Origin of the sequence: Delftia lacustris (assembly GCF_040267515.1) — a bacterium.
GTDB classification, from domain to species: domain Bacteria; phylum Pseudomonadota; class Gammaproteobacteria; order Burkholderiales; family Burkholderiaceae_C; genus Comamonas; species Comamonas tsuruhatensis.
Genome location: NZ_CP141274.1, coordinates 4417123 through 4474793 on the forward strand (window position 1 = coordinate 4417123; position 57671 = coordinate 4474793).

Sequence of the window (57671 nt, forward strand, 5' to 3'; positions counted from 1 at the left end):
TGGATGGCCCCCGTCACCACGCCCAGCACCACGCCGGAGGCCGTCAGCGCCAGCGCAAACAGCACGCTCACGCGAAAGCCGTAGATCAGTTGCGCCAGCAGATCGCGCCCGCGATCGTCCGTGCCCAGCAGGTTCTCGCGCGAGGGCGGCGCCGGATTGGGCAAGCTCGCAAAGTAGTTGAGCGCCTGCGGCCCGTAGGGATTGAGCGTGTACAGCGCCCAGTTGCCACCCTGGCTCAGGCGATCCCGGATGTAGGGATCCAGATAGTCGGCCGCCGTCTCGAAGTCGCCGCCGAATGTCTTCTCGGAATAATCGTTCCACAGCGGCCAGTAGGTCTGGCCTTCGTAGCGCACCACCAGGGGCCGGTCGTTGCTGATCAGCTCGGCGCCCAGGCTCAGCACCACCATCACGCAAAAAGCGACCAGGCTCCAATATCCCAGCCGATTGCGCCTGAACCGCAGCCAGGCCCGCCGCGCCGGCGAAACCGCCGCCGCCGCCAGCGGTGCAGGCGCCCCAGCCCCTGGCAGCCCCGTTCCAGAAACCACAACGGATTGCATTTCAGTGTCCATGTCGCTCCAGGAAACGAAGCCCGGCGCCACGCGCCGCCCGTCCGCCCCCCGCGATACAGGGCGCCGTGCATACCGGGCAAGCCGCGAAGCGGCTCGGAAGGTACCTAGTCAAACCGTACACGCGGATCCACCCACACATAACAAAGATCGCTGACCAGCTTGGTCACCAGGCCGATCAGCGTGAACAGGTACAGCGTGCCCAGCACCACGGGATAGTCGCGCCGTATCACGCTGTCATAGCTGAGCAGGCCCAGGCCGTCCAGCGAGAACAGCGTTTCTATCAGCAGCGAGCCCGTGAAGAAGGCACCGATGAAGGCGGCCGGAAAGCCGGTGACGATGGGAATCAGCGCATTGCGCAGCACATGCCGATAAAGCACCTGCCGCTCCGACAGGCCCTTGGCGCGGGCTGTCAGCACATATTGCTTGCGGATCTCTTCCAGAAAGGCATTCTTGGTGAGCATGGCGGTGATGGCGAAGCTGCCCGCCACCATGGCCGTGACCGGCAGCGCGATATGCCATAGATAGTCCACGATGCGCGCGCCCCAGGACAGCTCATCCCAGTTGGCCGAGGTCAGCCCGCGCAGCGGAAACCATTGCAGCTGCCCCCCGAAGATCACCAGCAGCGCCACGCCCAGCACAAAGCCCGGAATCGCATAGCCCACCAGGATCAGCAGCGTGGTGAAGAAGTCGAAACGCGAGCCGGCACGCACGGCCTTGGCAATGCCCAGGGGCACGGCCACGAGGTAGCTGATGAAAAAGGTCCACAGGCCCAGGCTGGCCGAGACCGGCAGCTTCTCCTTGATCAGCTGCCAGACATCCTTGTTCTGAAAGAAACTGCGCCCCAGGTCGAACCGCGCGAACTGCCCGAGCATCTGGAAGAAGCGCTCATGGGCCGGCTTGTCAAACCCGTAGAGGGCCTTGATCTGCTCTATGCGCTGGGGGTCCACCCCCTGGTTGCCACGGTAGGCCAGGCCACCGCCTTCGCCGCCACGGCCCACGCTGGCCTTGGCTTCGGCAAGGTACTGCTCCACCGGGCCACCGGGCACGAACTGCACGACCACGAAGGTCAGCAGCAGCACGCCCAGCAGGGTCGGCACCATCAGCAGCAAGCGTTTGAGTATGTAGGCCCACATAAGAAGTCCTGCATTATGTCGATTGCCGGGGGGCACCCCGGCCCGGGAGCGTGCCCATCATGCAACGGATCGCAACGATGCGGCGGCAGCGCCCGCTCATGGAGGCGGCGCGGTCAGCACCGGCATGCGGGCCCACCAGGTATCCATGGCCCAGCTCTCGCCCTTCGCGTAGGCGGGAACCACGGCGGGCCGCACCAGCCGCCAGGAGTCGTAGACCATGCGGTGCGTTCCCGCGCTCCACTGCGGAATCAGGTAGTGTCCATGCGCGATGACACGCTCCAGTGCGTGGCACGCGGGCAACAGCTGCGCCTCGGTCTTGGCCTCGGTCATGCGCCGGATCAAGGCATCGACGGCGGGATTCTTGACTCCGGGAAAATTGCCCGAGCCGTCCGTGTCCGCCGCCCGACTGCCGAACAGGTCGGCGAATTCCTGGCCCGGGTTGTTCGTGCCCTGGTAGGCAATGGAGATGATGTCGTAGTCGAACTTCTCCACGCGCTGCTGGTACAGCGCAAAGTCCGCCGAGCGAAAGCGCAGCCGTATGCCCAGCTTTTCCAGATTGCGTATCCAGGGCGAGACCTGGCGTATGCCCGACTCGCTGCTGTCCAGGTACTCCAGCTCCATGGCCTGGCCCCGCGCATTGCGCAGCACACCATCCTGAATGGTCCAGCCGGCATCGGCCAGCAATTGCCGCGCCTGGCGCAGGTTGGCACGCAGCGAGTTGTTGCCATCGGTGCGCGGCGGCTCGGCCATGGGGCCGAAGGCCTCCGGCGGAATGCTCTTGCGCAGGGGCTCCATCAGCGCCAGCTCCTCTGGCGAGGGCTCGCCATGGGTCTCGCAGGCCGTGTTGCCGAACAGCCCGCGCACGCGCTGGTAGGAGCCGTAGAACATCTGCCGGTTCATCCATTCGTAGTCCAGGGCCAGGTCCAGCGCACGGCGAACGCGCACGTCCTGCAGCAAAGGGCGCCGGGTATTGAGCACATAGCTCTGGAACCCCGAGGGCAGCTTGTTGCTGAATTCGCCCTTGACCAGCTCGCCCCGGTCGAAGCGCTTGCCGTACAGGCGCCGCGCCCAGTCGCCGGCGCTGTAAAAACGCATCAGGTCGAACTCGCCGGCCTTCAGCGCTTCCAGCTTCGCCGTGTTGTCGCGGTAGATCTTGACGGAGATGCGGTCGAAATTGGCCGTGCCCACGCGCGCGGGCAGATCGCGCCCCCAGTAGTCCGGGTCGCGCACATAGGTGATGTCCTTGCCGAAGCGCACAGGTCCTATCCTGTAGGGCCCACTGCCGATGGGCGTATCAGTCACCACCTGGTCGAAGGGCTTGGGCTTGCCGTTTTCCATGCCCCAGTCGCGGCTGAAGACGGGAATGGCGCCCACAACCAGCGGCAGTTCCCGGTTCGGCTGCTTGAAGCGAAAGCGCACCGTGCGTTCATCCAGCACGTCGACCCCCGCCACATCGAAGAACAGCGATCGGTAGCCAGGCAATGCGTGCGGCCCCACCAGCGTGTCATAGCTGAACTTGACATCGGCAGCCAGCACGGGCTTGCCGTTGTGAAAGCGCGCTTGCGGCCGCAGCCGGAACGTGGCCGACAGGCCGTCGGGGGCAGCCTGCACATCCTCTGCCAGCAGTCCGTAGCCCGTGGCGGTCTCGTCCAGCGAGGGCCACAGCAGGGTGTCGAACATCAGTTCGGCCAGATAGGCCGGAGACGATCCCTTGATGGTGAACGGGTTGTACTTGTCAAAGGTGGAGATGCGCAGGTTGCTCACCAGGCGCAGCTCGCCGCCCTTGGGGGCCTTGGCGTTGACATAGTCGAAATGGCTGAAGCCCTCGGCATAGCGGGGCTCTCCCCACAGGGCATAGGCATGCGAGCCCCACGCCGGCACACACGCCGAGGCCAGCAGCAGCGAAGAAATCATCCAATGGCGCATGCGACAATTCTGCACCACGCAGCCAGCCGCCCGCTGGCAAACGCTGACGCGGGGCCCCGCCTTCGCCGCCAGCTGCTGCGCACTTCCACTCACTTCCTCTGGAGAACAACAATGGGCTTTCTCGCCGGTAAAAAACTGCTGATCACGGGCGTTCTGTCCAACCGCTCCATCGCCTACGGCATCGCCAAGGCCTGCCACGCACAGGGCGCGGAGCTGGCGTTCAGCTATGTGGGCGAGCGCTTCAAGGACCGCATCACCGAGTTCGCCGCCGAATTCGACTCCAAGCTGATCTTTGACTGCGACGTGGCCGACGACGCCCAGATCGACAAGCTGTTCGCCGACCTGGGCGCCACCTGGGGCAAGTTCGACGGCTTCGTGCACAGCATCGGCTTCGCGCCGCGCGAGGCCATCGCCGGCAACTTCCTGGAAGGCCTGTCGCGCGAGGGCTTCAAGATCGCGCACGACATCAGCGCCTACAGCTTCCCCGCGATGGCCAAGGCGGCCCTGCCTTACCTCAATGACAAGTCCTCGCTGCTGACGCTGTCGTACCTGGGCGCGCTGCGCTCCATCCCCAACTACAACACCATGGGCCTGGCCAAGGCATCGCTGGAAGCCTCGGTGCGCTACCTAGCCGAGGCCGTGGGCCGCACGGCAGACGGCCGCGCCATCCGCGCCAACGGCATCTCGGCCGGTCCCATCAAGACGCTGGCCGCATCGGGCATCAAGGACTTCGGCAAGCTGCTGGGCCGCGTGGCCGATGCATCGCCGCTGCGCCGCAACGTGACCATCGAGGATGTGGGCAATGTGGCCGCCTTCCTGCTGTCCGACCTGGCCTCGGGCGTGACGGCCGAGATCACCTACGTGGACGGCGGCTTCAACCAGACTGCAGGCCTGTCGGCCGACCAGGTCTAAGCGGCCACCGCCACCCGACCGGCCCCGCAGGCATTGCCGCCTGCGGGGCTTTTTTTCGCCCGGAACCCACGACTGCGGGTCCTGCCTGCACGCGCAAGGAAATACACATCGGCTTGACTGGGGTCATTTTTGTTTTGAATGAGAATGATTCTCATGAATAATACAATTCTCAGATCAATATCAAGGAATCTCTGAAACCCTCGGATCCAGCAGAGATGCAAGCAACCCCTGACCTCAGCCTGCCCTCTCCCGTTCCAGCCCCCATCGATGCGGCACTGCAGGCCTCGTCCCGGGTCTTCGACATCGCGGCAACGGCCCTGCCCTCGCGGCTGGCGCACTGACTGCAGGTCTCGCCCCCACACGCCTTACGACGCACCGATTTCCCCCGTAGTCCCTGAAAGAAACCACATGAGCAACTACACCCTGCCTCCCCTGAACTACGCCTACGACGCGCTGGAGCCCCATATCGATGCGCAGACCATGGAGATCCACTACACCAAGCACCATCAGGCCTATGTGAACAACCTGAATGCCGCACTCAAGGACACGCCGCACGGCAGCCAGCCGGTGGAGCAGCTGATCGCCGACCTGTCCCTGCTGCCCGAAGGCGTGCGCGGCGCCGTGCGCAACAACGGCGGCGGCCATGCCAACCACAGCCTGTTCTGGACCGTGATGGCCCCGGCAGACCAGGGTGGCGGAGGCGCCCCCTCGGGCGAGCTGGCCCAGGCCATCGACAGGGAGCTGGGGGGCTTCGATGCCTTCAAGGCCGCCTTCACCCAGGCCGCGCTCACGCGCTTTGGCAGCGGCTGGGCGTGGCTCGTGGTGGGCAAGGACGGCAAGCTGACCGTGGAAAGCAGCGGCAACCAGGACAGCCCGCTGATGGCCGGCATCGGCTCCGGAGCCACCCCCATCCTGGGCCTGGACGTGTGGGAACACGCCTACTACCTCAAGTACCAGAATCGCCGCCCCGAATACATCGCGGCGTTCTACAACGTAGTCAGCTGGGCCGAAGTGGCCCGCCGCTACGCCGCAGCCCGCGGCTGATCGGCCAAGCCTGCCCGCCAACGCCCCAACCCATTCCCGACCAGCATGGATCTGCCACAACGCTTCCGCTCCAAGACCAGCGTACGGTCCAACATCCGCCTGTGGATCGGCCTGGCCATCATGATGGCCGGCGCCTGGGCGCTCACCAGCCAGTTCTGGGCCTATGCCCAGAACCATCCGGTGGTCTTCCAGGCCCTAGCCGGCGGCTCGGCAGCCGCGCTGGCGACAGCCCTGGGCACCGTGCCCGTGATGCTGTCCCAGCGCCTGTCCGAGCGCACGCAGGACACCTTGTTCGGCTTTGGCGCCGGCGTCATGCTGGCGGCCTGCGCCTTCTCGCTGATCCTGCCGGGGCTGGAGGCGGTGCGTACGCAGGGCCTGTTTGGGGGCGGGAGCTGGGCGGCAGGCGCTGTCATCGGCACGGCAATCCTGCTGGGCGGCGCGGCGCTCATGCTCATGGACCGGCTGCTGCCGCACGAGCACTTCATCAAGGGCCGCGAAGGCCTGGACCCGCAAGGCGCGCGCAAGCTGCAGCGCACCTGGCTGTTCGTCTTTGCCATTGCCCTGCACAACCTGCCCGAAGGCCTGGCCATCGGCGTGGGCTATGCGGGCAACGACGGACTGCGCGCCAATGCGCTGGCCACAGGCATTGCCATCCAGGATGTGCCCGAGGGCCTGGTGGTCGCCGTGGCCCTGCTGGCTGCGGGCTACAAGCGCAGCTTTGCCGTGGCGCTGGGCATGGCATCGGGCCTGGTGGAGCCGCTGGGCGCCGTGCTGGGCGCAGTCATCGTCAGCGGCTCGGCCGCGCTGCTTCCCTGGGGCCTGGGCTTTGCGGCAGGCGCCATGCTCTTCGTGATCAGCCACGAGATCATTCCCGAGTCGCACCGCAAGGGCCACGAGGCCTTTGCCACGGGCGGCCTCATGCTGGGCTTTGTGCTGATGATGGTGCTGGACACGGCGCTGGGCTGAGTCCGCGCACCGCGCACGCCTGGCTCAGGGCAGCAAGAGCCCCAGCTCCCGCGCCGCCGCCAGCACATGGCGGGCGTGGCGCTCCTCGTAGCGGTGGGCTGGCATGGTCAGTGTCAGTGCCGCTGCCAACTCTCCATCGCGCTTGAAGACCGGGGCAGAAATCCCGGCGATCTCCCGGTGCCTGTCTCCCACCATGGCGCAGTAGCCATCGGCGCGCACGCGGGCCAGCTGCGTGCGGCTGCCGCCGCGCGATGCGGCGTACAGCTCGGCATCGAACGCGGACAGCACCCGCCCGCCCGCACCCTGCCCCAGCGGCAGCAGATCGCCGGTGCGCGCATGGTCGCGCACGGGATGGGGCGAATCCACGCGGTACAGGCACAGCCGGTCCTGTCCCTGGCGCACGTGGTAGGCCGCACTCTCGCCCGTGGCCTGCACCAGGGTACGCAGCACGGGCATGACCACGCTGTCCAGCGAGAAATGCCGGGCATACACGGTGTTCAGCCGTGCCACGGCCGGGCCCACGGCATAGCGGCCATCATCCAGGCGCAACACCCAGCCGCCATGTTCGAGCGAAGCCAGCAGCCGCAGCACGGTGCTCTTGTACAGGCGCGTGCGTTCCGACAGCTGGGCCAGCGTCAGCCCGTCATCTCCGTCGCGAAAGGCGGCCAGCAGGCTCAAGGCCCGGTCCACCGCAGCCACGCCGCCCGGCGCGGCGTTCTCGTCGGCTACCGATTCCGTCACTGATTTGCGAGGCATATCGAAGGCACCCAAGGGAAAACCCCAGGCACGCAGGCTTGACGATGGCGCGTGCAGCAGGGAGTATTTCAATAGAGAGAATAAAGTTCTATCTATTAGAACGACTCAAGCAACTGATGTCAACAGGCGAATCCTGCGGTCATCGCCACCCACCACCGGATGTCCCTGCCCATGTCCTCCCACCGTTTTGACGTACTCATCAGCGAAGTCGGCCCGCGCGATGGCCTGCAGTCCGTGGCCTCCACCATGTCCACAGCGCACAAGCTGGCGTGGATCGACGCCCTGGCCCATGCGGGCCTGCAGGAGATCGAGGTCGGCTCCTTCGTCTCGCCCAAGCTGCTGCCCCAGATGGCCGACGCGGCCGAGGTGGTCGCCCACGCCATCACGCTGCCAGGCGTCACCGTGATGGCCCTGGTCCCCAATCTGCGCGGCGCCGAGGCTGCGCTGCGCGCCGGCGTCCACAAGGTCACCCTGCCCGTATCGGCCAGCCCCGCGCACTCCATGGCCAATGTGCGCAAGACCCCCATGCAGATGGTGGACGAGGTGCGGGCCATTGCCGCGCTGCGCGACGAGATCGCGCCGCAGGCCCTGATCGAGGCGGGCATCTCCACGGCCTTCGGCTGCACGCTGCAGGGCCTGGTGCCCGAGGACGAAGTGATTGCACTGGCCCTGGCCTGCGTGGCGGCGGGCGCCGACGAATCGGGCCTGTCCGACACCACGGGCATGGCCAACCCGGCCCAGGTGCGGCGCCTGTTCACACGGCTGCGGGCCGAGCTGGGCGAACAGGCAGGCGCGGCCCACATGCACAATACGCGCGGCCTGGGCCTGGCCAACTGCCTGGCCGCCTACGAGGCTGGCGCGCGCACCTTCGATGCCTCGCTGGCCGGCCTGGGTGGCTGCCCGTACGCGCCGGGCGCCTCGGGCAACGTGGTCACCGAAGACCTGGTCTTCATGTTCGAGGCCATGGGCATCCGCACCGGCGTGGACATCGATCGCCTGATCGCCGCCCGCCAGCCGCTGGCCGCAGGCCTGCCCGGCGAGGAGCTGCACGGCATGACGCCGCTGGCCGGACTGCCCAAGGGCTTTGCGCCCCACCCCTACGCACCGGCCTGAGCCGCGGCGACAACCCATACATTCATTCACCGTTTTCCCATGAGCCAACCCACCTCCCCCGACACGGCCGCAGGCCAGGCCACGCCACTGCCCTACGCAGGCATCCGCGTGGTCGAGTTCACCCACATGGTCATGGGCCCGTCCTGCGGCATGATGCTGGCCGACCTGGGCGCCGAAGTCATCAAGGTCGAGCCCGTGGGCCACGGCCGCGACGGCGATGCCACGCGCAAGCTGCTGGGTTCGGGCTCGGGCTTTTTCCCGCTGTTCAACCGCAACAAGAAGAGCGTGACGCTGGACCTGCAGACCGAGGAAGGCAAGCAGGCCGCGCTGCGCCTGATCGCCACGGCCGACGTGGTCTGCGAGAACTTCAAGCCCGGCACCATGCGCAAGCTGGGGCTGGACTACGACAGCCTCAAGGACCGCTTCGAGCGCCTCATCTACGTGAGCCACAAGGGCTTTCTGCCCGGCCCCTACGAGCACCGCACGGCGCTGGACGAGGTGGTGCAGATGATGGGCGGCCTGGCCTACATGACGGGCCGCCCCGGCGACCCGCTGCGCGCCGGTGCCAGCGTCAACGACATCATGGGCGGCATGTTCGGCGCCATGGGCGCGATGGCTGCCCTGGCCCAGCGCGAGAAGACCGGGCGCGGCCAGGAAGTGCAAAGCGCGCTGTTCGAGAACAACATCTTCCTGGTCGCCCAGCACATGATGCAGTTCGCCGTCACCGGCAAGCCGGCCGCGCCCATGCCGGCACGCATCTCGGCCTGGGCCATCTACGACGTGTTCGAGGTCCAGGGCGGCGAGCAGATCTTCCTGGCCGTGGTCAGCGACGGCGCCTGGCGCCTGTTCTGCGATGCCTTCGGCCTGGGCGAGCTGCGCGACGATCCGCGCCTTGGCAGCAACAACGACCGCGTGCTGGCGCGCAGCTGGCTGATGCCGCTGCTGCGCGAGAAGATGGCCCCGCACAGCGCCGCCCACATTGCCGAGGTCTTCGAGAAGAACGGCCTGCCCTTCGCCCCCATCGCACGCCCGCAGGACCTGCTGCAAGACCCGCACCTGAACGCCACGGGCGCGCTGGCCCCCATCACCCTGCCCGATGGCCGCGAGACCAAGACCGTGCTGCTGCCCTTCACGCTGGACGGCAAGCGCCTGGATGTGCGCCTGTCGCCCCCGCGCCTGGGCGAGCACAGCCTGGAGATCCTCACCGCACTGGGCTACAGCAGCGAGCAGGCCCTGGCCCTGGCCCAGGGCGAGGCCACCGACAGCCACGCCAAGGCCTCCCATTGATGCCAGGCTGAGCCACTGAAGCCGCCGCCGTCCACCCGACGCGCGGCGCCCCTGCAACCTTGCACCCCATCCACCCCACACCGGACGACGCTTGCCCCGCGCCCGGCGGGGAGGCCTTTTCCCAAAAATTCCCGGAGACAACACCATGCCCGCCATCCACCGCAACCCGGCCGCCCAAAACCGGACACAGACACTGACCCAGGCCCGCCCTTGTTCCGCCCCGCGCCGCCAGTTGCTGCTGTGCGCCCTGCCCGCATTGGCTGCCGCCCTGCTCCCGCTGGCGGCCCAGGCCCAGCCCGGCAACTGGCCCTCGCGCGCCGTGCGCATGGTCGTGCCCTACACGCCGGGCGGCGGCACGGACGCGGTCGCGCGCCAGATCAGCGAGCGCGTGGGCACGCTGAACCAATGGACCGTGGTGGTGGACAACAAGCCCGGCGCGGGCGGCAACATCGGGCTGGATGCGGTGGCCAAGTCCGCGCCGGATGGCTATACCTTCGGCATGGGCCAGACTGCCAACCTCGCCATCAACCCCGCCCTGCTGCCCAGCATGCCCTTCAACCCGCGCACCGACCTGATCCCCGTGGCCCTGGTCGCCGCCCAGCCCACGGTGCTGGTCGTGCCGCAGGACTCGCCATGGAAATCGGTGCAGGACCTGGTCAAGGACGCCAAGGCCGACCCGGGCGGCATCCGCCAGGGACTGGCATCGACGGGCACGGTGGGCCACCTGGCCGGCGAAATGCTGGCCTTCAAGGCCGGCATCCAGGTGCTCAACGTGCCCTACAAGGGCGCAGCGCCGGCCGTGACCGACCTGCTGGGCAAGCAGACGCACTACATGTTCGGCACGCCCCAGGCCGTCTATCCGCTGCTCAAGGGCGGCAAGCTGCGCGCCCTGGCAGTGACCTCGGCCAGGCGCCTGCCCATCCTGCCCGAGGTGCCCACCGTGGCCGAGTCGGGCTATGCAGGCTTCGAGGCCGTGGACTGGAAGCTGATCGTCGCGCCCAAGGGCACGCCGGCCGCCGTCGTGCAGAAGATGAATACCGCCGTGAACGCGGCCCTGCAGCAGCCCGCCGTGCAGCAGCAACTGCAGGCCGAGGGCAGCACGGCCCTGGGCGGCAGCATGCAGGACGCGGCCCGGTACCTGCTCAAGGAGCAGACGGACTGGGCCGCGCTGATCCGCGATGCCAGGATCCGCCTGGAGTGAGCGGCAAACAGCGGGCAAGAAAAAAGGCGCGGCGCCCCTTGCGGGCACCGCGCCTTTTTGACGGGCCGTCGTCAGCCGGCCAGCCGATCAGATCGTGCGGCCGAAGGGGCCATCATCGCCCACCTGCACCATCTTGCGGCCACGCGCCGGCTTGGCAGCCGTGCCGACTTCCGGCGCCGACCCGGCCTTGCGGGCCGCTGCGGGGCGCTTGGCCGGCGCCTTGACGGCAGCAGCCTTCACGGCCTTTTTGGCAGCGGGCTTTGCCGCAGCCTTGGCAGCCGGCTTGGCCGCTGCGGATTTTCCGGCCACAGACTTGCCGGCAGCCGGCACCTTGCGGGCAGGAGCGGCCTGGGCCACGCAGTCGGCGTAGTAGCGCACCTCGCCGTCCGCGTCCTCCAGCTCCACCAGGCCGTGGATGTCGGTCTCGAAGCCAGGGCACTCCTTGGCGAACTCACGCGCGAACAGCAGGTAATCCACGATCTTGCGGTTGAACACCTCGCCAGGGATCAGCAGCGGAATGCCGGGCGGGTACGGCGTGACCAGGCCCACGGTGATGCGGCCTTCCAGGTGGTCGATCTCCACGCGCTCGGTCTTGCGGTGCGCGATGTGGGCGTAGGCATCGCTGGGCTTCATCGCGGGCTTGAGGTCCGACAGATACATCTCGGTCGTCAGGCGGGCGATGTCGTACTTGGCGTACAGCTCGTGCACGTGCTGGCACAGGTCGCGCAGGCCCATGCGCTCGTAGCGGCGGTGCTGCTGGCAGAACTCGGGCAGGATGCGTGCCAGCGGCTGGTTGCGGTCGTAGTCGTCCTTGAACTGCTGCAGCGCCGTCAGCATGGTGTTCCAGCGGCCCTTGGTGATGCCGATGGTGAACATGATGAAGAACGAGTACAGGCCCGTCTTCTCCACCACCACGCCGTGCTCGGCCAGGTACTTGGTCACGATGGAGGCCGGGATGCCCGTGTCCGAGAAATCGCCGTCCAGGTCCAGGCCCGGCGTCACGATGGTGGACTTGATCGGGTCCAGCATGTTGAAGCCGTCGGCCAGTTCGCCAAAGCCGTGCCAGTTGTCGAACTCCTTGCCGTTCTTGGCCTTGGAGCGCTTGGGCGCCGCGTCCTGGCCGCGGATGATCCAGTCCTGGGCCGAGCCGACGCCTTCATCGGCCAGTTTCTCGGGACCCCAGACCTCGAACCACCAGTCGTCGTCGCCGAACTCGTCTTCGACCTTGCGCATGGCACGGCGGAAGTCCAGCGCCTCCAGAATCGACTCTTCCACCAGGGCCGTGCCGCCAGGCGGCTCCATCATCGCGGCGGCCACGTCGCAGCTGGCGATGATGCTGTACTGGGGGCTGGTCGAGGTGTGCATCAGGTACGCCTCGTTGAACAGGTGGTGGTCCAGCTTTTCGGTCTGGCTGTCCTGCACCAGCACATGCGATGCCTGGCTGATGCCGGCCAGCAGCTTGTGGATGGACTGCGTGGCATACACCACCGAGTGCTTGGGGCGCGCGCGCTTCTTGCCCATGGCGTGGTAGCTGCCATAGAACGGGTGGAAGGCAGCGTGCGGCAGCCAGGCCTCATCGAAGTGCAGGTTGGCCACATAGCCGTCAAGCATGCTCTTGATGGTCTCGGTGTTGTAGAGCACGCCGTCGTAGGTGGACTGCGTCAGCGTCAGCACGCGGGGCTTGACCGTCTTGGCATCCACGCCCTTGAGCAGCGGATTGGCCGCGATCTTGGCCTGGATGGACTCCACCGAGAACTCGCTTTGCGGGATCGGGCCGATGATGCCGAAGTGGTTGCGCGTGGGCTTGAGGAACACCGGAATCGCACCCGTCATGATGATGGAGTGCAGGATGGACTTGTGGCAGTTGCGGTCCACCACGACCACGTCGCCGGGCGCCACGGCGTGGTGCCAGACGATCTTGTTCGACGTGGACGTGCCGTTGGTCACGAAATAGCAGTGATCGGCATTGAAGATGCGCGCGGCATTGCGCTCGCTCTCGCCGATGGCGCCGTTGTGGTCCAGCAATTGGCCCAGTTCCTCCACCGCGTTGCACACGTCGGCGCGCAGCATGTTCTCGCCGTAGAACTGGTGGTACATCTGGCCCACGGGGCTCTTGAGGAAGGCCACGCCGCCCGAGTGTCCGGGGCAGTGCCAGCTGTAGGAGCCGTCTTCCGCATAGTCCAGCAGCGCCTTGAAGAACGGCGGCTGCACGCCTTCCAGGTAGCTCTTGGCCTCGCGGATGATGTGCTTGGCCACGAACTCCGGCGTGTCCTCGAACATGTGGATGAAGCCGTGCAGCTCGCGCAGGATGTCGTTGGGCAGGTGGCGGCTGGTCTTGGTCTCGCCGTAGATGTAGATCGGCACATCGGCGTTCTTGCGGCGCACTTCGCCGATGAAGCTGCGCAGGCTGTGGATCACGGGATCGCTTTCGCCACCCAGCGAGAACTCCTCGTCATCGATGGACAGGATGAAGGCACTGGCCCGGCTTTGCTGCTGCGCGAACTGCGACAGGTCGCCGTAGCTGGTCACCCCCAGCACCTCGAAACCTTCTTGCTCGATGGCCTGTGCCAGGGCGCGGATGCCCAGGCCCGAGGTGTTCTCGGAACGGTAGTCCTCGTCGATGATGACGATGGGAAAGCGAAACTTCATGGGGGCAGCCTCCGTAACCTGAGCGGGCCTAAAAAACGAAACAGGCGCGAAGTGTAAGGAATATCCTTATTGCGCCTTTGAAGCGTGCGGCTTTTCACCCAGAATGTGGTGCACTAAACACAAGCAACCGTCATAAACAGGGAGTCTGGGAATGGAATATTCCACCATCTGGTGGCTCGTCGCCGGCGCATTGGTCATCGCCGAATTGCTGACCGGCAGCTTCTATCTGCTGATGCTGGCACTGGGCGCCATCGTCGGCGCGCTGTGCGCCCACATGGGCCTGGCGCCCATTGCCCAGCTCGTCATTGCCGCCGTGCTCGGCAGCGCCTTCGTACTGGCCTGCTACCTGGTGCGCCGGCGCCTGCCCAGCCGCCAGCCCGCCTCCAGCAACCGCGACGTCAACCTCGATGTCGGCGAATCCGTCATGGTCGAGCAATGGAACTCCGACGGCACGGCCCAGGTCCGCTACCGCGGCGCCCAATGGACCGTGATCAGCCGTCCGGGCAACCTGCCCTCTGCCGGCATGCACCGCGTGGCCGAGGTCGTCGGCAACCGGCTGCTGGTGGACAAACTCTGATTGCCCATCCCCACGCCCGCGCTTCACGGCGCGGGCATCTGCATCGGGCATAGTGGCAGGCACCATCCGCCAGCCGTCCCGCCGCCCTCTTGTTTCACCGAACGCCCCTCCGGGGCCTGGAGACACCATGGAAATCGCCATCGTCATTCTGGTCATCGCGGCCATCTTCATCGCACGGTCCATCAAGGTCGTGCCCCAGCAGCACGCCTGGGTCAAGGAACGCCTCGGCAAGTACGCCGGCACGCTCACGCCCGGCCTGAACTTCCTCGTGCCCTTCGTGGACCGCGTGGCCTACAAGCACAGCCTCAAGGAAATCCCGCTGGACGTGCCCAGCCAGGTCTGCATCACGCGCGACAACACCCAGCTGCAGGTGGATGGCATCCTCTACTTCCAGGTCACCGATCCCATGCGCGCCAGCTACGGCTCGTCCAACTACATCATGGCCGTCACCCAGCTGGCCCAGACCTCGCTGCGTTCCGTGATCGGCAAGCTCGAACTGGACAAGACCTTCGAGGAGCGCGACATGATCAACGCCCAGGTGGTCTCCGCCATCGACGAGGCCGCGCTCAACTGGGGCGTGAAGGTGCTGCGCTATGAAATCAAGGACCTGACGCCGCCGGCCGAAATCCTGCGCTCCATGCAGGCCCAGATCACGGCCGAGCGCGAAAAGCGCGCCCTGATCGCAGCCTCCGAAGGCCGCCGCCAGGAACAGATCAACATCGCCACGGGCGAGCGCGAAGCCTTCATCGCCCGCTCCGAAGGCGAGAAGCAGGCCGTCATCAACAAGGCCCAGGGCGAGGCCGAGTCCATCAAGGCGGTCGCAGACGCCACGGCCCAGGCCATCGAACGCGTGGCCAACGCCATCCGCCAGCCCGGTGGCGAGCAGGCCGTGCAGCTCAAGGTCGCCGAAAAGGCCGTCGAGGCCTATGGCCAGGTTGCCTCTGACGCCACCACCACGCTGATCGTGCCCAGCAACATGACCGAAGTCTCCAGCCTGATCACCTCGGCCATGAAGATGATCCAGACCGGCCAGCGCACCAGCTGAGAGCCGCCGCCACGCCATGAACAACGGGCCATCGCGGCCCGTTTTTCATTGCAGCGGTGTTGTGCGGATCAGGCGGGTGCGCCCACCTGCTGCACCAGGCCCATGGCGAAGCGCCCATGGCCCACGGACCAGTCCGAGTAGTCGTTCTCATGCATGAAGATGAACACGTCGGCCGGCGCCACCCCCGCCCCTTCATGCAGATTGCGCGCAATGGCCGCATACAAGGCCTTCTTCATCGCATCGCTGCGCCCGCGCCGCATGGTGATCTCGACCACCACCACGGCATCCGAACGCGCCACCCCGTTGAAACTGCGGCTGAACGCGAACTGCCCGGGAGCGTACGGGTGCACCATGTTGAACAGTTCGTCCTCAGGCATGCCGATGCCCTCCACCAGGGCGCGGTGAATGCCCTGCACGGCGGCATCGCGCTGGGAAGTGGAGGTGGACTGGGGCAGATAGGTGTGGACGAAGGGCATGGTGCTATGTGCTTTGGGATCGAATGGAGATGGAAAGTCCGGCCAGAATCCACGCAGGATTGCCAGCCGAAGCGGCAAATCTACCGACCGGCCCATGGCCTGAAAAGCGATGATTCGGCCGGTTCTATGTACCTGGAACTCACATAGCCTCCACCCGCCCCGTGACCCGACTCATGACCCGGCCCATGACCCGCCGCCTGCCCCCGCTGGCCGCCCTGCGCGCCTTTGAAGCCGCCGCACGCCTGGGCCGCATGACGGCGGCTGCGGACGAGCTGTGCGTCTCGCCCGGCGCCATCAGCCGCCAGGTCAGGCAGCTGGAGCAGCACCTGGGCCTGCCGCTGTTCGCAGGCACCAAGGCCCGCCCCACGCTCACTGCGGCAGCACGCACCCTGCAGCCGGCGCTGACCCAGGCCTTCGAGCAGATCCATGAGGCGGTGCGCAGCCTGGGCGACGCCCACGAAGGCCCTCTGGACGTGGCCTGCTTCAGCACCTTCACCGTCAAATGGCTGATCCCCCGGCTGTTCGACTTTCACGCGCACCACCCCGGCATCGAGGTGCGCCTGCGCACTACCGACACCGGCACCGACGCTGCACACGAAGGCTGCGACCTGCTCATCACGGCCATCACGCACGACAGCGGCGAGGCCCTTGCAGACAACGAGACGTCCCTGCCTCTTTTCGCCGAATACCTGGGCCCGGTGATGTCCCCGGCCATGGCAGGACGCCTCCAGCAGCCTGAAGACCTGGCCAGCCTCCCCTTGCTGCACACGCGCGGCCGGCGCAACGCCTGGGACCTGTGGGCCGCCTCCATGGACATGGCCCCGCCCGCAGCGGCCGGCCCCGTCTACGAGCACTACTACTTCACGCTGGAAGCCGCGCTGCGCGGCCTGGGCGCGGCCGTCGCCCCCTGGCACCTGGTGATGGACGACGTGCAGGCCGGCCGCCTGCTGGCGCCCTTCGGCTTCACGGCCTCCGGCTACCGCTACCTGGCGCTGCGCCGCAGCACTGCGGTGCAGACCCGGCTCGACATCTTCTGCAACTGGCTGCAGGCGCAGGCACGGGCCATGCCCGAAGCGCCAGCCGTCCAGGGCATATCGATCACGCATGCAGGAAACTTCGCGGCCACCCCAAAAAATCGATGCTAGAATCGCGGTCTTCGGAGAGGTGGATGAGCGGTTTAAGTCGCACGCCTGGAAAGCGTGTGTGGGCTAATCCCCACCGCGGGTTCGAATCCCGCCCTCTCCGCCAGACATGGCGCCAAGCCAGTGAAAAAGCCCTGACGACGTTGGTCCCAGGGCTTTTTTTCGTCCACCCGATGCCTGCACGGCCGCACGCGGCGATGATGGCCCTCGATCAAGGGGGCGATGACAGGGTGTTACAGCAGCGCCCCTCTGCGCTGATAGATTGCCCGGTTCAGTCATTGCACCCGGAACGAGATGAAACCAAAAATCAACTTTATCGAGAGGGAGCGCCTCTTTCGCCGCGAGCTGAAGCGGCGCGGCGTCAAGTTCCTTCCCATGCAGGTACTGCGCCGGCTGTTCGAGAAGGCTGGTGTCTGAGGCCGTCTCAGGATCTCGCGGCTTTCCAGGGGCTCAAGCCTTCCCGAGCTGATGAAGCAGCTGGCGTAGATCGTCCTGCGAATAGGGCTTGGCCAGCCGCGTCATTCCTGGTGGCAGTGCCGGTATGTCGGCAAAGCCGCTGGCCAGGATGAAGTTCAGGCCCGGGTATCGCGCTGCAATATGCCGGGCCAGCTCCACGCCGTTCATGCCGGGCATGGCGTAGTCGGAGATGACCACGTCGAAGCGCGCCTGCCGCGCAAGCAGGTCGATGGCCTCCTGCCCGGCGCCCAGGGTCGTGACGCGGTGGCCCAGGTCTTCCAGCAGGGCCGAGGCATTGGCCCTCACCAGCGGGTCGTCATCCACCAGCAGCACATCCAGGGGCCCCACGTCCTGCACGCTTTGCCCGCCCAGATGGCAGGCCGTGCTTTCGTCCTTGGAGACGGGCATCCACATCTCCACCGTGGTGCCGCTGCCCAGGGCGCTGTGCAGCACGAGCTTGCCGCCGGACTGGGCCACCAGCCCGTCCACCATGGCCAGGCCCAGGCCGGTGCCCTTGCCCACGCCCTTGGTGGTGAAGAAGGGCTCGACCACATGCGAGAGTGTCTGTTCGTCCATGCCCTCGCCGGTGTCCACCACGCGCACGCAGACATACGAGCCCGAGGCCAGGCCCGCAAGCTGGCGCGGCAGCGTGGTTTCCACGGCCGCCGTGATCTTGATGACGCCGCCGCCCGGCATGGCATCGCGCGCATTGGCAACCAGGCTGAGGATGCTGCTCTCGAACTGGCTGGGGTCGGTGGCGATGCGCGGCAGGTCTGAGGCCAGGGCCATCTTCAGAAAGATATGCGGGCCAGCCGTCTGCTGCAGCAGGCCTTGCATCCCGGTCAGCAGCACAGCGACGTCCACGGCCTGCGTCTTCAATTCCTGCTGCCGCGCAAAGGCCATCATGCGCTGGGTCAGCGAGGCACCGCGCTGTGCGCCGCGCGTGGCGATCTCCACCAGCGAACGCAGGCGATCGTCGGGCGGCATGCGCTTGCGCAGCAGTTCCAGGCTGCTGAGCACGGCCATCAGCAGATTGTTGAAATCATGGGCCACCCCGCCCGTGAAGCGGCCGATGGCCTCCATCTTCAAGGCCTGGCGCAGCTGGGCCTCGGCAGCCTTGCGCTCCGTCACATCACGCGTGACCTTGGCAAAACCGATCAGCTGGCCCTCGTCGTAGATGGCATCGATCACGACCGATGCCCAAAAACGCGAGCCGTCCTTGCGCACGCGCAGGCCTTCGGCCTCCATGCGGCCGGTGCTGACGGCCGTGCGCAGTCCCGCCTGTGGCAGCCCCGCCTGCTGGTCCTCTGGTGTGTAAAAGCGCGAGAAATGGGTATGGAGGACCTCGTCCTCTTCATAGCCCTTGATGCGCTTGGCACCCAGGTTCCAGCTGACGATGCGGCCCTCGGGATCCAGCATGTAGATCGCACAGTCGGTCACGCTCTGCACCAGCAAGGCAAAGCTGCGCTCGGCGCTGGAAAGAGGGTTGGACCGGGAAGGCACGGCCAGAGCCTGCGATGCCCCGGACGGGGGTGCATCCGCCTCGCGCACACTCAGCAGCAGGGCCAGGCTGCCATCGCCGAGCCGTACGCGCGAGCTGCATGAGGCCACGGGCCGCTCGCGTCCCGTGCAGGTCAGCAAGGGCCAGCGGCTGGCCTGCCGTGCGGCGCCGGCGGGCTCGCACTGGCTGTTGAACCAGCCTGCGCGCCCGCTGCTGGCGACGAAGCGGTCCTCGAAAACACTGCCCTCCAGGGCATCGCCGGAATGCTCCAGCAGGCTCAACGCATGGCGGTTGCAGCGCGCCAGGCGTCCATCGAGTCCGACGACGAAGACTGCGTCCGGAAAGGCCTCCAAAGCAGCAAGGCCCGGATCAAGGGGGAGTTGTGCGTCGGAGCCTGCAGGGGCCGGCGCCAGACCAGTCGAGGTCAGCATGTGAACGACTCCGTAGGCAAATGGGTTGAACGAGCCGGAAAAATTGTAAGCACCACGGGTTCATCGCAAGCGGTTGCATCACAGGATCAGGGACGAGCCTCCTGCTCGTGCCCGGCAATTGCGGGCGAAGGCGCAGCCTGGAGGTCCGGCTCGGCATGCAAGGCCTCGCTGAGCTGGTCCACCACCAGCGCCCAGGTCGCATCGGCATGCCACTGCTGCGAGAACAGGGCACGTTGCGCGTCGGTCCAGAACGGTGCATCCACCAGCAGCGTGTCCTTTTCCAGCCGGTGCGAGAGGATGAACTGCTTGATGCCCTCCGGGCTGGAGTCCAGACCCAGCTGGTCGAAAAGATTGGTCATGGTGGGTTCGGCTGTGATCATGGGGGTCCTTGTTGTGACGGGGTTGGCTCAAGGCTAGAAGCTCGGCCGGCGGCACCATGTCGGACACTGAAGCAAGCTGCCGTCGGCGGCCCTTCTGCGAGTGGGCCGCAGCGCCCGCGCCGTGCAAAGCCCTGCTCCTACACGGTTGCCTCGGCGGTCCGGCGCACCATGCAGCCATCTCATCACAGGACATTGCATTCCATGAAGAAACTGCTGCTTGCCACCGCCATTTCCTTCGCAGCTGCCGCTGCCCTGTCACCCGTCCATGCCCAGGTGGGCAAGGCCGCCTCCGAAGCCGCCGACGCTGCAGACCACAAGGTGAAGGAAAAGCAGGCCGACGCCAAGGCCAAGGACAGCGGGCCGGTCGGCAAGGCCGTGAACAACGTCAAGTCGGACTACCACAACAAGCGCTCCAAGCAGTCGGCAGAGAACGCCAAGGAATCGCTGAAGAAGGCGACCGAGTAGACGGCAACGCCCGGATAGACCAAGGCCCACTCGCGTGGGCCTTGGTCTTTTGGAGAAGCCCGGGGCCATGCCGGGCGCAGCCTCAGAAGCTGTGCCGCAGCGCCAACATCACACTGCGCGGCGCACCGGGCAGGTTCAGGTCGGGGCTGGTGCCGTGGGCGGACACGATGCAGCAAGCAAGCAACTCAGGGCAGCGGCGCGCGCATTCCCGTCAGGCCCGGCATGACTTCCCGCATGGCCGCAATGAAGGCGCGCAGCCGCGCCGGCTGGTGGCGCGCGGGTGGGTAGACCAGATGCACGGGCAGCGGCGCCGCCTGCCAGTCGGGCGCCAGATGCACCAGGCGCCCGGCCTCCAGATCCTCGCGCACGATCCAGGCCGAGGCCAGGACCGCGCCCAGTCCGCCCAGGGCAGCGTTGCGCAGCGCATAAAGGCTGTCGGTGCTGAGCCGGGGCTCGAACTGCAGGCGCCAGGATTTGCAGACCCGCTCATCGCCCACGCGGTGCAGCTCCAGCTCGCGCTGGTAGAAGGTGCGCAGCGCAATCCAGGGCAGGCCCTGCAGTTCGCGCGGGTGCTGGGGCACGCTGCCCTGCCCCAGCAAGGCAGGCGCGGCCACGGCAATGCGCGGCACCTCGGCCACGCGCAGCGCAATCACCGAAGGGTCGACCACGGTGCCGACCTGCACGGCGCAGTCGATGCCTTCGGCAATGAAGTCCGGCTGGCGGTCATGCAGCAGCCATTCGACCTTGACGGCCGGATGGCGGTCCAGAAACGCCAGCAGCGGCGCCATGAGCTGGTCCTGGCCGAAGGCGTGGGGCGCGACCACGCGCAGCAGGCCGCGCGGCGTGTCCTGGGCGCCGCGCAGGTCGGACTCCAGCGCGTGCCATGCCTCCAGCAGCTCGCGCGCGTGCTCCAGGCAGCGCTGGCCGTCGTCGGTCAGCGCCATGGCGTGGGTGGAGCGCCGCAGCAGGCGCAGGCCCAGCGCGCGCTCCAGCGTCTGCAGGCGCCGGCTGACCGTGGGCTGGGTGGTGGACATCTGCTGCGCAGCGGCCGAAAGACTGCCGCTTTCGACGATGCGCACAAAGGTCTGCAGCAGTTCGATGCGGTCAGCGCCAGAAGGCAGGGGAAGGTCGGCAAGGGTCATACGCCAAGCGTATATCGATTCTGCAGGCGCAGCCACTACCGTGGTGTGCTGCGCCGCACCACACTACGGCCATCGCTTTTCAACTGCGCCTGACAGGCGCCTCAACATGTCTTCTATTCAATCTACGCATATGCAAACCGCTGCGGGCGCGCAGGCTGCCGGCGTGCCGGCATCGCTGGTGCTGCTGATGGCGACCACGGCGGGCGTGGGCGTGGCCTCGCTCTACTACAGCCAGCCCATGCTGGGGGTGCTCGGCCCCGACCTGGGCGCAGGCGAACGCGCCGTGGGCTTTGTGCCCACGCTGACCCAGCTGGGCTATGCGCTGGGCATTTTGCTGCTGGCACCGCTGGGCGACCGCATGGACCGCCGGCGCATCATCCTGGCCAAGACCGCCGCGCTGATGCTGGCCCTGCTGGCCAGCGGGCTGGCTCCGGGCCTTGCGCCGCTGCTGGCTGCCAGCCTGGCCGTGGGCCTGGCCGCCACCCTGGCGCAGGACGTGGTGCCGGCCGCCGCCACGCTGGCGCCCGAGCACCAGCGCGGCAAGGTGGTGGGCACGGTGATGACGGGGCTGCTGCTGGGCATCTTGCTGTCGCGCGTGGTCAGCGGCCTGCTGGCCGAGCATGGGGGCTGGCGCAGCGTCTACCTGCTGGCCGCCGCTGCCATGGCACTGCTGGGGGTGGCCCTGTGGCGCGGGCTGCCCAGTTTCAAACCCACCACGCAACTGGGCTATGGCGCGCTGCTGGGCTCCATGGTGCAGCTGTGGCGCAGCCAGCCTGCGCTGCGCCGCGCGGCACTGGCACAGGGCCTGCTGTCGGTGGCCTTCAGCGCGTTCTGGTCCACGCTGGCCGTGATGCTGCATCAGCAGTTCCACATGGGCAGCGCCGCTGCCGGCGCCCTGGGCCTGGCGGGTGCGGCCGGTGCGCTGGCCGCCCCGCTGGCAGGCCGGCTGGCCGACCGCAGCGGCCCGCAGCGCGTGACCTGCCTGGGTGCGGGCCTGGCCCTGGCATCGTTCGCCGTGCTGGCACTGTCGCCCTGGCTGCCGGCCGGCGCACAGCTGCCGCTGCTGGTGGCCAGCGCCATCGGTTTCGACTTCGGCATCCAGGCCACGCTGGTGGCGCACCAGACCCTGGTGTATGGCCTGGAGCCTGCGGCGCGCAGCCGGCTCAATGCGCTGCTGTTCACGGGCGTGTTCATCGGCATGGCCTCGGGCTCCGCGCTGGGCGCGCTGGCCCTGGCGCAATGGGGCTGGGGCGGCGTGGTGGCCCTGGCCTGCGCGGCATCGGCGGCAGCGCTGGGCGTGCGGCTGGCCGGCCGCCAGCACTGAAGCTGGCAGGCCGGGCCGTTGGCGGGCCTGCCAGCCTATGCCCTGGCCTGCCTATGCCCCGGCCTGCAGACGCGCCGCGCGCTGCGCCAGCCGCTGCTGCTGCGAGGCACGCAGGGCAGCGATCTGCGCCAGGATCTGCTGCTGCTTTTCCATCAGGCGCTGCGTGTGCACGCCATGGGCATCTCCCGCCAGGCCCTGGGCGATGCAGGCGAGCGCGCGCCCCGGGTCGCCGCACTGCTGCCAGGTGTAGGCCAGGTTGAGCTGGGTGCGGGCATCGCGCGGGTCTATGCGCTCGGCCTGCAGGTAGGCGTCATGCGCGGCAGCAAACTGCTCCTGGCAGAACAGGCAGTCGCCCAGCACGTTCCACAGCCAGGTGCTGAGCCAGGGGTTGAGCTCCAGCGCGCTGCGCGCCAGCTCGATGCCTGCCGCAAAGTCCCGCAGCTGCAGGCCCACGAACTCCGCCACCTCGCCCAGCAGGCGCCAGTCGCGCGGGCTGCGGGTGATGGCCTGGCGGTAGCTTTCCAGCGCGGCGTCCTGCCGGCCCGACTCCAGGTGCGTGCGGGCCTCATGGGCCGGGGCCTCGAAGAACTGCTGCGCGTCGGCGCTGAAGCGGTTGAGAAAGGCGGCCGCCGTGCGCTCGCATCCCTCGCCGATCAGCAGCCGCGCATGGATGGCCCTTTGCGCATCGCCCGAAGGCGCCAGCACCTGCCACCCCTCGCGCCCGAACAATTGCGCCAGCAGCGGGAAGTTCAGGCCGATGGCGCTGGTGCGGCCAAAGCGCTGGGAGGCGACCGACTGAGCCGCCGCCTCGGGCGTGCAGGCGCCGTAGTCGTTGATGAGCACCAGGCCCTTGGGCGCCAGCCGCTGCTGCAGCGTCTGCAGCGCGCCGAAGGCGCCGTGGTTGACCAGCAGGCGTGTCGCGTCCTGGCTGACGGACAGGGCGGCATCCACCCAGGGCGACAGTGCCGCGTCGCCGCAGTCGAAAAATCCCGTCTCCTGCTCGAACAGGCCCACCAGGGGCAGCAGGCGCGCGCGCTCGGCCGCATCCGCGTGATCCACCAGGGCGCGGATCTCATGCGGCGACAGCGCGGTGTACTGGCGCACGAGCTGGGCATCGTCCGTCAGGCGGGTGCGTATACGCAGCTCCTGCACCGGCCCGCCATTCTGGCGCCGCACGACGGTGGCGGGCAGCACATCCAGCACGTAGTTGCAGAACACGGCATGCAGCGGCGGCAGCGGCACCGTGCTGCCGTCGTGCAGCCGAACGGCCTCGGGGTGCATGGCGTCGCAGCAGCCTGCGACGACCTGGCCGCCAAACTCGGCAAACAGGCCGCGCTCGTGCCACTGCGCAACGGTGCGCGGCGAGCCGTCTGTCACGTAGCAGACCAGCCGCTGGTCGAAATCACGCCCTTCCTGCTGGCACAGGTGCCGGAAGGCCTGCAGGAACATGCGCGCGAACAGGCCGCAGCCCGCGCCCAGCTCCAGCACGGCAATCGTGCCCTGCGGCGCCGTGTCCGCGCAGTGATGGAACAGCAGGGCCGCCGCATCTTCGGAGAGGCGGCCGCTGTTGTTGACCACGTAGGGCACCTCGTTCTCGGCAAAGGTCAACAGGCCCGCCTGCGCCCAATGCAGATGGCCCAGCTCCCACTCGATGCTTTCGGTGATGGGCCGAAAGTCCTGCAGCAGTTGCGAGGCGACGCGCACACCGGACAGCACGTCCTGCGGCGCACGGACCGCAGCGGGCGGCCCGGTGGGCGCACCGGCAGAGGCGGCAAGGGACAGGGAAATGGGCATGGACATGGACATGGACAGGGGCAAGGGCACGCGCAGCGCGGCCTCGCCCTTCGAATAGTCGGTTCTCAAGATGCTTTCTCCGGGAGATGCACGGCAGTGGCGCCTGCCCGCGCGGCAGGCGGCAGACGTCCGGCCGGGCTCAGGGCACGGGTGCCCACTTGGACCAGTTCAGGTCGGCCTGCTCGAAATCGGCCTTGAGCATGCGGCGCATGGCGGCCACCTCGTCCTGGGTGATCTGCGTTTCCTTCACCTGCTTGCCCGTGGCCAGGGTGCGGGCCTTGGCCAGATCGGCCTTGGTCACGGAGGCCGTTCCGGCCCAGATGGACTTGGCCGAACCCACGGTGACCCAGTGCTTGCCCTGGGACTGCAGGTCGGCCTGGTAGGCGGATTTCCAGCGCATGTTGTTCTGCGAAACGGCATTGAGCAGCTTGGCCAGCGAGCGCTGGTTGCTCACGCCTTCCTGGGCGAAGGCCTGCAGGTGCACGCGCTCGAACTTCAGCGGCAGCAGGCCCTGCTTGGCGGCCAGGCGGTCGCGCTCATCCCACCAGCGCGCGGCATCGGCCGCTTTGGCGGTATGCAGCTGGTTGAGCCAGTCGGCATCGGTGACGATGCTGCCGTCGCCCTTGACCCACTGGAAGCGCTTGAAGCCGATGTCGGCCGCCCGGCCGAAGTTGTGGTTGCTCTCGCCGGGGCCGGCCTTGGTCTGGGTCTCTGCCGCCTGCTGGGCAAAGGTGCGGCGGCGGCCGGTGGGCGTGATCCACAGCGCGATCTTGTGCGTGTCGTACATCTGCTGCACCAGGCTGGCCAGCTTGGCGCGGAAGGTGGGCTCGTACTCCGCATCGTTGGCAATGGCGGCCTTGCTGGTGGCCGCATCCTGGGCCTTGGCCTCGATATACACCGTCTTGGAGTTGTTCGCGGAGCGCATGTTCTGGTGCGATGCGGGCAGCATGGCGCTGAGCTTGGCCACCGTGGCGCCACCGGCTGCCGCCAGGCCCAGTGCCTCCTTGGCGCCACCGGCCTGCGGCTGGCCGGGCGCGGCCTTGGCCGCCGCCAGCTTGTGGTCGTTCTGGAAACGCTCCAGCGCGGCGCGCGTCTGCGCGCCGTAGCTGCCGTCGTAGTCCACGCCCAGATAGGGTGCATTCTTGGCGTCCTTCACCACGCGCAGCATGGCCTGCAGCAGGGCCACGTCATGGACCTGGTTGCTGCCGCCCTCGCCTACGCTGTCCTTGATGTCTGGCATGTGTCTTCCCTCTTTGCGGTTGTCGGTGTCACGCGCTGCACGGGCTCAGCGGGCGGGATCGGTCTTGCGTTCAGGTTTCCGGCCGGGCGCCTGTTCCGCCTTCGGCAGCAGATGCGCCAAAGGCACCGTGCGCGGCTGCAGCCTGGCCGAGCAGGCACGCAGCCGCAGCGATTCGGCATGCGCCTGTGCCATATCCGCGGCCACCTGCACCAGGGCGTGATGCGGCGCAGCTCCTGCGGGGCGTGTGAGCACCACGGCATAGCCTCCCAGGCAGTCGGCCTGCTGCGCGCGCGCTGCACGCGCGGCGGCCACGCCGGCATAGCGCGCAGCCACCACGGCCTGCACGGCAGCCGGCGGCGCCGATGCCTGTTCGGCAAACGCCTGCCGGCCTGCGTTCCAGCGCAGGCTGCGGGTCTCGATCTGGTCGGGGGCGTCGTCCTGCGGTGAGTCATAGCGCACCAGCAGCACCGGGATCCGGCCCGCGGGCGCCAGCACCCAGCTTTGGTAGCTGCCTGGAGGCTCTTCGTACTGCCAGGCCAGATGCGGTCCCTGGGCCGTGGCGACATAGAGCGCATGGCGGCGCTTGGGATGGTCGAAGCCGCCCATCTGCGTGACCAGCAGGGCGCGCGCCCCGCCTTGCACGCCGGGCAGGCGCAAGGTCCGCGCCGCAGCGGTGACCGTGCCTTCTTCCTCGCCGGTCGTCCAGACGCGCGTGCGCTGCGCGGCCTCGGACAAGGGATCGCCCACGCCGTACAGCGGATCGGATGGCGCCAGCTGGGCCTGCCCTCTTGAAGCAGGCCAGGCCAGCGCCGCTGGCTTGCCTTGCTCCATACCGGCACGCACCAGCCTCAGTTCGAAGGGACAGGCCGACGCCGTGCAGGCAGGCAGGGACAACTCATAGGCAGGCGCCCCCTTGGCCGTGCCGGACGGCAGGCTTTCCAGCACCTGCCGCTGCAGCCCGGCAGCGAACGCCGTCGTACCCAGCAGCGCCACAAGCCCGAAGGCCAGTGCGGGCAATACCGGCGTCTGGCGAAATGAAGAATCGGCGCGCATTGAGTGGAAAGCCATGGTGATAGCGAGTTCCTATGATTTGCCAGACGGAAATCCGTTACTGCTGCATTTCATCGGCGCAGGCATTTTCCACAAGCTCCCATTCGATGTCTGTTGCAAAATGCATCCAACGCCGCATGAAGGAAATTCGTCCCCCGCAATGCCTCCCGGACCCCGTGCAAATACCGATTCATTGGCGGTTTTTTTTCAAGAAACATCAACAATATCAATAGCTTGCACCAACACAGATGGGCAATGAAAATACCATCTTGTACACATGAAAAATGTCGCCACAGATGGACGGGCCGCACCGGAGATTCACACCGCATTCCGGCACCTTCCATTTACACGAACTCCATTACATTTTCCACCCTGAAAATCAGTGGATGACACCAGGCGCATGCATTGAACCCATCGCAAATCCGTCCCATGTCACGGTATTGCCTGCCGTCACTACCCGCCTGTCCGCGCCCGGACAGGCAACACCCGGCATTGCCACGGTTGCACTGCAGGCCCTGAGTGGGGCAACCATCGCCGCACGGGCCAGCGCAGCCGGCACCAGTTTCTTACCGTGGACGCCCGAAATCACTGCTATAATCGAGGGCTTCGGAGAGGTGGATGAGCGGTTTAAGTCGCACGCCTGGAAAGCGTGTGTGGGCTAATCCCCACCGCGGGTTCGAATCCCGCCCTCTCCGCCATACACCCAGCAAAACGGGCCCCTACACGGGGCCCGTTTTCGTTTCCGGGCCTGCGTTCGGCCCGGGCCCTGCCCTGCGCAGCCTCGCGCCGCATCCACCCGGCAGGCCGTCAGCGCATCAGGGAAAGTCACAGGCTGCACCTGCCCCTCAAGCCTTGCGCAGACCCCTGCCTGGGCATGCAATACGCAGGTGTCCGACAGGCACAGCCTTGTTTCAGTGATGTACTAGCTGCAACAAAGCACCCAGGCGCGCAGCTTTGTGCAACCGCAGCGCGGCGCGAACAAGCATTCAGGCCCAGCCGCAAGAGGCTTGCAGGGTGAGTGATCCGACGGAGGTTCCAAATGGAAAGCAATGTCACAAAATCCCTTCAAGTCCTCTTAATTTCCGTCAATTTCACTCAATTGACGATAGTTTTCAATCAGAGACGCCAAGCCGATCGAAAAAGCCAAAAACCCGACGTATATTCCACACCGCCTTGCAGCCTGCCCGGCCCGCCCTCGGGCTGAGACGGCCCCCGCTCTCCGGGCGCGGAGCACCAGAACAACGCAGGAGCGAAGAGCACAAGAAGACGCAAAGGGGTTGGCATGAAAATTCTTTCGTTTTTCGGGACCCGTCCCGAGGCCATCAAGATGGCGCCGCTGGTGACGGCCCTGTCGCAGACGCGCGGCATCGAAAGCGTGGTGTGCGTGACGGGCCAGCATCGCCAGATGCTGGACCAGGTGATGGAGCTGTTCGGCCTGCAGGCCCGGCACGACCTGGCCGTCATGCAACCCAGCCAGACACTCAACGGCCTGTTCTCCCGCGTGGTGGCGGGCGCCGACGGCGTGCTTGAGCAGGAAAAGCCCGACTACGTACTCGTGCACGGCGACACCAGCACGGCCACGGCCTGTGCGCTGGCAGCATTTCACCGGCGCATTCCCGTGGGCCATGTGGAAGCCGGCCTGCGCACGGGGGATCTGGCCCAGCCCTTTCCCGAGGAAATGAACCGCCGCGTGGTCGATGTGGTCAGCCAGTGGATGTTCGCGCCCACGCCCACGTCGCGTGCCAACCTGCTGCGCGAGAACCTGCAGGGCCGCATCGCCGTGACCGGCAATACCGTCATCGATGCGCTGGCCACGCTGTGCGACCGGCTCGATGCCCGGCCCGAGCTCGCCCGCGACATTGCCGGGCGCCATCCCTGGGTGGACGCGCAGCGCCCGCTGCTGCTGGTCACGGGCCACCGGCGCGAGAACTTCGGCGAAGGCTTCCAGAACATCTGCGCCGCGCTGGCCGAGCTGGCGCGGCGCCATCCGGACCTGCTCATCGTCTACCCGGTGCACTTCAATCCTGCCGTGCGCGAGGTGGTCATGCGTACGCTGGGCGGCATGGACAACATCCGCCTCATCGATCCGCTGGACTATGTGGACTTCGTCTGGTTCATGCAGCGGGCCCGCATCATCCTGACCGATTCCGGCGGAGTGCAGGAGGAAGCACCCTACCTGGGCAAGCCCGTGCTGGTGATGCGCGATGTGACCGAGCGGCCCGAGGCCGTATCGGCCGGCACCGTGCTGCTGGTGGGCACGCAGCGCGCGCGCATCGTGGCCGAGGTGAACCGCCTGCTGACCGATGAAGGCCACCGCGCCTCGTTCGCGCGCCGCATCAATCCCTATGGCGACGGACGGGCCTCGCAGCGCATCGTACGGGCCTTGCTGGGACAGCCCTTCGAGGAGTTTGCCGCCGGACCGGCAGGCATCCTCGCCACCATGGGCAAGGGCCTGGCGCCGGCCTGAAGGCCGCCAGTCCCAACGCAACGGCAGCCGCCCTGCAGCAACTGAACGTGTCACGAATCGCGTCACGAACCGAGCACAGAAGTGAAAAAGAGGCCCCCCCATGCAACCGACCATCCACCGCCATTCGTTTTCCCGCACCGGGGCCCGCTGGGCGCTGGGTTCGCTGCTGGGCCTGGGTGCCCTGTTCGCCCAGGCGGCATCCGCCTCGGCGCTGGGTGACGCCATACGGCAGCTGGGCGCCAGCGACGGGCTGCAGCGCAGCGTCACGCTCAAGGAGCTGGGCATTGTCGACCCGGTCGTGCTGGCCGGCACGGCCACCCAGGACTTCTACCTGCCCGTGCCGCGCGGCCTGCCTCTGGGCGATGCCAGCATCGCCTTCGATGGCCGCTACCTGAAGGGAGAGCCGGGAACCTCGACCGTGGTGATCTCGCTCAACGGTACGCCAGCCGTATCCCAGACCGTGCCGGACGGCGAAGGCACGCTGCAGCGCAACCTGCCCGTGGCCCAGCCTGCGCGCGCCAGCGACTTCGTGCGCCTGGGCGTGAACTGGCGCAACCGCAACAACAGCCAGCAGCGCTGCGACGAAAACCACTCCCTCGCCAACTCGCTGACCATCTCGCCGCAGACACGCCTGAGCTACCGCGTGGACCCGCGCGATGTGCGCACCATCGAGGATGTCTGGAACACCCTGCCCGTGCGCACCACCGTGCTGGTGTCGGGCAGGCAGCTGGAGCAGGCCTCGTTCGACAGCGCCTGGCGCATCGGCGCCAGCCTGCAGCGCAACAACAGGCGCATGCAGGTACGGGCCCTTCCTGCCGTGGGCGAGGTGATCGACCTGCGCGGCCTGGAGGTTCCCGCCGCCCTGGCCGGCGTGCCCGCCTTTGCCGCGCTGCGGGGCGCCGAGCCCCAGCACAAGCTGGCCAGTGACGCCGAGCTGGGCGCGCTGCTCATGCTGGGGGCCGCCCAGGTCAGCGGCGACATCGTGGTGGCCGACAAGGCACTGCAGCAGCGCCTGACCGCCGCCTTCGCAGCCCTGCAGACCCAGCTGGCGACCGACCCCGATGCGGGCCAGGCGCTGCAGCAATGGCGTGCCCGCCGCGCGCCGCTGGCCAGCGAGGCGCTGGCCTCGCAGCAACTGCGTGCCTTGCCCATGGGCCGCCAGATGGTGCTGGCCGTGGCCTCCGATGCGGGTGCGCGCGTGGCCGGCCTGCAGGAGGCCGCCCTGCAGCGCCTGCTGGTCAGCGACAACGTGACGGTGGCTGCGGCCCAGCCCCCGCAATGGGACGAGGCCAAGGGCATACGCCTGTCCAGCCTGGGCGGCAGCCCCGACAGCTTCGACGTGCTGTCGCGCGGCGAGTGGACGATGAACTTCCCGCTGAGCGCCGTCGCCTCGCAGGGCCGGATGCCGGGCGAGATCACGCTGTACGTGGCCGCAGCCCCCGGCGCCTCGGCCACGCGCCCCGTGGCCACGCTGTTCTGGAACGGCATGCTGCTGTCGGCCCGCCAGCTGGACGCCAACGGCCAGCCCGAGCGCCTGCGCGCCCGCGTGCCCGGCTACGCGCTGGGCATCAACAACACCTTGCGCGTGTCGGTGCAGCGCCAGCCCTACTCGGCCGACTGCAACGAGATTCCCCAGCCCTATCCCGCCAGCGTGCTGCCGGCCATCAGCTATGTGACGCCCGGCAAGGCCGAGCCCAACGGCAGCTTCATCGGCCTGCTGCCCCTGCTGGGCGCCAGGTCGCAGCTGCTGGTGCCTGCCAGCTACCTGTCGGCCGCGCCGGCCGCGCTGGAGCGCATGGCCAACCTGGCAGCCGCCAGCGGCCTGTCGGCCTCGCAGGCCGAGCTGGTCGTGGCCCAGGCCGATGCGCCCGCCAAGCCCTCCATGCCCTTCGTGGCCATGGAGGTGCCGGTGGACGGCGCCAAGCCCCTGGTGACGGTCACGGACGGTCAGCAGCTGCGCATTCGCGGCAAGTCGCTGGACTGGCTGGACATCAAGGGGCTGAAACAGCTGTCCTCGGCCGAAGTGGTCACTGCCGGCGGCCAGCAGGGCGTGCTGTGGCGTGCCATCGGCGAGTGGACTGGTGGCCTGGGCGAGCCCTTCCTGCTCAATCGCGGCAACATCGCCGTGATCGGCGGTGACGGCCCGCTGGCCTGGCTCGACAGCAGCAACCCCGATGCCGGCATTCCGTCCGGTCCGCGCGAAGGCGCCTTCCACGAATGGCGCAACTTCCTGTCCTGGAGCGTGCCCGGCATCGCCATTGCGCTGGTCGTGGTGGTGCTGCTGGTGCTGCTGGCCTGGGCGGTGGCGCGCAGCAAGCAGCCCAGGCACTGAGCCGGGCCCGAGCCACGATGACGACGGCATGAGGCGATCACCATGATCTCTTCCCTCTACTGGCCCTACCTGGTGGCCGACTACTACCACGCGCTGGAGATCACCAGCGCCGTGGTGGCCGTCATCATCCTGCTGTCCAGCATCGATGACCTGTTCATCGATGCCTGGTACTGGGTGCGCGAGGCCTGGCGCGCGCTGACCGTCAAGCGCCGCTACCAGCCGCTCAAGGCACAGCAGTTGCAGGAGGTCGAGGAAAAGCCGCTGGCCATCATGGTGCCGGCCTGGCTGGAGTACGACGTGATCGCGCCCATGCTCGAGAGCATGGTGGGCACGCTGGACTACAAGAACTACATGATCTTCGTGGGCACCTACCGCAACGACGAGCGCACCAAGAACGAGGTGGAGCGCATGCGCCGGCGCTACCGCCAGCTGGTCCGCGTGGAGGTGCCGCATGACGGCCCCACCTGCAAGGCCGACTGCCTCAACTGGATCGTGCAGGCCATCTTCCAGCAGAACACGCTGCAGCCCGAGCCCTTTGCCGGCCTGATCCTGCACGACAGCGAAGACGTGCTGCACCCGCTGGAACTCAAGTACTACAACTACCTGCTGCCGCGCATGGACTTCATCCAGCTGCCCGTGACCTCGCTGGAGCGCGAGTGGTACGAGCTGGTGGCCGGCACCTACATGGACGAATTCGCCGAATGGCACACCAAGGACCTGGTGGTGCGCGAGAGCATGTCGCACATGGTGCCCTCGGCCGGCGTGGGCACCTGCTTTTCGCGCAAGGCGATGGAGGAACTGGCCGCCGAGACCCATAACCAGCCCTTCAACACCGACACGCTGACCGAGGACTACGACATCGGCGCGCGGCTGGCGCGCCGGGGCATGAAGCAGATCTTCGGCAAATTCCCCGTGGACTACGTGATACGGCGCAAGCCGCTGTTCGGCCTGGGCAAGGAAAAGGTGTCCACCCTCACCATGCCGCTGGGCATACGCGAGTTCTTTCCCAACACCTTCAAGACCGCCTACCGGCAAAAGGCGCGCTGGACGCTGGGCATCGGCCTGCAGGGCTGGAGCCAGGTCGGCTGGGCCGGGCCGCTGTCCACCAAGTACCTGCTGTTCCGCGACCGCAAAGGGCTGGTGACCTCCTTCGTGGCCATCCTGGCCTATCTGCTGCTGCTGAACTTTCTGGTCTTCCTGCTGGCCGACCACATGGGCTGGTGGACGGTCTACTACCCCTCCCTGTTCGCCCCCAATGGCTGGCTGGTGACGCTGATGAGCGTCAACGTCGTCGCCCTGCTGCTGCGCGTGGTGCAACGCGCATGGTTCGTCTCGCGCCTGTACGGCTGGGAGCACGCCTTGCTGTCCGTCCCGCGCATGGTGATCGGCAACTTCATCAATGCCATGGCAGCGGCGCGCGCCTGGAAGCTGTTCATCGTCCACCTGGTCACGGGCAAGCGCCTGGCCTGGGACAAGACCATGCACGACTTCCCCTCCACAGACCAGTTGGTGCACCAGCGCCAGCGCCTGGGCGAGCTGCTGCTGTCCTGGCAGGCCATCGACGAAACCCGGCTGGCCAGCGCGCTGGAGATCCAGCGGCGCGAACGCCGCCCGCTGGGCGCCATCCTCATGGAGCAAGGCTGGCTCGACGAGGCCACGCTGCGCGAGGCCATCAGCTTCCAGCAGGGGGAGCCCACCGATCCCCCGGCACATCCCGGCTTGGCCGCAACAGGCAATCCAAGCACACCAAGGGCCGGCATATGAAGCGTCTCGCACCCCTCGTTCGCCCACTCACCCTGGCCGCCCTGCTGGGCGCCGGCTGGAACGCGCCGCCGGCCTGGCCGCAGGCCGCAGCAGCCGTCAAGGCCGAGGCGCCGCTCAGGGGCCGCGCATGGCAGCTGGCCAACCAGGCCTATGCCCATTACCAGGCCGGCCGCTTTGCGCGGGCCGCCAGCGCCGCCGCATCGGCCATACAGCTGCGTCCCGACCTGTTGCGCCTGCGCATGCTGCTGATCTACTCGCTGCAAAGGCAGGGCAAGAACGAGGAAGCGCTCAAGGCCATCGCCTCGGCCCGCGCCGCCGGGATGGACGAGGCCACGCTGCAGCAGGCCGAGACGAATGTGCGCGCGGCTGCGGCAGGCGGGGCCGCCGCAGGTGGCGGCGCGGCCACGGCCTCCGAGGCCTACAACAAGGCCTTTCCCATCGCCACCGAGGCCTACGCCGACTACAACGCCAGGAACTACGCAGACAGCGCGCGCAAGGCCGAGCAGGCCTTTCGCCTGGACCCCACGCAAGGCCAATGGGCATTGCTGTGGATTGGTGCGCTGGAAGCCCAGGACCAGCTGGGCGCCGCCATCGAGGCCGCAGATGCCGCCCTGTCCCTGGACCCACCCAACAAAAGCGACCTGGTGGCCAAGCGCCAGACCCTGCGCCGCAGCCAGGCCGTGCTGCCCGCGCAAAAGGCCTACCAGGCGCTGATCGCCAACAACCCGGCGCAGGCCGTGCCCTTTGCACGCGAAGCCGTGGCGCTGGCGCCGGGAACGGCATCGCACCGCTTGCTGCTGATCACCTCGCTCATGCTGGCCGAGCAGCTGCCCGACGCGGAAAAGGCTGCCGACGAGGCACTGGCGCAGGACAACGAGGACACGGCCGCCCTGGGCATGCGCGGCTACATACGCCAGCGCCAGGGCAAGACCACGCTGGCCAACGAGGACTTCGACGACGTGCTCAAGCAGGACTGGCTGGACGAAAAGCAATCGGCCAACCTGCGCCTGATCGCGGCCGACGCAGCCCTGGCTGCGGGCGATGCGGCACGCGCCCGCGCGCTGCTGGCGCCCATGCCGGCACAGGATGAAGCCGTGGCCCGCCGCCTCAAGCAAGCCGATGGGCTGCGCCCGGGCCGCGACACGCCCATGGTGGCCGATACGCGCGGTGCCTCGCAGACCCTGGCCATGGCCGACTACCCGCCGCCGCTGCAGGACTGCCGCGACACGCCCTACGGAACGGTCTGCGAGCTGCAGCCCTCCGATGCCCAGGGCGCAGGCGGCCCCAGCGCCCAGGCCTATGCGGCCTACGCGCGCCAGGACTACAAGGCCGCCATCGAACATGCGCAAACGGCCGTGGAGCAGGACCCCGACAACGAGCAGCTGCAAAAGCTGCTGACCACCACGCTGGCCGCAGGCAACCGCGACCAGCAGGGCCAGGCCCTGCTGCGGCTGGACAAGTCCCTGTCCCTCACCCCCAACGACGCCCAGCTGCTGATGCAGCGCGGCTACCTGTACTCGCGCCAGGAAGAGCCGGCCAAGGCGCTGCAGGATTTTCGTGCCGCCCGCGCCACGGGCGAGGCGCCTGCGGGCGCCATGCTGGACGAGGGCTATGCCCTGGCCGGCACCGGCGACAGCCGGGGCGCCGTGCGCACCTTCAAGCAAGCCATCGACCTGGACGATGCCGGCACCGCCAAGCTGACGCCGGGCCAGCGCGAGAACGCGCGCAGCGCCGTCTCCGGCTACTCGCGCGAATGGGGCGCCATCGTCTCCCTGGGCTACCGGGGCGCGCGGCCTGCGGGGCGCGCATTCTCGGACGGCATCCTCACCCAGGCCGGCGACGCCGTCTTCGGCACGGCCGAGGCCTACTGGCGCCCGTCCAACTTCCTCAACTCATCGACGCGCATCTTCGATGTCTACGGACGGCTGGGCAGCACCTTGCATGACGGGGGCGGCACCACGCTGGGCCAAAGCGCCATCGACCCCTGCACGGGCCTGCCCATCAATGTGCAGGCAGGCGACAACCGCGGCATCTCGGGCCTGCCCACCACCACGGGCTCGCTGGGCATGCGCTTCACGCCGTCCACCAAGTACGCGCTGACCTTTGGCATAGAGCGCCAGTTCAACATCGGCTCCGCCACGCGCTCGGGCTTCATCACGCCTGAATCGCCCCAGCTGCGCTGCCTGATGAGCGGGCGCGATCCGCTCAACCCCACGGGCCCGGCACTGGGCAATCCCATCTCGGCCAAGTACAGCGCGGGCGCGGGCCAGGGCGGCTGGCTGGCCTATGTCACCCACGGCTTCTACGAAGGCACGGGCCGGCGCACGGACCGCTCCAGCTGGTTCACCATGGAAGGTTACAGCCAGGCCGGCTATGCCAACCAGAGCATGGCCTCGCGCTTCACGCTGACCGACCAGACCAACGGCGCCCTGGTGGGCGACGGCTCGGGCCGCTACAAGCGCGAGCAATGGTTCTTCTCCACCGAAGCCCGCATCGGGCGCAGCTTCCGCGCCGACGGCATCAACCAGGGCCTGGTGATCTGTCGTGGTCAAGTCTTTTCGGACATTCCGATAGGGGATGTTCGTTCAAGCTGAGTGAGCTGCCAACGCCTGCTGCATCTCGTAGTCATTGGGTGACTGGTATCCCAGCGTGGAGTGCAACCTGATAGGGTTGTAGAAGCCCACGATGTAGTCCGCGATGTCCGCCTGGGCCTCAGCATGGTTTGCATAGTCGCGCTGCCAGACACGCTCCATCTTCAAGTTCAGGAAGAATCTCTCCATCACTGCGTTGTCCCAGCAGTTGCCCTTGCGACTCATGCTGCACACCAGGCCATGGCTCTCCAGCAACCCCATGTGCAGTTCGCTGGCGTACTGACTGCCTCGGTCCGAATGAACCAGCAATCCTGGCTTGGGGCGGCGGCTTGTGATGGCCATGCGCAGCGCCTCGCACACCAGCTGTGCTGGCATGCTCGGGGCCATGGCCCAGCCCACTACTTTTCTGGAGAACAGGTCCAGCACCACCGCCAGATAGAGCCAGCCACTGCGTGTGCGAACGTAGGTGATGTCGCTGGCCCATGTCTGGTTGGGCTTTTCAGGTTTGAACTGGCGCTGCAGCACATTGTCTGCAACAGGCAAGCCATGGCGGCTGTCGGTGGTGTGCGTGAACTTGCGCCGCCAGCGTGCTCGCAGTCCGTGCGCGGCCATCAAAGTGCGTGCTTTGTAGCGCCCAACAGCCCAGCCTTGCAATTTCAGCTGTGCACTCAGGCGGCGACTGCCGTAGCTGCTCCCACTGGCATGGAAGACTGCTTTGGCCTGAAGGCTCAGTGGGCTCACTGCAGCCTTTGTGGTGGCGCGCTTGCGCGCCGCGTACCAGCCCGAGCGGCTCATGCCCAACACCCTGCACCACTGGCTTACTGGGGCCTTCTGCGCCTGTGCTTGCGCACTCATCAGGTCCTGAATCATTTCATTTCCCGGGCGAAGAAGGCCGACGCTTTTTTTAGGAGTTCATTGTCCGATTGCAGTTGCCTGACCTGCGACTCCAATTGCCGAATGCGTTGCTGCTCGGCCGTCAACGGCTTGCCAATACCCGGACGTCCGGCCGCCTCTTCGTCGTACTGCGCCAGCCAGCGGCGCACCGCGCTGTCAACCAGATCCAGATCCTTGCTGACCTGAGCCACGCTCAGATTCTGTTCTCGGACCATCTTGACCACTTGTAGCTTGAAGGCTGCGTCAAACGCCCTGCGCGCTCTTTTGTCTTTCATGTTCGTCATTTCCTCTGGGGTCTATGGGCCCCTATCGAGGTGTCCTATTTCATTGGACCATGACAATCTTCCCGTTCGGCGTGGTCGCGGCCGACTGGATCAAACAGAGGAACCGCGTGCAAGTGCGTTCCCTGCAGGCCGCCCCTGGCGCCACGCCCACCGCAGCCCAATTGGCCGCCCAGCAGGGACAGACCCTGGCCCTGCAAGGCAATGGCAGCAGCTGGTCGGCCAGCGCCGGCGTGGGCATCAGCCTGCGCCAATGGTTCCGCGAAAGCCACTACAGCACGGCCCAGTCCTATCTGGACTGGTCCATGCAGTACCGCTTCAACATCGGCGGCGGCCAGGCCGACCGCGCCAAGGGCCTGTTCATGACGCTGACGCTGTCCTATTGAAAGCCCCGCCCCGCCGCCGCCACCACACAGACAAGAGAAAAGGAGAAAGCTCCCATGGATTCGACCAAGCAAGCACCCCGCCCCGCCCTGCACGGACTGCGCTCGGGCATGGCGCGCGCCGCACGCGGGCTGGCCGGCTGCGCCCTGGTGCTGGGCGCGCTGGCAGCGCAGGGAACGGCACAGGCACAGGCACAGGCACAGGACAGCTCCTCCATCGTTCTCAGGGGCAAGGACGGCTGGCTGTTTCCGGGCTGGGGCAGCCTGACCCAGGTGGACCGCGCCGGCATCACGGAATCCACGCGGCTGATCACCGAGGCGCGCAACCTGCTGGCCGCGCGCGGCGTGAAGCTGCAGGTGCTGCTGCTGCCCGACAAGGTGCGCTTCTACGCTGACAAAATGCCCGATGGCAAGGCCATGAGCGCCGATGTCCAGGGCCGCTACAAGCAGGTGCTGCAGGCGCTGCAGGGCGCAGGCATTCCCAGCTTCGACGACGAGGCCGTGCTGCGCACCGTGCGCGACAGCGGCAAGGACGTGTTCTACCGCACCGACCAGCACTGGACCCAGGCGGCGGCCGACGCCACGGCCGAAGCCACGGCCCGCATGGTCCAGGGCGAGGTGCCCCAGCTGGCGGGCCGCGCCGGCAGCGGCCTGGCCCTGGGCGACACCGTCACCGAGCGCCGCTATGGCGACCTGGCCGAGCTCTTTCTCACCGCCGAAGAGCGCAAGCAGGTGGGCCGCGAGGTCTATACCGTGCGCCGCCAGGCCCCCGCCAAGGGCCTGCTCGACGACGAGCCCGCGCCCGTCCATGTGACGGGCCACAGCATGGTCCAGCCCTACTTCGGCTTTCCGCAAAAGCTCTCCAGCCTGCTGGACCGCCCCGTCTCGCTGAACTGGAAGCCCGGCAACGTGGGCCAGTGGACCATGCTGCTGGAATATCTGGAGTCACCTGCCTTCAAGGCCCACAAGCCCCAGGTGCTGGTGTGGCAGATGTTCGAGCCTACCTACAGCTACGGTCCCAACGCGGCCGGCCAGTGGGACAACGCCTCCCTCATGCCCAGCGCCACCTGGCTGGAGCGGCTGCGCGCCGCACTCAAGGGCTGACCCGTGGACCAAGCCGCGCAAGACCTGCAAACCGACAAGGGCCACCGGCGCAATGCCTGGATCTGGGGCGCCCTGCTGCTGTCGGGCCTGGCCTGGGGTGGCTGGTCGCTGGCCCGCCACGGCCCCAAGGCCGGCGAGCTGCAGCTGTCGGCCTGGCTCGATGGCCGCGCGGGCACGGCGCTGAACAAGGGCCTGCGCCTGCCCGCCCAGTCTTCGCTGGAGACGGGCCAGGCCGCGCTGCGCTATCGCCTGCTGGGCGATACGGGCGCGCAGGTGGCCCTGGGCTGCCCGCAGTGGATGTTCTACCGCGACGGCCTGCGGCCCCAGCCCGGGGTAGGCGCCGCGCCCTTCGAGGCGCGCCAGCGCCTGCTGCGCCACTGGACACGGCAGTTGCAGGACAAGGGCATTGCCACCCTGGTGGTGGCCGTGCCCGACAAGTCGCGCATCGAGGCCGACCACCTGTGCGGCCTGCCCGTGGCACCCGTGATGCTCCAGCGCCTGGACCTGTGGCAGCAGCGCCTGCAGGCCGACGGCATTGCCTTTGCCGACCTGCGCCCCGCCCTGCAGGCCCAGGAGCAGACGCAGCCCGTGTTCTTTCGCACCGACGTGCACATGAACGCCGAGGGCGCACGCGCCGCCGCCCTGGCCGTGGCCCGGGCCGCGCTGCCGCTGCTGGGCGGGCAGCGCGGCAGCCAGGCCTTCGAGGAGTCTGCACCCGGGCCGCTGCAGCCCTTGCCCGGCGACCTGCTGGCCCTGGCCGGCCTGGCCGACGCACCGGCAGGCTGGCGCCCGCAGCGCGACGAAATACGCCCCCAGGCCATCACCCCCGTGCGCGGCGGCGGCCTGCTGGACGAGACGCCGCCCGTGCAGGTGCTGCTGGCCGGCAGCTCCAACGGCCTGCGCAGCAATTTCGCGCCACAGCTGGGCCGCGCGCTGGGCCATGAAGTCTGGAACCTCAGCATGGATGGCGGCCAGTTCAGCGGCGCCATGGTGGCCGCGCTCAAGCGCCGCGCCTCCTGGCCGGCCAGCCTGCGGCTGGTGATCTGGGAGTTCTCGGAAAACACCTTGTCCCTGCCCCTGACGGACGATGAAAAAGCGGCGCTCAAGGATCTGGACGCCGCCTCCCCGCCTGCGTGAAACCGCCCGCTACATGCTGTTCAACTCCTATCTTTTCCTGCTGCTGTTCCTGCCCATCGCGCTGGCGGGCCACTACCTGGCCGGCGCCATCAGCCTGCGGCTGGCCGCGTTCTGGCTGTGCCTGACGTCCTTCGTCTTCTATGGCTGGTGGAACCCGCAGTTCGTCGCCCTGCTGGCCCTGTCCATTGCCTTCAACTACGTGGTGAGCCGGCTGATCCTGCGCTTTGCCGGCCATGCGCGGCTGCAGGGGCTGGTGACTGCGCTGGGCGTGGGCGCGGACCTGGCGGCACTGTTCCACTACAAGTACTTCGCCACGCTGTTCAACTTCCTGGGCGAATGGGGGCTGACGCAGGGCGGCATGCACGAGCTGATCCTGCCCCTGGGCATCTCGTTCTTCACCTTCACCCAGATCGGCTACCTGCTGGACTGCCGCTCGGGCATCGTCAAGGAACGCAGCCTGCTCAGCTACGTGCTGTTCGTCACCTTCTTCCCGCACCTGATTGCCGGGCCCATCCTGCACCACAAGGAAATGATGCCGCAGTTCGCGCAGCCGGATAACTACCGGTTCCGCGCGGACAACCTGTCCATCGGGGGCACGCTGTTCGTGATCGGCCTGGCCAAGAAGGTGCTGCTGGCCGACGAGATCGCACCCTATGCGGACGCCGGCTTCGCCGCGCCCGGCGAGCTGCAGTTCTGGGCCGCCTGGGGCGCGAGCCTCAGCTACGCGCTGCAGCTGTACTTCGACTTCTCGGGCTATTCGGACATGGCCCTGGGCCTGGCGCGCATGTTCGGCATCCGTTTCCCGCTGAACTTCAACTCGCCCTACAAGGCCGGCAGCATCATCGACTTCTGGGCGCGCTGGCACATGACGCTGACGCGCTACCTCACGGCCTACCTGTACTACCCCGTGGCCATGGCCATCTCGCGCGCACGCGAAAAGCGCGGGCTGTCCGTGGGATCGAGCGCCGCGCGCACGCCGGGCGGCTTTGCGGCCACCATCGTCGTGCCCACGCTGTTCACCATGGGGCTGGCGGGCATCTGGCACGGCGCCGGCCTGCAGTACGTGATCTTCGGCCTGCTGCATGCCTTCTACCTGTCGGTCAACCATGCCTGGCGCATCTTCGTGGTCAGCCGCAAGCCGGCCGCCGCCCGCAAATCGGGCCGGGGCGTGCAGGCGCTGTGCGTTGTCATCACCTTCATCGCCGTGCTCATCGCCCAGACCTTCTTCCGCGCCCACGGCGTGGGCGACGCCATGCTGCTGCTCAAGGGCATGGCCGGCCTGCGCGGCGTGGAGGCGCTGGAGTCGCTGTCCCACGTCCAGGGACTGGCACTGGGCGATGCCATCCGCCTGGCCATAGGCCACCATATGCAGCTGGCCCTGGTGCTGCTGCTGCTGGCCATTGCCTGGTTCACGCCCAATGCCCACCAGATCCTGGGCCGCTTCTCGCCCGCCATGTTCAAGGTGCAGGAGGCGCCCCGGGCCTGGATGCACTGGCGCCCCAGCGCGGGCTGGACGGCCGTGACCCTGGTCCTGCTCTTCCTGTGCCTGGTCAACCTGCACAAGGAAACCCGCTTCCTGTATTTCCAGTTCTGAAACGCCTGTTGGAGAAAAAAGCATGTCCCACAATGACATCGAAACCAAGATTGCCCAGATCATCGGAGCCATCATCCTGACCTCGGTCGAGCCCGATACGCTGCTGCTCGAATCGGGCCTGGTGGACTCGCTGTCCGCCGTGGACGTGGCCCTGGCCATCGAGAAGGAATTCGGCGTCAAGATACCGCCATCGGAGATCGACCTGCACCTGGAGTCCGTGCAAACGCTGGCGCAGTACGTGGCCGAGCAGCGCAAGGCGTGATGAGACGCCGGCACTGTCGGCCCGGCCTGCGCAGCCATCCCCATCCATCCACCGCCGCAAGGAGCCCGCATGCGATTCAGTTTTGACCGCTTCGACTTCATCGAGCCCGACGCCGGCACGCAGCGGCCGGCCGTCATCGATGCCGCCGGCACGCTGGACTGGCAGCAACTGGCCCAGGCCGTGGAGCAATGGGAGCAGCAGGCGCTGGCGCGCGGCGCTCGCCGCGACGAGCCGCTGCTGATCACGGGGCACAAGGAGACGGCCTTTCTCGTGGCCATCCTCGGCTGCCTGCGCCTGGGCGTGCCCTTCGTGCCGGTGGACGTGATCAACCCGCCCGAGCGCATGGCGCGCATCGCCACGCTGGTGCAAGCCGGCCTGCACTACGACGCGCAGGCCCGCAGCTTTGTGGACACCGGCATCGCCGCGCAGCCGCTGCAGGAAAAATCGCTGGCCTACATCATGTTCACCTCGGGCAGCACGGGCGATCCCAAGGGCGTGCAGATCGGGCGCGAGAGCATGGGCCTGTTCGCCGGCTGGATACGCGACTGCCTGGCCCTGGGCGAGGCGCCGGTGTTCATGGACCAGATGCTGTTCAGCTTCGACTTTTCGCTGTTCAACTGGATGGGCGCCCTGGTCACGGGCGGTGCATGCGTGCTGTGCGCGCGCGAGACCATTGCCGACCGCCAGGCCTTTGCCGCCTACCTGGCGCGCACCCATGTGAACGTCTGGGCATCCACGCCCTCCTTCGTGCGCCAGCAGCTGCTGGATGCCGACTTCGACCAGCAGCACCTGCCCGACCTGCGCGTCTTCGTCTTCGGCGCCGAATCGCTCACGCCCACCGTGGCCGAGGCGCTGTGGAGCCGCTTTCCCCAGGCGCGCATCATCAACTCCTACGGCCCCACCGAGGCCACCTGCTCCACCACCTGGGTGGAGATCGACCCCGCGCTGCGCCAGCGCGCGCCGCTGCCCTTTCCCATCGGCCGGGCCAAGCCCTATGCCGACGTCTTCCTGGACGAAGGCGAGATCTGCGTGGCCGGCGACCATGTGATGCGCGGCTACCTCAACCGCCCCGACCTGCACGCCACACGCATGTTCATGCGCAACGGCAAGCGCGGCTACCGCACGGGCGACCTGGGCGAGATCGACGGCGAGGGCCTGGTCACCTTCCACGGCCGGCGCGACGACCAGATCAAGATGCACGGCTACCGCATCGAGCTGGCCGAGGTCGATGCCGTGCTGGCCACCCTGCCCGGCGTGCGCGCGGGCGCGGCGGTGGCACTCAAGCGGCCCGACGGCTTCATCGTGCGCATGATCGGCTTCGTGGACCTGGACCGCAGCGGCCCGCCCGGCATGCACCCCCTGCCCGAAGACCTGGCCGGATGGCGCGAACTGCTGGCCCAGCGCGTGCCGCCCTACATGATTCCGTCGGAACTGCTGGCCTGCCATGGCTTTCCGCTGACCCAGACCGACAAGGCCGACCGCAAGCAACTGGAGCGCATGTACCTCGACTCGCGCATGCGCCCCGCCCAATGAAACAAGGATCTGCAGGCATGACTTCCGTTTTTTCCGCTGTGAGGCGCCAAGCACTGTTCACCCTGGCCGGGCTGGCGGCCCTGTCCTGCCTGCCTGCAGCGCATGCCGAAGGCACGCTGGCCCAGCTGTACGCCGCGCGCCCCCCCGCAGGCTCGTCCTTCGTGCGCGTGGTCCACCCCGACGCGGGCAGCCTGCGCGTGAAGATCGCCGACGGCCCCGAGCAGACGCTGTCCGGCAGCAAGCCGGCCAGCAGCTACGCCATCGTCAAGGGCGACACGCCCTTTGCCATCCAGCTGGACGGCAAGAGCGCCGGCAGCATGAAGGTGGCGCCGGGCAGCTTCACCACCCTGGTGCCGCAGCGCCAGGGCAAGAACGCGGCCACGCGCTTCACGGCCATCGACGACTCCGGCGGCAGCCAGGACGCGCTCAAGGCCGAGCTGCGTTTCTACAATCTCACCACGGACTGCCCCCAGGGCAGCCTGCAGGTCGCGCCTGCGGGCACGCCCCTGTTCACCGGCGTGGCGCCGGCCGCATCGGCCAGCCGCTCCATCAACCCGGTCAGCGCCCAGCTCAGTGCCAGCTGCGCCAAGGCCGTCAGCGCGCCGCTGGCACTGCCCCAGCTGCAGCCCGGCGACCACTACAGCCTGTTCATGACGGGTACGGCCGCCTCCCCCGTGCTGCGCGGCCAGGCCAGCGCCACCGACACCTACCGCCCCTGACCCAGCCCAAGGAGACCGACACAGACATGCGCACCCGCTCCGTATTGCGTGAAGACCACCTGCTGTTCAAGGAACAGGTGGACCGATTCGTGGCCACCGAGATCCTGCCCCACATCAATGACTGGGAGGCAGAGGGCATCACGCCGCGCGCCCTGTGGCGCAAGGCTGGCGACAGCGGCCTGCTCAATTGCGACCTGCCCCCGCCCTACGGCCAGGGCGGGGACTTCGGCCACGCGGCCGTGGTCATCGAGGCGCTGGCGCGTGCCAACTGCCTGGGCATCGGCTTTTCCATCCACTCCGACATGGTGGCGCCCTATCTCTGGAACTTCGGCACGCAGGTGCAGAAGGACCGCTGGCTGCCGCGCATGGCCACGGGCGAGCTGATCGGCGCCATCGCGCTGACCGAGCCCGGCGCGGGCAGCGACCTCAAGGCCGTGCGCACGCGCGCCCGCCGCAAGAGCGAGAGTGAGGGCGGCGGCTACGTGCTCAACGGCCAGAAGACCTTCATCACCAACGGCGTCAACGCCGGCCTGATGGTGGTGCTGGCCAGCACCGAGCCCGACCTGGGCGCGCGCGGCCTGTCGCTGTTCGTGGTGGAAGAAGGCATGAAGGGCCTGGGCAAGGGCCCGGCGCTGCGCAAGATAGGCCAGCACAGCCAGGACACCTGCGAGCTGTTCTTCGACGAACTGCACCTGCCGGCCGACCACCTGCTGGGGCGCGAGAACGCAGCCTTCGAGCATGTGACCCAGGAACTGGCGCAGGAGCGGCTGGCGATCGCGCTGCGCGCGGCGGCCTCCACCGAAGGCATGCTGGACGAGGCCGCCGAGTTCGTGCGCAACCGCAAGGTCTTCGGGCGCCGCGTGCTCGACTACCAGAACACCCGCTTCAAGTTCGCCGACGCCCTGGCCAGGACCACCATGCTGCGCGTCTTCCTGGACGACTGCCTGGCCCAGCACCTGGAAGGCTCGCTGGACTCCGTCACCGCCGCCATGGCCAAGCTCAACGCCACCGAGCTGCAGGGCCAGGTGCTGGACGAGCTGCTGCAGCTGCACGGCGGCTACGGCTACATGGCGGAATACGGCATCGGCCGTGCCTGGGCCGATGCAAGGGCACTGCGCATCTTCGGCGGAAGCAGCGAGATCCTGCGAGAGATCATCGCCAAGCGCTTCTGACCCGGCCGCCTGCCGCTCAGCGCGCGGCGGATTTCCACCCGCGCAGCAGTTGCCGGGCTTCGGGCGTGTCGTTCAGCACCCAGGGATCGATGGCGAAGGCAACGACGCGCTGGGCGCCGTAGTCGCGGGCCACGTCCCATTGGCGACGCACGCGCTCGAAGCTGGCCGTGCGCGCCTGGAAGTCCGAGCCATCGGGCCGCGCGGGCGGCAGTTGCTCGAACAGCTCCACGATGAGATCGAACGGCGCCCTGCGCTCGAGCAGCATCTGCTGCAGCGGCGCCAGCGCCTCGTAGTTGCCCAGGCCCGCCACGCCCACGCCGTCCTGCACCATGGGGCGCAGGGACACGCGGTCCAGCAGGATGCTCCACAGCGTGGGCAGGCTGCCCAGGGTCTGCAGCTGGCTGAAATAGGTGGAGATGCCGGGCACCTGGCCGGATGTGGCCGCTGCCGCCTGGGCCAGCGGTTGCAGCGCGCTCACCAGCAGATCGATGCGCTCGGGCGCGGCCCAGTGGTACTGCTCCAGCTCGTAGGGGATGTACCAGCCGCGAAAGGCCGCATGGCGCGGCCAGGTGCTGGCGTACATGTGGCTGGCGCCCAGCTCGGCGATATGCGCCAGGTAGGGCGCAGGGCCTGCGGCGTTGTCAAGGCTGATCTGCTTCCACCAGCGCTCGTCATAGGGCAGGCCCAGGTGCACGCCCATGCCCAGTTCGGTGCAGATGTCCAGCAGGTCGGCGATCTGCGCGTCGGCCAGCATCCAGCTGTCCGCCTCGGTATCGCCCAGCAGGCCGCTCCATTGCACGAACAGCTCGCGGCAGCCCAGCGCCTGGGTGGCGGCCAGGCGCTGGCGCCATTGGTCGCGCGGCATCTCCAGATGGCTGCGCCACGGCTGCAGGAAACTGCCCGACACGGGCGCCGAGGCCGCGCAACCGACCAGCGAGGCACAGGCGGCGGCCACGCCGGCGCCGAGGAATTCGCGTCTGGACAAATGCATGTTGGGGACGGCCGCAAGGCTGCGTGAAGGCAAGCGCCAAGAATACAGCCAAGCGGCACCGCCCCGCCCCAAGGGGGCCGGCCCAGCGGGGGTTGACCCGGCCGGGCTGAGGGTTGATGCGCGGCGAAGGCGGCTTCAGAACGAGTGCACGACGCCCGCGTAAAGCCCCTGCTGGCCGGAGCCGGGCAGCGGCTTGCCGCTGTTGGCCTCCACCGAGAACGAGGCTGTGCCCCCGTTGGAGAGGGTGCCGACCGTGCCATACAGCATGGTGCGCCGGGAAAGATGGTAGTTGGCCCCCAGGCTCAGCAGGCTGGCGCCGCCGCCACTGCGGTTGGCGCGGTAGGCGCCGCCCACCAGCACCAGCGCCGGCGTGGCCTGGTAGTTGGCGCCCATCCAGTAGGTCTGCTGCCTGCGGGCGCCTGCCGGGTTGTCGGCGTCGGCCACCGTCAGGAGGCCTGACCGGATCTGGCTGTAGCCCGTGAACAGCTTGAGGCCGCCCACGCGGTAGGTTGCGCCCACCGTGTAAAGGCGCGATGCCGCGTAGAGCGAACTGAACGCGCCGTTGCCGTCGCGGATTTCCTCGTAGAAGGCCTTGAGCACCAGCGGCCCCTGCTCATAGCCCACGCTGACGGCGGCCTGGCGCCCGGCCCGGGAACGGCCCGCCTCCCCGTTCAGCCCCAGCTGGGTGCGAAACGAGAGCCCGCCCCAGGCCGGCGACTGGTAGCTGATGGCATTGGGGCGCGACCCCCAGGTCCGGTTGCCCTGCAGCGTGCCCGCGCCCATGGCCTGCAGGCCCATGGGGTCCAGCGCCCAGACCTCGCCGTCCGGAATGCCCATGGCCCGGCCCAGCAGCAGCGTGCCGTATGTCTGGCTTCGCAGGCCGACCACCGCATAGCGGCTGAAGAAGCTGTCGCCCACCGTGCCGTCGTCGGCCGAGAACTGGCTTTCGAGATGGAAGACGGCGCTCAGGCCGCCACCCAGGTCCTCGGCCCCGCGCAGCCCCCACCAGGTCGCGCCCCATTGCCCGGCGTGCCGGAGTTGACCGGAAGACCGGCCCGGCCCCTCGGCAATGCGGTTCATATAGTCGACACCGCTGACGATGCGCCCATACAGCGTGACGCTGCCTTGCGCCGCGGCCAGACTGGCTGCGCCGGCCAGCGCCGCAGCGCACAGGCAAGGTACGGTGGCCCGGGCCGCAGGGCCCCGCAGGGCGTGGTGGATTGCAGATGTCATGACGTTGTCCTCCCTTGGTTTTCATGCCTCGATGCCGGATGGCCTCAGGCGCCCAGCCGCTCCACGAGCGCGCGCAGCGTCTCGTAGCCCTTTTTCGCGTATGCGTAGCCGGGCGCGATGGCGGGGTCCTGCTCGGCCTCGACCACCAGCCAGCCCTGGTAGCCGGCATCCCTGAGCGTGCGCAGCACCGCCTCGAAGTCGAGCGCGCCGTCACCCGGCACCGTGAAGATGCCGTTGACCACGCCCTGCAGAAAGCTCCAGTCGCCCTGGCGCGCCTGGGCAATCACCTGGGGACGCACATCCTTGCAATGCACATGCGCCACGCGCGCCACATGTTTTTTCAGCAGCGCCGCCGGATCGGCCGCGCCGCCGTAGTAGGCATGGCCGGTATCGAACAGCAGAAAGACCTTGCGCGGATCGGTCAGCGCCATCAGGCGGTCCACATCCTGCGGGGATTCCACCTGGGCGCCCATGTGGTGGTGATAGGCCAGCCGGATGCCGTAACACTCCAGCAGGTGCGCGCCAAAGGCATCCAGCCGCCACGCATAGCGCTGCCAGGCCGCATCGTCGGCAAAGCGCGGGCGCCGGGACACAGGCGTGCCCATCTGCCCCTGGACCGTGCCCGCGCATTCGCCATAGACCACCACGTCGACGCCGTTGTGGCGCAGCCTGTCCATGTGGGGCTTGCAGCGCTCGGCCTCGGCGGCAAGGGCCTGGTCGTCGCTGCCCGCATCGGCCTGCGCCAGAAAGCCCGAGTACCAGCCGGAGACGCAGGCCAGCCCGTACGCGTCGAGCCTGGCCTTGAGCGCGGGGCCGGTTTTCGGAAACTTGTTGCCCAGCTCGAAACCCGCGTAGCCGATCTCGGCGCCCTCCTTCAGTGCCGTGTCCAGCGGCGTATCGCCCCCCAGCGAAGGGAGGTCGTCGTTCATCCAGGACAGGGGATTGATACCGATGCGAACCTTCCAGTTCATGCGAGTCCTCCTTGGGGCAGATAGGCGCCTAGACAGTTAGGCAGATGGGCAGAAGTCGGGCGGGGCGACGGTGGCGCGGCGTCAGCGCCGCTGGCCTGCCTTGTGGTGCAGGTACTCGCGCCGCGCGCCCTGGACCTCGGGGCGGCCCGAGACCTCGGGCACGGCAACCTCCCACCAGGCGCCGCCGTCGGCCGTGGTGCGGTGGTGGGTGGTGTCTATCACCAGCACCTGGCTGCGGCGGGACGCCCGCGCACGCAGCATTTCGCGGCGCAGTTCCTGCACACCGCCCACGTGGACGGCCTCCGCCCCCATGGCAGCGGCGTGGCGGGCGAAATCGATGGACGAGCGCTCGCCGCCCTCGGGCACGCAGTCGTCGAGCATGTTGTTGAAGCTGGCGCCGCCGCAGCGGATCTGCAGCCGCTCTATGCAGCCGTAGCCACGGTTGTCCAGCACCACGACGATGATCTTTCGGCCCAGCAGCACCGAGGTGGCCAGCTCGGCGTTGAGCATCATGTAGGAGCCATCGCCCACGACCACGATGACCTCGCGCTCGGGCCTTGCCAGCTTCACGCCCAGGCCGCCCGCGATCTCGTAGCCCATGCAGGAATACGCATAGTCCACGTGGTAGTTGCCCGGCAGGCCGCTGCGCCACAGCTTGTGCAGCTCGGCCGGCAGCGTGCCGGCCGCGCAGACCACGACGTCATTGCGGGCGCTGTCCAGCCCTGAGTCGGCGGCAGACTCGCGCAAGGCCCCGATCACCTCGGCGTCACAGGGCAGCTCGCCCTGGGGCGCGTGCAATGTCAGCTCCGCCACGCGCTGTGCCCAGGCTGAGGCCCGGGCGCGCAGCTCTTCGGTCCACCGTGGATCGGCCCGCCAGCCGGCCAATCCTGCACCCAGCTGGGCCAGGCCAATACGGGCATCGGCCACCAGCTGGCGGCCACGCTTCCTGGCGGCATCGAAGGGCTGCACGTTCAGGCCCAGCACCGTGGCCTGGCTGTACAGCGCCTGCGAGCCGCTGGTGAAATCCTGCTGCCGCGTGCCGATGGCCAGCAGCACATCGCAGTGCCGGGCCGCGTGGTTGGCAGCCGGCGAGCCGGTCACGCCGATGGCGCCCAGGTTGAGGGCATGGTCCCAGGCCAGGCTGCCCTTGCCGGCCTGCGACTCGGCCACCGGCACGCCATGCGTTTCGGCAAACACGCGCAAGGCCTCCCAGGCCTGGCTGTACAGCACGCCGCCGCCCGCCACGATCAGCGGCCTTTTGGCGCAGGCCAGCAAGGCCACGGCCTGCTCCAGCTCGGCGGCATCGGCCGGCGGGCGACGCTGGAGGATCAGCGGCGGGTGGAAGAAATCCATGGGCCAGTCGAAGGCCTGGGTCTGCACGTCCTGCGGCAGCGCAAGGCAGGCGGGGCCGCACTGCGCCGGGTCGGTCATGACCTGGATGGCGCGCGGCAAGGCCGCCAGCAATTGCCCGGGCTGCATGATGCGGTCGAAGTAGCGCGTGACCGGACGCAGGCAGTCGTTGGCGCTCAGATCACCCTGCTCGAAGCTCTCCACCTGCTGCAGGACGGGATCGGGCAGGCGCGAGGCAAAGATGTCCCCCGGCAGCAGCAGCAGCGGCAGGCGCGCCACATGCGCCAGCGCGGCGGAGGTCACCAGGTTGGTGGCGCCGGGGCCGATGCTGGAGGTCACGGCCATCATGCGCTGGCGGAAATGGGTCTTGGCAAAGGCCACGGCCGCATGGGCCATGCCCTGTTCGCTGTGGGCGCGAAAGGTGGGCAGCCTGTGCCTGTCGGCATGCAGGGCCTCGCCCAGCCCGGCCACGTTGCCATGCCCAAAGATGGCGAACACGCCGCCGCAATAGGGCTGGATGGAGGTGCTGCCGTCCGGCTGCACGACCTCGGCCCGCAAGGCCGCCAGGTAGCGGACCAGCGCCTGGCTGACGGTCAATCTCACAGTGCTTGTCATGGCTTGCCTTGTCTCCGATGTCCGCCGTTCAGAACATGGTCAAAAGATTAAAACTATTGGAAATTAATTTCCTTAGGTGTAATCACTTAGAAATTAATTTCCAAAATTTCACGACGCGGAACTACAGTTCTCCTCACGGTCCGGTGCAATCCGGTGTGTGGCGAGTCCATGCGGGGCCTGCATGCGCCCCGCTGCCGCTCAGGAACAAGGAGACGAGGGATGAGTAAAAGACACCTGCTGGCTGCCATTGCCGCAGCCCTTCTGGCCGCCCTGCCGTTGCATGGTCAGGCTCAGGCTCAGGCACAGCCACGGGCAGCGCAGGCCCAGGCCCCGGTGCAGCCCCTCAGGATCGGCGTGGCGATGGCGCTGTTTGACGACACGGGCCTGACCATCCTGCGCAACGGCATCGTCGATGCAGCGAAAAAGCACGGAGCCGGCGTGCAGATCGAGGACGCCAGCAACGACGTGGGCAAGCAGCTGAGCCAGATCCAGAACATGATTGCCCAGCGGGCCGACGCCATCATCGTCAACCCGGTCGATACCGACGCCACGCCCAAGATCACCCGCATGGTGAGCGCCGCCCGGATTCCGCTGGTCTACGTGAACCGCCAGCCCGTGGATTTCGACAAGCTGCCCGCAGGCACTGCCGTGGTCGCGTCCGATGAAAAGCTGTCGGGCACGCTGCAGGCCCGCCAGGTCTGCAAGCTGCTGGGCGGCCGGGGCGACCTGCTGGTGCTGATGGGCGAGCTGTCCAACGACTCGGCGCGCGTGCGCACCCGCGACATCGAGGAAGTGCTGGCGACCCGCGAGTGCGCAGGCATGAAGATCCTGGACAAGCGCGAAGGCAAATGGAGCCGCACGCAGGGGCAGGACATCACCATGAACTGGCTGAGTTCGGGCATGAAGTTCGACGCCATCCTCGCCAACAACGACGAGATGGCGATAGGCGCCATCAACGCGCTGAAGTCGGCCAGGAAATGGACGCCCGACATGATCGTGGCCGGCATAGACGCCACGCCGGACGGGCTGGCGTCCATGAAGAACGGCGACCTCAAGGTCTCCGTCTTCCAGAACCTGGCGGGCCAGGGCGCCAATGCCGTCGATGCCGCCCTGCGCCTGGCCGGCAAGCAGGCCGTGGAGCGCTTCATGAACGTGCCCTTCGAACTGGTCACGCCCGAGAACATGGACCAGTACGCCAGGCCTTGAGCCGGCCTCGCCTGGTCCGCGTCGCCCCGTCACCCCCGCCACCTCTTCACAACCTGTCCTCCAAGGAGTGCCCATGCCCACCGTCTCGCCGGGCAGGCCGCAGGCCGCCCCCTGGCCAGCAGCTTCCCCATCCCCTGCTGGCGACTGGCTTCTGGAAGTGCGTGGCGTGGGCAAGTCGTTTCCCGGCGTCGTGGCACTGGCCGATGTGCAGCTGCGCGTGCGCAGCGCCAGCGTGCATGCGCTGATGGGCGAGAACGGCGCCGGCAAATCCACGCTGATGAAGATCATTGCCGGCATGCATGCGCCCGACCAGGGCGAGATCCGCCTCAGGGGCAGGCCCGTCACGCTGCACGGCCCGCTGGATGCGCTGCAGCAGGGCATTGCCATGATCCACCAGGAGCTGAACCTCATGCCCGGCATGAGCGTGGCCGAGAACATCTGGATTGGCCGCGAGCCGCTCAACCGCCTCGGCCTGGTCGACCACCGCCAGCTGCGCCAGCGCACGCAGGCGCTGTTCGACCGGCTGGCCATCGGCATCGATCCCGGGGCCGAGGTGCGCACGCTGACCGTGGCCAGCCGCCAGATGGTGGAGATCGCCAAGGCCGTGTCCTTCGACTCCGAGGTGCTGATCATGGACGAGCCCACGTCCGCGCTCACCGACAGGGAGGTGGAGCACCTGTTTCGGATCATCGGCCACCTGCGCAGCCAGGGCAAAGGCATCGTCTACATCACGCACAAGATGAACGAGCTGTTCGAGATCGCCGACGAGTTCTCGGTGTTCCGTGATGGCCGCTACATAGGCACGCATGCGGCCGCCGACGTCACGCGCGACGACATCATCCGCATGATGGTGGGGCGCGAGATCACACAGATGTTCCCCAAGCAGGACGTGGCCCTGGGCGACGTGGTGCTGTCCGTGGACGGGCTGGGCGTGCAGGGCGTGTTCAGCGGCCTGGGCTTCGAGCTGCGCGCCGGGGAAATCCTGGGCGTGGCCGGCCTCGTGGGCTCCGGGCGCTCCAATCTGGCCGAGGCGCTGTTCGGCGTGGTGCCCGCCACCAGCGGCGAGATCCGCATCGACGGCCGGCCGGTGAAGATCGACTCGCCCGCGCAGGCCATGCGGCACGGCATGGCCTTTCTCACCGAGGACCGCAAGGACACCGGCTGCTTCATGGGCCTGGACCTGCAGGCCAACATGGAGATGGCGGTGCTGAGCAGCCGCCATGTGAAGTGCGGCTTCGTCGAGCGGGCTGCGCTGCGCCGCGACTGCGAGCACATGGCGCGCACGCTGCGCATCAAGTCGCCCGGCCTGCATGAACAGATACAGAACCTGTCGGGCGGCAACCAGCAAAAGCTGCTGATCGGCCGCTGGCTGCTGACGCGGCCCCGCATCCTCATCCTCGACGAGCCCACGCGCGGCATCGATGTCGGCGCCAAGGCCGAGATCCACCGCCTTGTCGGCACGCTGGCCGCCGAGGGCGCGGCCGTGCTGATGATTTCCTCGGAGATGCCCGAAGTGCTGGGCATTAGCGACCGCATCCTGGTCATGCATGAGGGACGCATGACGGGCATCGTCGAGCGCAGGGACGCCGACCAGGTACGGATCATGGAACTGGCTTCCCGCTGAGCCGGGGACCCCAAGCGGAGACAGGCAAGATGAGCAATACCCCATCGATTTCGCAGGCCCCCTCCCCGCCCGGCCCGGGCACCGGCCCGCTGCACCGGGCCAGGCGGCCGCCGGAACTGAGCATCTTTCTGGTGCTGCTGGGCATTGCACTGTTCTTCGAGGCGGCCGGCTGGCTCACCGTGGGCCAGAGCTTTTTGCTCAACGCTGAGCGGCTGCAGATCATCGTGCTGCAGATGGCGGTGATCGGCATCATCGCCGTGGGCGTCAACCTCGTCATCATCACCGGCGGCATCGACCTGTCGTCGGGCTCGGTGGTGGCCGCCACCGCCGTGGTGTCCGCCAGCCTGGCACAGGTGTCCGACTTTCCGCGTGCCGTGTTCCCGCAGCTGACCGACCTGCCCGTGGTCTGGCCGGTGGCGGCCGGCATGTGCGTGGGCCTGATGGTCGGCCTGCTCAACGGCTCGCTGATCGCCTTCACGGGCATTCCGCCCTTCATTGCCACGCTGGGCACCATGGTGGCCGCACGCGGCTTTGCCAAGTGGTTCACCAACGGCACGCCCGTCTCCATGCTGACCGACGACTTCGCAGCGATCGGCTCCGGCGCCCATCCGGTGATCATCTTTCTGGTGCTCGCCGCCGTCTTCCACGTGGTGCTGCGCCATACGCGCTTCGGCAAATTCACCTATGCCATCGGCTCCAACCGCCAGGCAGCCGTGGTTTCGGGCATCAACGTGCAGCGGCATCTGGTCTGGGTCTACATGATTGCCGGCCTGCTCGGCGGCATCGCCGGCACGGTGACGGCGGCGCGGGCCATCTCGGGCCAGTCGGGCATGGGTGTCATGTACGAGCTCGATGCGATTGCCGCCGTGGTGATCGGCGGCACCTCGCTGGCCGGCGGCATGGGCCGCATCACCGGCACGGTGATCGGCGTGCTGATCCTGGGCGTCATGACCTCGGGCTTCACCTTCATCCGCATCGACGCCTACTACCAGGAGATGGTCAAGGGCGCCATCATCGTCGGGGCCGTGGTCGCCGACCAGTACCGCAACAAGAAGGCGCGGCGCTGACGGCGCGCCCTGCAGGCAGACACCATGAAAATCGCCCTCGATCCCTACATGATCCGGCACGAGCCGCTGGACCGGCTGCCGCAGGCCGTGGCCGAACTGGGCTATGCGCACATCGAGCTGTCGCCGCGCAGCGATTTCCTGGACTGGTGGGTGATGCCGCGCGCCACCAAGGAGCGCATGGCCGCATTCCGCCAGGCCATGCGCGCCAGCGGCGTGGCACTGGCATCGCTGCAGCCCATGTACCGCTGGGCCAGCCCGTTCGAGGACGAACGGCAATGGGCGATGCGCTGCTGGAAGAAGGCCATCGAGGTGGCCATCGAGATGGAGTGCGCGCTGATGGTCTCGGAGTTCGGCCGTGGAGCCTCGCCCGAGCGCTCGGTGAACGGTCCTGCCGGCGCGAATCCGAAGGAGATGTGCGAGGCCGCCTGGTTCCGCTCCATGGACGAGTTGCTGCCCATCCTGGAGCGCGAAGGCATCACGCTGTCCGTGGAGCCGCATCCGGAGGACTGGATAGAGCAGCTGCAGCCGGCCATGGACATCGTGAGGAACATGGGCTCGAAGGCGCTGCGGCTGTCCTATATCGCCCCGCACACCTTCCACTACGGCGGCGACATGGCCGCCATGCTGCGCGAAGCCGCGCCGCTGCTGGCCCATGTGCGCGTGGCCGACACCTTCGACCACAGGAAGAGCAGCCAGCTGCGCTACATCGTCAACCCGCCGGGCTCGCACCACATCCGCGTGCACCAGCACCTGGACATGGGACAGGGCGAGATCGACTGGGACCTGTTCTTCGGCACGCTGGGCAGCGCCGGCTTCGACGGCGTTCTGTCGTCCTGCGTGTTCGCCTGGGAAGAGCGTGCGGCCGAATCCAGCCGCTTCATGCGCCAGCAGATACAGCAACAGCTGGAAAGGCATTTCCCGGACCGCTTTGCGCCCCTGACCACCGCTTCCCACCCGAGTCCCGGCCCATGACGAATCCCATCCATTTCGCCATCAACCGCATCAGCGCCTCTCGCATGCCGTTTGCCGGCTACCTGGCCATGTGCCGGCGCCTGGGCGTGTCGGCCATCGAGATCCGCAACGACCTGCCCCATGCCGAGACCTGCGACGGCACGGCGCCCGCCGCCATCCAGGCCGCGGCGCGGCAGGCCGACATCACCATCGTGTCCATCAACGCGCTGTATCCCTTCGACGTTTTCGACGCCGGCCTGGAGCGCAAGGCGCGCGCGCTGGCGGCGTACGCGCGTGACTGCGGCGCCCGGGCCCTGGTCATGTGCCCGTTGAACGACAGGGCCGACCCGCGCACGCCCGGCCAGCGGCGGCGCGACCTGGTGCATGCCCTCAGGCAGCTGCGCCCCCTCCTCGATGGCCATGGCGTGCAGGGACTGGTCGAGCCCCTGGGCTTTGCCGAGTGCGCGCTGCGCCGCAAGTCCGATGCCGTCGAGGCGATCTACGGCGCAGCCGGCGAACGCCACTTCAGGCTGGTGCACGACAGCTTCCACCACTACCTGGCCGGCGAAGACATCTTCTTTCCCGACCTGACCGGGCTGGTGCATGTCTCGGGCGTCGAGGACCACCGGCTCGAAGACGGCCAGATGCGCGACGGCCACCGCGTGCTGGTCGGCGAAGGAGACCGCCTGGGCAACATCGCCCAGTTGCGAGAACTGCTCGATCGCGGCTATGGCGGCCCGGTCTCGTTCGAGCCGTTCGCGGCCCGGATCACGGACGCGGACAGCAACGAAGCCCTGCTGCGCCAGAGCATGGACTTCATCCGCCATTCATTGCTTTGAAAGAAGGGAACCATATGACGCTGCAGATCGGAGCAATAGGCTGCGGAGCCATCGGACAAGACCACATCCGCAGGATCTCCCGGGTGCTGTCGGGCGCCCGGGTGGTGGCGGTGACAGACATCGATGCGCAGCAGGCGCGGGACGTGGTGGCCGGACATGATCCGGCCATCGAGATCATGGACAGCGGCCGGGCGCTGATCGCCGCGCCACAGGTGCAGGCGGTGCTGGTCACCTCCTGGGGTCCCTCGCACGAGGAACTGGTGCTGGAGGCCATCGCCCACGGCAAGCCCGTGTTCTGTGAAAAGCCGCTGGCGGTAACCGCCGCAGGCTGCATGCGCATCGTGCAAGCGGAGGTGGCGCAGGGCCGGCGCCTGGTGCAGGTCGGCTTCATGCGCCCCTACGACGCGGGCTACCGTGCGCTGCGCCATGTCATCGCCGCCGGCGAGATTGGCGCGCCCCTGATGGTGCACTGCGCGCACCGCAATCCCACGGTGGCCGGGGGCTACACCACCAGCATGGCCATCACCGACACGCTGATCCACGAGCTCGATGTCCTGCGCTGGCTGCTGGACGACGACTACGCCAGCGCCCAGGTGGTGTTCCCCAGGAAGACGCGCCACGCATTGCCGCATCTGAACGATCCGCAGATCATCCTGCTGGAGACCGTGGGCGGTGTGCGCATTGACGTGGAGGTATTCGTCAACTGCCGGTACGGCTACGACATCCAGTGCGAAGTGGTGGGCGAGACGGGCATCGCGCGCCTGCCGGAGCCTGCGGCCGTGCCCATGAAGCGCGCGGCCAGCAGCTGCACGCCCCTGCTGACCGACTGGAAGCAGCGCTTCATCGCCGCCTACGACGCGGAGCTGCAGGCCTTCATCGACGGCGTGCGCGACCGGCAACTGACAGGTCCCTCGGCCTGGGACGGCTACGCCGCCGCAGTGGCCGCCGATGCCTGCCTGCTGGCGCAGTCCTCCGGCGCGATAGAGCACATGGCGAGCGCAGCGCGCCCGGCGTTCTACCAGCCCTGAGCCCCTGACGCCATGACTGCGACCATGACAGCGTCCCTGACCATTGGCTGCGCGCCCTGCTGCTGGGGCGTGGACAACGTGGACAACCCGCACCTGCCGCCCTGGCGCCAGGTGCTGGACGAGGCCTGCGAGGCGGGCTTTCGGGGCATGGAACTCGGCCCCTGCGGCTACATCCCGCTCGACGCGGCCCTGGTACGCACGGAATTCACGCAGCGGCGCCTGTGCATCACCGCCGGCACGATCTTCGACGATCTCGTCTCGCCGGCCCGGCTGCCGCAGCTGCTGCGCCAGACTCGCGAGATCTGCGGACTCATCAGCCAGCTTCCCAGGCCGGCCGCTGCAGCCGGGCAACGCTACCCGGCGCCCTATCTCGTGGTGATGGACTGGGGCCACCCCGAGCGCGACTTCGAGGCCGGCCACCCGGACCGCGCCCCGCGCCTGTCCGATGCACGCTGGGCCGCCATGGTCGATCACATCCGCCAGATAGCGCACCTTGCCTGGAGCGGCTTCGGCGTGCGCGCGGTGATCCATCCGCATGCGGGCGGCTACATCGAATTTGCCGACGAGATCGACCGCATCGCCGCCGACGTGCCGGCGCAGGCCGCCGGACTGTGCCTGGATACCGGCCACCTGCACTACAGCGGCATGGACCCGGCAAGCTGGCTGCGCCGGCATGCGGCACGGCTGGAATACGTGCATTTCAAGGACATAGACGCCCAGGTGTACGGGCAGGTGATGGGCGAGCGCATTGCGTTCTTCGACGCCTGCGCCCGGGGCGTGATGTGCCCCATCGGCCAAGGCGTGCTCGACTATCCGGCCATAGGCGCCACGCTACGGGAGATCGGCTATGCAGGCTGCATCACGGTGGAGCAGGAGCGCGACCCGCGCAATGCGGGTGCCAGCCTGCCCGACGTGGCCGCCAGCCGCGCCTTCCTGGCCCGCACAGGTTTTTGCTGAAGACGCTTTTGCTGAAGACGCAACACA

At 67.8% G+C, this 57671-nt stretch carries 48 protein-coding genes, 2 tRNA genes and 1 pseudogene (1 of these 51 running past the window's edge); 34 read left to right on the forward strand and 17 right to left on the reverse strand.

Annotated elements, in window-relative coordinates; genetic code table 11:
- From U6958_RS21515 to U6958_RS21525, 3 genes are all read right to left on the reverse strand, one after another.
- Positions 1–569, reverse strand: the 5' end (the start) of a protein-coding gene (locus U6958_RS21515; protein ID WP_074924285.1) for an ABC transporter permease. It extends 574 nt beyond the left edge of the window; the window shows 569 of its 1143 coding nt (coding positions 1–569); it begins with the start codon at positions 567–569; its stop codon lies beyond the left edge, outside the window.
- 104 nt (positions 570–673) lie between these two features.
- Positions 674–1702: a microcin C ABC transporter permease YejB gene (locus tag U6958_RS21520; protein ID WP_016448895.1), complete on the reverse strand. Its 1029-nt coding sequence runs from the start codon at positions 1700–1702 to the stop codon at positions 674–676.
- Between the two features lie 96 nt (positions 1703–1798).
- Positions 1799–3628, reverse strand: coding sequence for an extracellular solute-binding protein (locus U6958_RS21525; protein ID WP_034348785.1), 1830 nt, complete (start codon positions 3626–3628; stop codon positions 1799–1801).
- A 111-nt stretch (positions 3629–3739) separates the two neighbouring features.
- Between U6958_RS21525 and fabI the strand changes: the two genes are divergently transcribed.
- The 4 genes from fabI (at position 3740) to U6958_RS21545 (ending at position 6550) form a co-directional block, all read left to right on the forward strand.
- The gene (gene fabI / locus U6958_RS21530) at positions 3740–4540 is read left to right on the forward strand and encodes an enoyl-ACP reductase FabI (protein WP_074924284.1); all 801 of its coding nucleotides are present in this window, start codon (positions 3740–3742) and stop codon (positions 4538–4540) included.
- 215 nt (positions 4541–4755) lie between these two features.
- Complete coding sequence (locus tag U6958_RS21535) at positions 4756–4881, forward strand: hypothetical protein (protein ID WP_016448898.1); 126 nt, start codon at positions 4756–4758, stop codon at positions 4879–4881.
- Positions 4882–4948: 67 nt separating this feature from the next.
- Positions 4949–5584, forward strand: coding sequence for a superoxide dismutase (locus U6958_RS21540; protein WP_074924283.1), 636 nt, complete (start codon positions 4949–4951; stop codon positions 5582–5584).
- Positions 5585–5629: 45 nt separating this feature from the next.
- On the forward strand, positions 5630–6550 hold the full coding sequence (locus U6958_RS21545; protein WP_016452392.1) for a ZIP family metal transporter: 921 nt from the start codon (positions 5630–5632) through the stop codon (positions 6548–6550).
- A gap of 24 nt (positions 6551–6574) precedes the next feature.
- Here the strand turns inward: U6958_RS21545 and U6958_RS21550 are convergent, their stop codons facing one another.
- The gene (locus U6958_RS21550) at positions 6575–7306 is read right to left on the reverse strand and encodes an IclR family transcriptional regulator (protein ID WP_034364346.1); all 732 of its coding nucleotides are present in this window, start codon (positions 7304–7306) and stop codon (positions 6575–6577) included.
- A 159-nt stretch (positions 7307–7465) separates the two neighbouring features.
- On the opposite strand from U6958_RS21550, the gene U6958_RS21555 reads away from it, so the two are divergent.
- The 3 genes from U6958_RS21555 to U6958_RS21565 all read left to right on the forward strand — a co-directional run bounded on the left by U6958_RS21555 (position 7466) and on the right by U6958_RS21565 (position 10907).
- Entirely contained in the window at positions 7466–8419 is a 954-nt protein-coding gene (locus tag U6958_RS21555) for a hydroxymethylglutaryl-CoA lyase (RefSeq protein WP_016448902.1), read from the forward strand.
- Between the two features lie 39 nt (positions 8420–8458).
- The gene (locus tag U6958_RS21560; RefSeq protein WP_074924282.1) at positions 8459–9706 is read left to right on the forward strand and encodes a CaiB/BaiF CoA-transferase family protein; all 1248 of its coding nucleotides are present in this window, start codon (positions 8459–8461) and stop codon (positions 9704–9706) included.
- Between the two features lie 145 nt (positions 9707–9851).
- Entirely contained in the window at positions 9852–10907 is a 1056-nt protein-coding gene (locus U6958_RS21565; protein WP_074924279.1) for a tripartite tricarboxylate transporter substrate binding protein, read from the forward strand.
- A gap of 87 nt (positions 10908–10994) precedes the next feature.
- Here U6958_RS21565 and U6958_RS21570 read toward each other — a convergent pair whose 3' ends face one another.
- Complete coding sequence (locus U6958_RS21570; RefSeq protein ID WP_017403992.1) at positions 10995–13556, reverse strand: arginine/lysine/ornithine decarboxylase; 2562 nt, start codon at positions 13554–13556, stop codon at positions 10995–10997.
- A 151-nt stretch (positions 13557–13707) separates the two neighbouring features.
- On the opposite strand from U6958_RS21570, the gene U6958_RS21575 reads away from it, so the two are divergent.
- Both U6958_RS21575 and U6958_RS21580 read left to right on the forward strand, forming a co-directional pair.
- Positions 13708–14133, forward strand: a complete 426-nt coding sequence (locus U6958_RS21575; protein ID WP_016448906.1) for an NfeD family protein — start codon at positions 13708–13710, stop codon at positions 14131–14133.
- A 127-nt stretch (positions 14134–14260) separates the two neighbouring features.
- On the forward strand, positions 14261–15178 hold the full coding sequence (locus U6958_RS21580) for an SPFH domain-containing protein (RefSeq protein WP_016448907.1): 918 nt from the start codon (positions 14261–14263) through the stop codon (positions 15176–15178).
- A gap of 68 nt (positions 15179–15246) precedes the next feature.
- On the opposite strand, the gene U6958_RS21585 is transcribed toward U6958_RS21580, so the two are convergent.
- Positions 15247–15654, reverse strand: a complete 408-nt coding sequence (locus U6958_RS21585; RefSeq protein ID WP_074924276.1) for a tautomerase family protein — start codon at positions 15652–15654, stop codon at positions 15247–15249.
- Between the two features lie 185 nt (positions 15655–15839).
- Between U6958_RS21585 and U6958_RS21590 the strand changes: the two genes are divergently transcribed.
- From U6958_RS21590 to U6958_RS21600, 3 genes are all read left to right on the forward strand, one after another.
- Positions 15840–16799 (forward strand): LysR substrate-binding domain-containing protein, encoded by a 960-nt coding sequence (locus U6958_RS21590; protein ID WP_074924273.1) that lies wholly within the window; start codon positions 15840–15842, stop codon positions 16797–16799.
- Between the two features lie 13 nt (positions 16800–16812).
- Positions 16813–16902: transfer RNA gene (locus tag U6958_RS21595), tRNA-Ser, on the forward strand.
- A 188-nt stretch (positions 16903–17090) separates the two neighbouring features.
- Complete coding sequence (locus tag U6958_RS21600; RefSeq protein WP_016448910.1) at positions 17091–17213, forward strand: hypothetical protein; 123 nt, start codon at positions 17091–17093, stop codon at positions 17211–17213.
- 33 nt (positions 17214–17246) lie between these two features.
- Here the strand turns inward: U6958_RS21600 and U6958_RS21605 are convergent, their stop codons facing one another.
- Together U6958_RS21605 and U6958_RS21610 are read right to left on the reverse strand one after the other, a co-directional pair.
- Entirely contained in the window at positions 17247–19184 is a 1938-nt protein-coding gene (locus tag U6958_RS21605; RefSeq protein WP_074924270.1) for a PAS domain-containing sensor histidine kinase, read from the reverse strand.
- Positions 19185–19270: 86 nt separating this feature from the next.
- A complete protein-coding gene (locus U6958_RS21610) occupies positions 19271–19564 on the reverse strand; it encodes a DUF2789 domain-containing protein (protein WP_016452404.1) in 294 nt (97 codons plus the stop codon).
- Positions 19565–19765: 201 nt separating this feature from the next.
- Here U6958_RS21610 and U6958_RS21615 point away from each other — a divergent pair, with 201 nt between their 5' ends.
- A complete protein-coding gene (locus tag U6958_RS21615) occupies positions 19766–20029 on the forward strand; it encodes a hypothetical protein (RefSeq protein ID WP_016452405.1) in 264 nt (87 codons plus the stop codon).
- Positions 20030–20214: 185 nt separating this feature from the next.
- On the opposite strand, the gene U6958_RS21620 is transcribed toward U6958_RS21615, so the two are convergent.
- On the reverse strand, positions 20215–21171 hold the full coding sequence (locus U6958_RS21620) for a LysR family transcriptional regulator (RefSeq protein ID WP_074924268.1): 957 nt from the start codon (positions 21169–21171) through the stop codon (positions 20215–20217).
- Between the two features lie 106 nt (positions 21172–21277).
- Between U6958_RS21620 and U6958_RS21625 the strand changes: the two genes are divergently transcribed.
- The gene (locus U6958_RS21625) at positions 21278–22495 is read left to right on the forward strand and encodes an MFS transporter (protein ID WP_074924265.1); all 1218 of its coding nucleotides are present in this window, start codon (positions 21278–21280) and stop codon (positions 22493–22495) included.
- 51 nt (positions 22496–22546) lie between these two features.
- Here the strand turns inward: U6958_RS21625 and U6958_RS21630 are convergent, their stop codons facing one another.
- From U6958_RS21630 to U6958_RS21640, 3 genes are all read right to left on the reverse strand, one after another.
- Complete coding sequence (locus U6958_RS21630; protein ID WP_074924262.1) at positions 22547–24358, reverse strand: tetratricopeptide repeat protein; 1812 nt, start codon at positions 24356–24358, stop codon at positions 22547–22549.
- A 70-nt stretch (positions 24359–24428) separates the two neighbouring features.
- Positions 24429–25529: a peptidoglycan-binding protein gene (locus tag U6958_RS21635; protein WP_034364978.1), complete on the reverse strand. Its 1101-nt coding sequence runs from the start codon at positions 25527–25529 to the stop codon at positions 24429–24431.
- 45 nt (positions 25530–25574) lie between these two features.
- Entirely contained in the window at positions 25575–26597 is a 1023-nt protein-coding gene (locus U6958_RS21640) for a hypothetical protein (RefSeq protein ID WP_244160588.1), read from the reverse strand.
- A 590-nt stretch (positions 26598–27187) separates the two neighbouring features.
- Between U6958_RS21640 and U6958_RS21645 the strand changes: the two genes are divergently transcribed.
- The 5 genes from U6958_RS21645 to U6958_RS21665 all read left to right on the forward strand — a co-directional run bounded on the left by U6958_RS21645 (position 27188) and on the right by U6958_RS21665 (position 35736).
- Positions 27188–27277, forward strand: a tRNA-Ser gene (locus U6958_RS21645).
- 584 nt (positions 27278–27861) lie between these two features.
- Positions 27862–29046 (forward strand): non-hydrolyzing UDP-N-acetylglucosamine 2-epimerase, encoded by a 1185-nt coding sequence (gene wecB / locus U6958_RS21650; RefSeq protein WP_016452411.1) that lies wholly within the window; start codon positions 27862–27864, stop codon positions 29044–29046.
- A gap of 100 nt (positions 29047–29146) precedes the next feature.
- Entirely contained in the window at positions 29147–31378 is a 2232-nt protein-coding gene (locus U6958_RS21655) for a hypothetical protein (protein WP_074924257.1), read from the forward strand.
- 42 nt (positions 31379–31420) lie between these two features.
- Positions 31421–33142 carry a glycosyl transferase family protein gene (locus tag U6958_RS21660; protein ID WP_074924255.1) on the forward strand — a complete coding sequence of 574 codons (1722 nt, stop codon included), beginning with the start codon at positions 31421–31423 and terminating at the stop codon, positions 33140–33142.
- Positions 33139–35736, forward strand: coding sequence for a tetratricopeptide repeat protein (locus tag U6958_RS21665; RefSeq protein WP_244160587.1), 2598 nt, complete (start codon positions 33139–33141; stop codon positions 35734–35736). Before U6958_RS21660 ends, U6958_RS21665 begins: the two co-directional genes overlap by 4 nt.
- Here the strand turns inward: U6958_RS21665 and U6958_RS21670 are convergent.
- Positions 35728–36911 (reverse strand): IS3 family transposase gene (locus tag U6958_RS21670; RefSeq protein WP_201266015.1). Its coding sequence is split into 2 segments (ribosomal slippage): positions 35728–36629 and positions 36629–36911, totalling 1185 coding nucleotides; the frame shifts between segments, so codons are not numbered across the junction. The two genes, U6958_RS21665 and U6958_RS21670, sit on opposite strands and share 9 nt — an antisense overlap.
- A 50-nt stretch (positions 36912–36961) precedes the next feature.
- On the opposite strand from U6958_RS21670, the pseudogene U6958_RS21675 reads away from it, so the two are divergent.
- From U6958_RS21675 to U6958_RS21710, 8 genes and pseudogenes are all read left to right on the forward strand, one after another.
- Positions 36962–37294: pseudogene (locus tag U6958_RS21675) on the forward strand (bacteriophage N4 adsorption protein A); the annotation flags it as partial.
- Positions 37295–37348: 54 nt separating this feature from the next.
- The gene (locus U6958_RS21680; RefSeq protein ID WP_074923384.1) at positions 37349–38395 is read left to right on the forward strand and encodes an alginate O-acetyltransferase AlgX-related protein; all 1047 of its coding nucleotides are present in this window, start codon (positions 37349–37351) and stop codon (positions 38393–38395) included.
- 3 nt (positions 38396–38398) lie between these two features.
- Positions 38399–39532, forward strand: a complete 1134-nt coding sequence (locus U6958_RS21685) for an alginate O-acetyltransferase AlgX-related protein (RefSeq protein WP_016449887.1) — start codon at positions 38399–38401, stop codon at positions 39530–39532.
- Positions 39533–39545: 13 nt separating this feature from the next.
- Positions 39546–41126 (forward strand): MBOAT family protein, encoded by a 1581-nt coding sequence (locus tag U6958_RS21690; protein WP_074923385.1) that lies wholly within the window; start codon positions 39546–39548, stop codon positions 41124–41126.
- Between the two features lie 22 nt (positions 41127–41148).
- Positions 41149–41388, forward strand: a complete 240-nt coding sequence (locus tag U6958_RS21695) for an acyl carrier protein (protein ID WP_016449889.1) — start codon at positions 41149–41151, stop codon at positions 41386–41388.
- 69 nt (positions 41389–41457) lie between these two features.
- A complete protein-coding gene (locus U6958_RS21700; RefSeq protein WP_074923386.1) occupies positions 41458–42921 on the forward strand; it encodes an AMP-binding protein in 1464 nt (487 codons plus the stop codon).
- A 17-nt stretch (positions 42922–42938) separates the two neighbouring features.
- Positions 42939–43640 (forward strand): alginate O-acetyltransferase AlgF, encoded by a 702-nt coding sequence (locus U6958_RS21705; RefSeq protein ID WP_016449891.1) that lies wholly within the window; start codon positions 42939–42941, stop codon positions 43638–43640.
- A gap of 26 nt (positions 43641–43666) precedes the next feature.
- Positions 43667–44812 carry an acyl-CoA dehydrogenase family protein gene (locus U6958_RS21710; RefSeq protein WP_047327189.1) on the forward strand — a complete coding sequence of 382 codons (1146 nt, stop codon included), beginning with the start codon at positions 43667–43669 and terminating at the stop codon, positions 44810–44812.
- Between the two features lie 16 nt (positions 44813–44828).
- Here the strand turns inward: U6958_RS21710 and U6958_RS21715 are convergent, their stop codons facing one another.
- From U6958_RS21715 to iolD, 4 genes are all read right to left on the reverse strand, one after another.
- Positions 44829–45803, reverse strand: coding sequence for a DUF4434 domain-containing protein (locus U6958_RS21715; RefSeq protein ID WP_074923387.1), 975 nt, complete (start codon positions 45801–45803; stop codon positions 44829–44831).
- Positions 45804–45938: 135 nt separating this feature from the next.
- Positions 45939–47036 carry a porin gene (locus U6958_RS21720; RefSeq protein WP_074923388.1) on the reverse strand — a complete coding sequence of 366 codons (1098 nt, stop codon included), beginning with the start codon at positions 47034–47036 and terminating at the stop codon, positions 45939–45941.
- A 44-nt stretch (positions 47037–47080) separates the two neighbouring features.
- The gene (iolE, locus tag U6958_RS21725) at positions 47081–48007 is read right to left on the reverse strand and encodes a myo-inosose-2 dehydratase (protein WP_074923389.1); all 927 of its coding nucleotides are present in this window, start codon (positions 48005–48007) and stop codon (positions 47081–47083) included.
- Positions 48008–48088: 81 nt separating this feature from the next.
- Positions 48089–49972 (reverse strand): 3D-(3,5/4)-trihydroxycyclohexane-1,2-dione acylhydrolase (decyclizing), encoded by a 1884-nt coding sequence (gene iolD, locus U6958_RS21730; protein ID WP_074923390.1) that lies wholly within the window; start codon positions 49970–49972, stop codon positions 48089–48091.
- A 219-nt stretch (positions 49973–50191) separates the two neighbouring features.
- Between iolD and U6958_RS21735 the strand changes: the two genes are divergently transcribed.
- From U6958_RS21735 to U6958_RS21765, 7 genes are all read left to right on the forward strand, one after another.
- Complete coding sequence (locus U6958_RS21735) at positions 50192–51178, forward strand: sugar ABC transporter substrate-binding protein (RefSeq protein ID WP_143044659.1); 987 nt, start codon at positions 50192–50194, stop codon at positions 51176–51178.
- 73 nt (positions 51179–51251) lie between these two features.
- Positions 51252–52802 carry a sugar ABC transporter ATP-binding protein gene (locus U6958_RS21740; RefSeq protein ID WP_074923392.1) on the forward strand — a complete coding sequence of 517 codons (1551 nt, stop codon included), beginning with the start codon at positions 51252–51254 and terminating at the stop codon, positions 52800–52802.
- A 29-nt stretch (positions 52803–52831) separates the two neighbouring features.
- Positions 52832–53869 (forward strand): ABC transporter permease, encoded by a 1038-nt coding sequence (locus tag U6958_RS21745; protein WP_074923393.1) that lies wholly within the window; start codon positions 52832–52834, stop codon positions 53867–53869.
- Between the two features lie 24 nt (positions 53870–53893).
- A complete protein-coding gene (locus U6958_RS21750) occupies positions 53894–54841 on the forward strand; it encodes a sugar phosphate isomerase/epimerase family protein (protein ID WP_016449900.1) in 948 nt (315 codons plus the stop codon).
- On the forward strand, positions 54838–55659 hold the full coding sequence (locus U6958_RS21755; RefSeq protein WP_034365010.1) for a TIM barrel protein: 822 nt from the start codon (positions 54838–54840) through the stop codon (positions 55657–55659). Before U6958_RS21750 ends, U6958_RS21755 begins: the two co-directional genes overlap by 4 nt.
- Before the next feature lie 14 nt (positions 55660–55673).
- Positions 55674–56687 (forward strand): Gfo/Idh/MocA family protein, encoded by a 1014-nt coding sequence (locus U6958_RS21760; protein WP_074923394.1) that lies wholly within the window; start codon positions 55674–55676, stop codon positions 56685–56687.
- A gap of 24 nt (positions 56688–56711) precedes the next feature.
- Entirely contained in the window at positions 56712–57644 is a 933-nt protein-coding gene (locus U6958_RS21765) for a TIM barrel protein (protein ID WP_143044660.1), read from the forward strand.
- Positions 57645–57671 lie beyond the last annotated feature (27 nt).

Coding starts and splice junctions, on each gene's coding strand:
- U6958_RS21520 (WP_016448895.1), bottom strand. CDS start 1,702: ATGTGGGCCTACATACTCAAACGCTTGCTGCTGATGGTGCCGACCCTG.
- U6958_RS21525 (WP_034348785.1), bottom strand. CDS start 3,628: ATGCGCCATTGGATGATTTCTTCGCTGCTGCTGGCCTCGGCGTGTGTG.
- fabI (WP_074924284.1), top strand. CDS start 3,740: ATGGGCTTTCTCGCCGGTAAAAAACTGCTGATCACGGGCGTTCTGTCC.
- U6958_RS21535 (WP_016448898.1), top strand. CDS start 4,756: ATGCAAGCAACCCCTGACCTCAGCCTGCCCTCTCCCGTTCCAGCCCCC.
- U6958_RS21540 (WP_074924283.1), top strand. CDS start 4,949: ATGAGCAACTACACCCTGCCTCCCCTGAACTACGCCTACGACGCGCTG.
- U6958_RS21545 (WP_016452392.1), top strand. CDS start 5,630: ATGGATCTGCCACAACGCTTCCGCTCCAAGACCAGCGTACGGTCCAAC.
- U6958_RS21550 (WP_034364346.1), bottom strand. CDS start 7,306: ATGCCTCGCAAATCAGTGACGGAATCGGTAGCCGACGAGAACGCCGCG.
- U6958_RS21555 (WP_016448902.1), top strand. CDS start 7,466: ATGTCCCTGCCCATGTCCTCCCACCGTTTTGACGTACTCATCAGCGAA.
- U6958_RS21560 (WP_074924282.1), top strand. CDS start 8,459: ATGAGCCAACCCACCTCCCCCGACACGGCCGCAGGCCAGGCCACGCCA.
- U6958_RS21565 (WP_074924279.1), top strand. CDS start 9,852: ATGCCCGCCATCCACCGCAACCCGGCCGCCCAAAACCGGACACAGACA.
- U6958_RS21570 (WP_017403992.1), bottom strand. CDS start 13,556: ATGAAGTTTCGCTTTCCCATCGTCATCATCGACGAGGACTACCGTTCC.
- U6958_RS21575 (WP_016448906.1), top strand. CDS start 13,708: ATGGAATATTCCACCATCTGGTGGCTCGTCGCCGGCGCATTGGTCATC.
- U6958_RS21580 (WP_016448907.1), top strand. CDS start 14,261: ATGGAAATCGCCATCGTCATTCTGGTCATCGCGGCCATCTTCATCGCA.
- U6958_RS21585 (WP_074924276.1), bottom strand. CDS start 15,654: ATGCCCTTCGTCCACACCTATCTGCCCCAGTCCACCTCCACTTCCCAG.
- U6958_RS21590 (WP_074924273.1), top strand. CDS start 15,840: ATGACCCGCCGCCTGCCCCCGCTGGCCGCCCTGCGCGCCTTTGAAGCC.
- U6958_RS21600 (WP_016448910.1), top strand. CDS start 17,091: ATGAAACCAAAAATCAACTTTATCGAGAGGGAGCGCCTCTTTCGCCGC.
- U6958_RS21605 (WP_074924270.1), bottom strand. CDS start 19,184: ATGCTGACCTCGACTGGTCTGGCGCCGGCCCCTGCAGGCTCCGACGCA.
- U6958_RS21610 (WP_016452404.1), bottom strand. CDS start 19,564: ATGATCACAGCCGAACCCACCATGACCAATCTTTTCGACCAGCTGGGT.
- U6958_RS21615 (WP_016452405.1), top strand. CDS start 19,766: ATGAAGAAACTGCTGCTTGCCACCGCCATTTCCTTCGCAGCTGCCGCT.
- U6958_RS21620 (WP_074924268.1), bottom strand. CDS start 21,171: ATGACCCTTGCCGACCTTCCCCTGCCTTCTGGCGCTGACCGCATCGAA.
- U6958_RS21625 (WP_074924265.1), top strand. CDS start 21,278: ATGTCTTCTATTCAATCTACGCATATGCAAACCGCTGCGGGCGCGCAG.
- U6958_RS21635 (WP_034364978.1), bottom strand. CDS start 25,529: ATGCCAGACATCAAGGACAGCGTAGGCGAGGGCGGCAGCAACCAGGTC.
- U6958_RS21640 (WP_244160588.1), bottom strand. CDS start 26,597: ATGGCTTTCCACTCAATGCGCGCCGATTCTTCATTTCGCCAGACGCCG.
- wecB (WP_016452411.1), top strand. CDS start 27,862: ATGAAAATTCTTTCGTTTTTCGGGACCCGTCCCGAGGCCATCAAGATG.
- U6958_RS21655 (WP_074924257.1), top strand. CDS start 29,147: ATGCAACCGACCATCCACCGCCATTCGTTTTCCCGCACCGGGGCCCGC.
- U6958_RS21660 (WP_074924255.1), top strand. CDS start 31,421: ATGATCTCTTCCCTCTACTGGCCCTACCTGGTGGCCGACTACTACCAC.
- U6958_RS21665 (WP_244160587.1), top strand. CDS start 33,139: ATGAAGCGTCTCGCACCCCTCGTTCGCCCACTCACCCTGGCCGCCCTG.
- U6958_RS21680 (WP_074923384.1), top strand. CDS start 37,349: ATGGATTCGACCAAGCAAGCACCCCGCCCCGCCCTGCACGGACTGCGC.
- U6958_RS21690 (WP_074923385.1), top strand. CDS start 39,546: ATGCTGTTCAACTCCTATCTTTTCCTGCTGCTGTTCCTGCCCATCGCG.
- U6958_RS21695 (WP_016449889.1), top strand. CDS start 41,149: ATGTCCCACAATGACATCGAAACCAAGATTGCCCAGATCATCGGAGCC.
- U6958_RS21700 (WP_074923386.1), top strand. CDS start 41,458: ATGCGATTCAGTTTTGACCGCTTCGACTTCATCGAGCCCGACGCCGGC.
- U6958_RS21705 (WP_016449891.1), top strand. CDS start 42,939: ATGACTTCCGTTTTTTCCGCTGTGAGGCGCCAAGCACTGTTCACCCTG.
- U6958_RS21710 (WP_047327189.1), top strand. CDS start 43,667: ATGCGCACCCGCTCCGTATTGCGTGAAGACCACCTGCTGTTCAAGGAA.
- U6958_RS21715 (WP_074923387.1), bottom strand. CDS start 45,803: ATGCATTTGTCCAGACGCGAATTCCTCGGCGCCGGCGTGGCCGCCGCC.
- U6958_RS21720 (WP_074923388.1), bottom strand. CDS start 47,036: ATGACATCTGCAATCCACCACGCCCTGCGGGGCCCTGCGGCCCGGGCC.
- iolE (WP_074923389.1), bottom strand. CDS start 48,007: ATGAACTGGAAGGTTCGCATCGGTATCAATCCCCTGTCCTGGATGAAC.
- iolD (WP_074923390.1), bottom strand. CDS start 49,972: ATGACAAGCACTGTGAGATTGACCGTCAGCCAGGCGCTGGTCCGCTAC.
- U6958_RS21735 (WP_143044659.1), top strand. CDS start 50,192: ATGAGTAAAAGACACCTGCTGGCTGCCATTGCCGCAGCCCTTCTGGCC.
- U6958_RS21740 (WP_074923392.1), top strand. CDS start 51,252: ATGCCCACCGTCTCGCCGGGCAGGCCGCAGGCCGCCCCCTGGCCAGCA.
- U6958_RS21745 (WP_074923393.1), top strand. CDS start 52,832: ATGAGCAATACCCCATCGATTTCGCAGGCCCCCTCCCCGCCCGGCCCG.
- U6958_RS21750 (WP_016449900.1), top strand. CDS start 53,894: ATGAAAATCGCCCTCGATCCCTACATGATCCGGCACGAGCCGCTGGAC.
- U6958_RS21755 (WP_034365010.1), top strand. CDS start 54,838: ATGACGAATCCCATCCATTTCGCCATCAACCGCATCAGCGCCTCTCGC.
- U6958_RS21760 (WP_074923394.1), top strand. CDS start 55,674: ATGACGCTGCAGATCGGAGCAATAGGCTGCGGAGCCATCGGACAAGAC.
- U6958_RS21765 (WP_143044660.1), top strand. CDS start 56,712: ATGACAGCGTCCCTGACCATTGGCTGCGCGCCCTGCTGCTGGGGCGTG.